Annotated in this window: 50 protein-coding genes, 1 tRNA gene and 2 pseudogenes; 18 read left to right on the top strand and 35 right to left on the bottom strand. The window is 64.4% G+C overall.

Going from position 1 to position 53,470, the window contains the following annotated elements; translation table 11 throughout:
- The 3 genes from guaA to VH499_RS16345 all read right to left on the bottom strand — a co-directional run.
- On the bottom strand, positions 1 to 1,286 hold a 1,286-nt coding region (gene guaA, locus VH499_RS16355), incomplete at its 3' end, for a glutamine-hydrolyzing GMP synthase (RefSeq protein ID WP_332053809.1).
- A 40-nt stretch (positions 1,287 to 1,326) separates the two neighbouring features.
- Positions 1,327 to 1,887 carry an N-acetyltransferase gene (locus VH499_RS16350; RefSeq protein ID WP_332053808.1) on the bottom strand — a complete coding sequence of 187 codons (561 nt, stop codon included), beginning with the start codon at positions 1,885 to 1,887 and terminating at the stop codon, positions 1,327 to 1,329.
- Positions 1,884 to 3,242: an RsmB/NOP family class I SAM-dependent RNA methyltransferase gene (locus VH499_RS16345; RefSeq protein ID WP_332053807.1), complete on the bottom strand. Its 1,359-nt coding sequence runs from the start codon at positions 3,240 to 3,242 to the stop codon at positions 1,884 to 1,886. Before VH499_RS16345 ends, VH499_RS16350 begins: the two co-directional genes overlap by 4 nt.
- A gap of 70 nt (positions 3,243 to 3,312) precedes the next feature.
- Between VH499_RS16345 and VH499_RS16340 the strand changes: the two genes are divergently transcribed.
- Both VH499_RS16340 and VH499_RS16335 read left to right on the top strand, forming a co-directional pair.
- Positions 3,313 to 4,401 carry an SGNH/GDSL hydrolase family protein gene (locus VH499_RS16340; RefSeq protein WP_332053806.1) on the top strand — a complete coding sequence of 363 codons (1,089 nt, stop codon included), beginning with the start codon at positions 3,313 to 3,315 and terminating at the stop codon, positions 4,399 to 4,401.
- Position 4,402: 1 nt separating this feature from the next.
- The gene (locus VH499_RS16335; RefSeq protein WP_332053805.1) at positions 4,403 to 5,452 is read left to right on the top strand and encodes a hypothetical protein; all 1,050 of its coding nucleotides are present in this window, start codon (positions 4,403 to 4,405) and stop codon (positions 5,450 to 5,452) included.
- Here the strand turns inward: VH499_RS16335 and guaB are convergent.
- The 4 genes from guaB to VH499_RS16315 form a co-directional block, all read right to left on the bottom strand.
- On the bottom strand, positions 5,434 to 6,897 hold the full coding sequence (gene guaB / locus VH499_RS16330) for an IMP dehydrogenase (protein WP_332053804.1): 1,464 nt from the start codon (positions 6,895 to 6,897) through the stop codon (positions 5,434 to 5,436). The two genes, VH499_RS16335 and guaB, sit on opposite strands and share 19 nt — an antisense overlap.
- Positions 6,898 to 7,021: 124 nt before the next feature.
- The gene (locus tag VH499_RS16325; RefSeq protein WP_332053803.1) at positions 7,022 to 7,531 is read right to left on the bottom strand and encodes a DUF1993 domain-containing protein; all 510 of its coding nucleotides are present in this window, start codon (positions 7,529 to 7,531) and stop codon (positions 7,022 to 7,024) included.
- Between the two features lie 37 nt (positions 7,532 to 7,568).
- Positions 7,569 to 8,300 carry an RlmE family RNA methyltransferase gene (locus VH499_RS16320; protein WP_332053802.1) on the bottom strand — a complete coding sequence of 244 codons (732 nt, stop codon included), beginning with the start codon at positions 8,298 to 8,300 and terminating at the stop codon, positions 7,569 to 7,571.
- A gap of 4 nt (positions 8,301 to 8,304) precedes the next feature.
- Positions 8,305 to 9,372 carry a Ppx/GppA phosphatase family protein gene (locus VH499_RS16315; RefSeq protein ID WP_332053801.1) on the bottom strand — a complete coding sequence of 356 codons (1,068 nt, stop codon included), beginning with the start codon at positions 9,370 to 9,372 and terminating at the stop codon, positions 8,305 to 8,307.
- A 133-nt stretch (positions 9,373 to 9,505) separates the two neighbouring features.
- Here VH499_RS16315 and VH499_RS16310 point away from each other — a divergent pair.
- Together VH499_RS16310 and VH499_RS26180 are read left to right on the top strand one after the other, a co-directional pair.
- Positions 9,506 to 9,579 (top strand) — tRNA-Gln (locus tag VH499_RS16310).
- Positions 9,580 to 9,697: 118 nt separating this feature from the next.
- Positions 9,698 to 10,231 (top strand): annotated as a pseudogene (locus VH499_RS26180) (hypothetical protein); the annotation flags it as partial.
- Between the two features lie 112 nt (positions 10,232 to 10,343).
- Here the strand turns inward: VH499_RS26180 and VH499_RS16305 are convergent.
- Entirely contained in the window at positions 10,344 to 10,538 is a 195-nt protein-coding gene (locus VH499_RS16305) for a hypothetical protein (RefSeq protein ID WP_332053800.1), read from the bottom strand.
- Positions 10,539 to 10,712: 174 nt separating this feature from the next.
- Positions 10,713 to 11,288 carry a transposase gene (locus VH499_RS26175; protein ID WP_414709802.1) on the bottom strand — a complete coding sequence of 192 codons (576 nt, stop codon included), beginning with the start codon at positions 11,286 to 11,288 and terminating at the stop codon, positions 10,713 to 10,715.
- A gap of 223 nt (positions 11,289 to 11,511) precedes the next feature.
- Here VH499_RS26175 and VH499_RS16295 point away from each other — a divergent pair, with 223 nt between their 5' ends.
- Positions 11,512 to 14,655 (top strand): efflux RND transporter permease subunit, encoded by a 3,144-nt coding sequence (locus VH499_RS16295; protein ID WP_332053798.1) that lies wholly within the window; start codon positions 11,512 to 11,514, stop codon positions 14,653 to 14,655.
- Positions 14,656 to 14,672: 17 nt separating this feature from the next.
- On the opposite strand, the gene VH499_RS16290 is transcribed toward VH499_RS16295, so the two are convergent.
- The gene (locus tag VH499_RS16290) at positions 14,673 to 15,641 is read right to left on the bottom strand and encodes a nitronate monooxygenase (protein ID WP_332053797.1); all 969 of its coding nucleotides are present in this window, start codon (positions 15,639 to 15,641) and stop codon (positions 14,673 to 14,675) included.
- Positions 15,642 to 16,287: 646 nt separating this feature from the next.
- Between VH499_RS16290 and VH499_RS16285 the strand changes: the two genes are divergently transcribed.
- Positions 16,288 to 16,587: a hypothetical protein gene (locus tag VH499_RS16285; RefSeq protein ID WP_332053796.1), complete on the top strand. Its 300-nt coding sequence runs from the start codon at positions 16,288 to 16,290 to the stop codon at positions 16,585 to 16,587.
- Between the two features lie 39 nt (positions 16,588 to 16,626).
- On the opposite strand, the gene VH499_RS16280 is transcribed toward VH499_RS16285, so the two are convergent.
- The gene (locus VH499_RS16280; protein ID WP_332053795.1) at positions 16,627 to 16,884 is read right to left on the bottom strand and encodes a hypothetical protein; all 258 of its coding nucleotides are present in this window, start codon (positions 16,882 to 16,884) and stop codon (positions 16,627 to 16,629) included.
- 71 nt (positions 16,885 to 16,955) lie between these two features.
- Between VH499_RS16280 and VH499_RS16275 the strand changes: the two genes are divergently transcribed.
- On the top strand, positions 16,956 to 17,333 hold the full coding sequence (locus tag VH499_RS16275; protein WP_332053794.1) for a hypothetical protein: 378 nt from the start codon (positions 16,956 to 16,958) through the stop codon (positions 17,331 to 17,333).
- Between the two features lie 117 nt (positions 17,334 to 17,450).
- Here the strand turns inward: VH499_RS16275 and VH499_RS16270 are convergent, their stop codons facing one another.
- The 5 genes from VH499_RS16270 to VH499_RS16250 all read right to left on the bottom strand — a co-directional run bounded on the left by VH499_RS16270 (position 17,451) and on the right by VH499_RS16250 (position 26,011).
- Positions 17,451 to 19,958 (bottom strand): hypothetical protein, encoded by a 2,508-nt coding sequence (locus tag VH499_RS16270; RefSeq protein WP_332053793.1) that lies wholly within the window; start codon positions 19,956 to 19,958, stop codon positions 17,451 to 17,453.
- Between the two features lie 537 nt (positions 19,959 to 20,495).
- A complete protein-coding gene (locus tag VH499_RS16265; protein WP_332053792.1) occupies positions 20,496 to 20,915 on the bottom strand; it encodes a hypothetical protein in 420 nt (139 codons plus the stop codon).
- A gap of 35 nt (positions 20,916 to 20,950) precedes the next feature.
- Positions 20,951 to 22,819, bottom strand: coding sequence for an alkaline phosphatase family protein (locus VH499_RS16260; RefSeq protein ID WP_332053791.1), 1,869 nt, complete (start codon positions 22,817 to 22,819; stop codon positions 20,951 to 20,953).
- Positions 22,820 to 23,090: 271 nt separating this feature from the next.
- A complete protein-coding gene (locus tag VH499_RS16255; RefSeq protein WP_332053790.1) occupies positions 23,091 to 23,456 on the bottom strand; it encodes a hypothetical protein in 366 nt (121 codons plus the stop codon).
- Between the two features lie 107 nt (positions 23,457 to 23,563).
- Complete coding sequence (locus VH499_RS16250; RefSeq protein WP_332053789.1) at positions 23,564 to 26,011, bottom strand: FAD-dependent oxidoreductase; 2,448 nt, start codon at positions 26,009 to 26,011, stop codon at positions 23,564 to 23,566.
- 64 nt (positions 26,012 to 26,075) lie between these two features.
- Here VH499_RS16250 and VH499_RS16245 point away from each other — a divergent pair, with 64 nt between their 5' ends.
- On the top strand, positions 26,076 to 27,101 hold the full coding sequence (locus tag VH499_RS16245; RefSeq protein ID WP_332053788.1) for an NADP-dependent oxidoreductase: 1,026 nt from the start codon (positions 26,076 to 26,078) through the stop codon (positions 27,099 to 27,101).
- A gap of 34 nt (positions 27,102 to 27,135) precedes the next feature.
- On the opposite strand, the gene VH499_RS16240 is transcribed toward VH499_RS16245, so the two are convergent.
- From VH499_RS16240 to VH499_RS16230, 3 genes are read right to left on the bottom strand one after another with little or no spacing between them, the layout of a single operon-like run.
- Positions 27,136 to 28,053, bottom strand: coding sequence for an LLM class flavin-dependent oxidoreductase (locus tag VH499_RS16240; RefSeq protein ID WP_332053787.1), 918 nt, complete (start codon positions 28,051 to 28,053; stop codon positions 27,136 to 27,138).
- A gap of 7 nt (positions 28,054 to 28,060) precedes the next feature.
- Positions 28,061 to 28,741: a GntR family transcriptional regulator gene (locus VH499_RS16235; protein WP_332053786.1), complete on the bottom strand. Its 681-nt coding sequence runs from the start codon at positions 28,739 to 28,741 to the stop codon at positions 28,061 to 28,063.
- Positions 28,742 to 28,778: 37 nt separating this feature from the next.
- The gene (locus VH499_RS16230; RefSeq protein ID WP_332053785.1) at positions 28,779 to 29,558 is read right to left on the bottom strand and encodes a glycerophosphodiester phosphodiesterase family protein; all 780 of its coding nucleotides are present in this window, start codon (positions 29,556 to 29,558) and stop codon (positions 28,779 to 28,781) included.
- A gap of 225 nt (positions 29,559 to 29,783) precedes the next feature.
- On the opposite strand from VH499_RS16230, the gene VH499_RS16225 reads away from it, so the two are divergent.
- From VH499_RS16225 to VH499_RS16205, 5 genes are read left to right on the top strand one after another with little or no spacing between them, the layout of a single operon-like run.
- Positions 29,784 to 31,418, top strand: a complete 1,635-nt coding sequence (locus tag VH499_RS16225; RefSeq protein ID WP_332053784.1) for an ABC transporter substrate-binding protein — start codon at positions 29,784 to 29,786, stop codon at positions 31,416 to 31,418.
- Entirely contained in the window at positions 31,415 to 32,440 is a 1,026-nt protein-coding gene (locus tag VH499_RS16220) for an ABC transporter ATP-binding protein (RefSeq protein WP_414709801.1), read from the top strand. Before VH499_RS16225 ends, VH499_RS16220 begins: the two co-directional genes overlap by 4 nt.
- A 24-nt stretch (positions 32,441 to 32,464) precedes the next feature.
- The gene (locus VH499_RS16215; protein ID WP_414709800.1) at positions 32,465 to 33,448 is read left to right on the top strand and encodes an ABC transporter ATP-binding protein; all 984 of its coding nucleotides are present in this window, start codon (positions 32,465 to 32,467) and stop codon (positions 33,446 to 33,448) included.
- Complete coding sequence (locus VH499_RS16210; protein WP_332053782.1) at positions 33,448 to 34,371, top strand: ABC transporter permease; 924 nt, start codon at positions 33,448 to 33,450, stop codon at positions 34,369 to 34,371. Before VH499_RS16215 ends, VH499_RS16210 begins: the two co-directional genes overlap by 1 nt.
- Positions 34,371 to 35,240 carry an ABC transporter permease gene (locus VH499_RS16205; RefSeq protein WP_332053781.1) on the top strand — a complete coding sequence of 290 codons (870 nt, stop codon included), beginning with the start codon at positions 34,371 to 34,373 and terminating at the stop codon, positions 35,238 to 35,240. Before VH499_RS16210 ends, VH499_RS16205 begins: the two co-directional genes overlap by 1 nt.
- Positions 35,241 to 35,304: 64 nt before the next feature.
- Here the strand turns inward: VH499_RS16205 and VH499_RS16200 are convergent, their stop codons facing one another.
- Genes VH499_RS16200 through VH499_RS16170 form a run of 7 tightly spaced genes read right to left on the bottom strand, consistent with a single transcriptional unit; the run spans position 35,305 to position 41,654 of the window.
- Complete coding sequence (locus VH499_RS16200) at positions 35,305 to 35,634, bottom strand: ferredoxin family protein (RefSeq protein WP_332053780.1); 330 nt, start codon at positions 35,632 to 35,634, stop codon at positions 35,305 to 35,307.
- Positions 35,631 to 36,407 carry an enoyl-CoA hydratase-related protein gene (locus VH499_RS16195; protein ID WP_332053779.1) on the bottom strand — a complete coding sequence of 259 codons (777 nt, stop codon included), beginning with the start codon at positions 36,405 to 36,407 and terminating at the stop codon, positions 35,631 to 35,633. Before VH499_RS16195 ends, VH499_RS16200 begins: the two co-directional genes overlap by 4 nt.
- Positions 36,404 to 37,606: a CaiB/BaiF CoA-transferase family protein gene (locus tag VH499_RS16190; RefSeq protein WP_332053778.1), complete on the bottom strand. Its 1,203-nt coding sequence runs from the start codon at positions 37,604 to 37,606 to the stop codon at positions 36,404 to 36,406. The genes VH499_RS16195 and VH499_RS16190 overlap by 4 nt, the downstream gene beginning before the upstream one ends.
- The gene (locus VH499_RS16185; protein ID WP_332053777.1) at positions 37,603 to 38,949 is read right to left on the bottom strand and encodes an FAD-dependent oxidoreductase; all 1,347 of its coding nucleotides are present in this window, start codon (positions 38,947 to 38,949) and stop codon (positions 37,603 to 37,605) included. The genes VH499_RS16190 and VH499_RS16185 overlap by 4 nt, the downstream gene beginning before the upstream one ends.
- Positions 38,950 to 38,958: 9 nt before the next feature.
- Positions 38,959 to 39,804, bottom strand: a complete 846-nt coding sequence (locus VH499_RS16180; protein ID WP_332053776.1) for an ABC transporter permease — start codon at positions 39,802 to 39,804, stop codon at positions 38,959 to 38,961.
- Entirely contained in the window at positions 39,804 to 40,610 is an 807-nt protein-coding gene (locus tag VH499_RS16175; RefSeq protein WP_332053775.1) for an ABC transporter ATP-binding protein, read from the bottom strand. Before VH499_RS16175 ends, VH499_RS16180 begins: the two co-directional genes overlap by 1 nt.
- A 9-nt stretch (positions 40,611 to 40,619) precedes the next feature.
- Complete coding sequence (locus tag VH499_RS16170) at positions 40,620 to 41,654, bottom strand: ABC transporter substrate-binding protein (RefSeq protein ID WP_332053774.1); 1,035 nt, start codon at positions 41,652 to 41,654, stop codon at positions 40,620 to 40,622.
- A 121-nt stretch (positions 41,655 to 41,775) separates the two neighbouring features.
- Between VH499_RS16170 and VH499_RS16165 the strand changes: the two genes are divergently transcribed.
- The 3 genes from VH499_RS16165 to VH499_RS16155 all read left to right on the top strand — a co-directional run bounded on the left by VH499_RS16165 (position 41,776) and on the right by VH499_RS16155 (position 44,989).
- Complete coding sequence (locus tag VH499_RS16165) at positions 41,776 to 42,729, top strand: LysR family transcriptional regulator (protein ID WP_332053773.1); 954 nt, start codon at positions 41,776 to 41,778, stop codon at positions 42,727 to 42,729.
- A 2-nt stretch (positions 42,730 to 42,731) separates the two neighbouring features.
- Positions 42,732 to 44,012 (top strand): amidohydrolase family protein, encoded by a 1,281-nt coding sequence (locus tag VH499_RS16160; protein ID WP_332053772.1) that lies wholly within the window; start codon positions 42,732 to 42,734, stop codon positions 44,010 to 44,012.
- A 113-nt stretch (positions 44,013 to 44,125) separates the two neighbouring features.
- Positions 44,126 to 44,989, top strand: a complete 864-nt coding sequence (locus VH499_RS16155) for a nitrilase-related carbon-nitrogen hydrolase (RefSeq protein ID WP_332053771.1) — start codon at positions 44,126 to 44,128, stop codon at positions 44,987 to 44,989.
- 141 nt (positions 44,990 to 45,130) lie between these two features.
- Here VH499_RS16155 and VH499_RS16150 read toward each other — a convergent pair whose 3' ends face one another.
- The 5 genes from VH499_RS16150 to VH499_RS16130 all read right to left on the bottom strand — a co-directional run bounded on the left by VH499_RS16150 (position 45,131) and on the right by VH499_RS16130 (position 49,768).
- Positions 45,131 to 45,628 carry a universal stress protein gene (locus tag VH499_RS16150; RefSeq protein ID WP_332053770.1) on the bottom strand — a complete coding sequence of 166 codons (498 nt, stop codon included), beginning with the start codon at positions 45,626 to 45,628 and terminating at the stop codon, positions 45,131 to 45,133.
- A 526-nt stretch (positions 45,629 to 46,154) separates the two neighbouring features.
- A complete protein-coding gene (locus VH499_RS16145; RefSeq protein WP_332053769.1) occupies positions 46,155 to 47,138 on the bottom strand; it encodes a zinc-dependent alcohol dehydrogenase family protein in 984 nt (327 codons plus the stop codon).
- A gap of 48 nt (positions 47,139 to 47,186) precedes the next feature.
- On the bottom strand, positions 47,187 to 47,882 hold the full coding sequence (locus tag VH499_RS16140; RefSeq protein ID WP_332053768.1) for a CBS domain-containing protein: 696 nt from the start codon (positions 47,880 to 47,882) through the stop codon (positions 47,187 to 47,189).
- Positions 47,883 to 47,910: 28 nt separating this feature from the next.
- Entirely contained in the window at positions 47,911 to 48,606 is a 696-nt protein-coding gene (locus VH499_RS16135; RefSeq protein ID WP_332053767.1) for a helix-turn-helix domain-containing protein, read from the bottom strand.
- 91 nt (positions 48,607 to 48,697) lie between these two features.
- Entirely contained in the window at positions 48,698 to 49,768 is a 1,071-nt protein-coding gene (locus VH499_RS16130; RefSeq protein ID WP_332053766.1) for an ABC transporter transmembrane domain-containing protein, read from the bottom strand.
- 139 nt (positions 49,769 to 49,907) lie between these two features.
- Between VH499_RS16130 and VH499_RS16125 the strand changes: the two genes are divergently transcribed.
- Positions 49,908 to 50,060, top strand: a complete 153-nt coding sequence (locus VH499_RS16125; protein ID WP_332053765.1) for a hypothetical protein — start codon at positions 49,908 to 49,910, stop codon at positions 50,058 to 50,060.
- 190 nt (positions 50,061 to 50,250) lie between these two features.
- The gene (locus VH499_RS16120) at positions 50,251 to 50,565 is read left to right on the top strand and encodes a c-type cytochrome (RefSeq protein ID WP_332053764.1); all 315 of its coding nucleotides are present in this window, start codon (positions 50,251 to 50,253) and stop codon (positions 50,563 to 50,565) included.
- A gap of 104 nt (positions 50,566 to 50,669) precedes the next feature.
- Here the strand turns inward: VH499_RS16120 and fixJ are convergent, their stop codons facing one another.
- From fixJ to VH499_RS16100, 4 genes and pseudogenes are all read right to left on the bottom strand, one after another.
- Positions 50,670 to 51,278 carry a response regulator FixJ gene (gene fixJ, locus VH499_RS16115; RefSeq protein ID WP_332053763.1) on the bottom strand — a complete coding sequence of 203 codons (609 nt, stop codon included), beginning with the start codon at positions 51,276 to 51,278 and terminating at the stop codon, positions 50,670 to 50,672.
- Complete coding sequence (locus VH499_RS16110; RefSeq protein WP_332053762.1) at positions 51,268 to 52,827, bottom strand: PAS domain S-box protein; 1,560 nt, start codon at positions 52,825 to 52,827, stop codon at positions 51,268 to 51,270. Before VH499_RS16110 ends, fixJ begins: the two co-directional genes overlap by 11 nt.
- A gap of 84 nt (positions 52,828 to 52,911) precedes the next feature.
- A complete protein-coding gene (locus VH499_RS16105) occupies positions 52,912 to 53,133 on the bottom strand; it encodes a hypothetical protein (RefSeq protein WP_332053761.1) in 222 nt (73 codons plus the stop codon).
- Positions 53,134 to 53,147: 14 nt separating this feature from the next.
- A pseudogene (locus VH499_RS16100) lies at positions 53,148 to 53,470 on the bottom strand (coproporphyrinogen III oxidase); the annotation flags it as partial.

Below are 53,470 nucleotides of genomic sequence, written 5' to 3'. Positions count from 1 at the left end.
GATTTGCGGATCTCGTCGAGATAGACCGCGTCGACCTTCCTGAGGAGGTCGAGCTTCTCCCTTGTGATCTCGCCGGGGATGCGGATGGCGAGCCCCGGGCCTGGGAACGGGTGGCGGTTCACCAGGTCGGCCGGCAGGCCGAGCTCGCGGCCGAGGTCGCGCACCTCGTCCTTGAAGAGCTCGCGCAGCGGCTCGACCAGCTTCATGTTCATCCTGGCCGGCAGGCCGCCGACATTGTGATGGCTCTTGATGGTGACCGAGGGGCCGCCGGTGAAGGAGACGCTCTCGATCACGTCAGGATAGAGCGTGCCCTGCGCCAGAAATTCGGCGCCGCCGATCTTCTTGGCCTCCTGCTCGAACACGTCGATGAACAGGGCGCCGATCGTCTTGCGCTTCGTTTCCGGATCGATGACGCCTCTCAGCGCCGCGAGGAACTGCCCGGAGGCGTCGGTATGGACCAGCGGGATGTTGTAGTGGTCGCGGAACAGCGACACGACCTCTTCCGCCTCGCCCAGCCGCAACAGGCCATGATCGACGAACACGCACTGCAGCCGATCGCCGATCGCCTCGTGCAGCAGCACCGCCACGACCGAGGAGTCGACGCCGCCACTGAGACCGCAGATCACCCGGCCCTTGCCGACCTGGGCGCGTACCTGGGCGATGGCGCGCTCGCGGAACGCCGCCATGGTCCAGTCGCCGGCGCAGCCCGCGATGTTCAGCGCGAAGTTGCGCAGGAGTCTGGCGCCGTCGGGCGTATGCATCACCTCGGGATGGAACTGCAGTCCGTAATAGTGCCGCTTCTCGTCGGAGATGGCGGCGAAGGGCGCGTTCTCGCTGGTGGCGATGACCGAGAAGCCGGCCGGCAGGCGGGTCACGCGATCGCCGTGGCTCATCCACACCTGCTTGCGGTCGCCCGGCTGCCAGACATCCTTGAACAGGGCCGAGTTCGCCTTCACCTCGACCTCGGCCCGGCCGAACTCGCGATGATGTCCGCTCTCGACCGTGCCGCCCAACTGATGCGCCATGGTCTGCTCGCCGTAGCAGATGCCCAGCACCGGCACCTTGGCGGCAAAGATCGCCCCATTGGCCGACGGCGCCTCGCCCTCGATCACCGAGGCAGGGCCGCCGGACAGGATGATCCCCCTGGGGCCGAAAGCCTCGATCCTGGCAGCGTCAACCGACTGGAAAGGATGGATTTCGCAATATACCCCGGCCTCTCGTACGCGCCGGGCAATCAGCTGGGTAACCTGGGAACCGAAATCGACGATCAGCAAGCGGTCGGTCATGGCGCGATATAGGCGAGCGCGCGCAGGCCTGCAATGTGGATCAGGGCGCCAGACGCCGCCGGATCAGCGGCATGTCGAGATCGCGCCAGGCGTAGGCCACTTCGTCGATGTCGGTTCCGGCGAAGGTGTCCGTGCGCTGGCCCACCAGCTCGCCGCCCAGTCCCTCGTAGAAGAACCGGGTCGGGTTCTCGGCGAGCATCCAAAGCACCGCCGTGTCGAAGCCGTCGGACTGGAGCTGGCGGAACATCGCATCGAGCAAGCGCCGGCCGAGGCCCTGGTTCTGGAAGTCGGGCTCGACATACAGCAGATAGACCTCGCCCACGCGCCGTTCGGTCCCGTCCAGGCCTTCCGGCGGGTCGCGCACCGGCCCGCAGCTGCCGAAGCCCACGACGCCCATCTCCTCGTCGTCGGCCACGAAGATGCCGCGGGCTTCCGCCGCGTCCGACAATGCCCGCGCCCACATCGCCGAGTGCCGCACGTCCGACATGTGGGCCAGCATCGCGTCGGGCAGCAGGCCGGCATAGGCCGACTGCCAGGTCTCGACGTGAACCCGGCCAATCGCCACGGCGTCGGCTCGGGTGGCGCGACGGATGCGGATCACGCCGCCTTCTCTTCAGCCTGCTTCTCCTCGGGCTGCATCGATCTCCGGACCAGCATCGCCGCGAAGAAGCCGTCAGTGCCGTGCTGCAGCGGCGAGAGCTTGAGATAAGGAGCCTGCGCCATCCCGGCCGGTGGCTCGCTGCGGACGGCTTGCGACCACAGATCGGCGACCGGCACGAGGGCAAAGTCGGCATGGCGCTGGAGAAAGGCCTCGACCTGCCGCTCGTTCTCGACCGGCAGCACCGAGCAGGTCGCGTAGATCAATCCGCCGCCCGGCTTCACGAGGCGCGAGGCGGCATCCAGGATCTCGGCCTGCTTGGGCAAGAGTTCCGCCAGGTCTTGCGGCGTCAATGTCCAGCGCCCGTCGGGATTGCGGCGCCACGTGCCGGTGCCACTGCAAGGCACGTCGACCAGCACACGATCGAATGCCCCCTTCTGGCGCTTCAGCCACCTGGCATTGTCGGTGCCGAGCGCGCGCCGTTCGACGTTGTGCGCGCCCGCCCGGCGCAGGCGTTGCGCCGAGCGGTCGAGGCGCGTCTCCAGCACATCCATCGCCACGACCCGTCCCTTGTTGTTCATGCCGGCCGCGAGGGCGAGCGTCTTGCCGCCGGCGCCGGCGCAATAGTCGGCCACCTGCATGCCGGGCCTGGCATCGACCAGCGCCGCCACGAGCTGCGAGCCCTCGTCCTGGATCTCAACCAGCCCGCCCTGGAAGGCCTCTCCCGCCACGACCGACAGCCGGCGCGTCAGTCGCAGGCCGTCAGGCGCATAGCGCATCGGCTCGGTCTCGATGCCCTCGCGGTGCAGCGCCCGGCGTGCCTCCGCGACCGTCGCCTTGAGTCGATTGACGCGCAGATCGACCGGCGGCGGCGCTTCGAGCGCGGCGATCTCGCGGCCCCATGCCTCGCCGTAGGCTTCACGCAAATACGGTGTCACCCACTCCTGCACGTTCAGCCGGACCCAGTCGGGCTGCCCGGGGTGACTGAGCGAGTGGCCTTCCATCTGACGCAGCGCGCGCATCTCCGCCTCGTCGAGCGGCAGCGGCCGATAGCGGCCGCCATCGAACATCGCCTGCACGTCGGGCAAGGTCAGTCCTTCGACGAGCAGCAGGTCCGCCCCCACGAGGGCGCGCGCCGACCGATCGGGATGGCGTGTCCGATCGAGCCACCAGCCGAGCTGGCCATAGCGTCGCAGGATTCGCCAGACGCGATCGGACACCGCCCGCCGATCGCCGCCGCCAATGAAACGGCGGGACCGAAAGAAGGCGTTGGCGACCAGGTCGGCCGGCCGGTCGGACCGGCTGACGACCTCGTCGAGAAGTTCTATGGTGGCGGCCACCCGCGCGCCCGGTGTCACGTCTCCATCCTTTCAAGTCCTGCCGCTACGATGAATAAGCCTGCCGCGCAACGCTTTCCGACGTGACGCCGTGCCGTCTCCCGCTGTGCCCGTCAAGCCGCGTCGGCATTCGGACCTGCCCTCCCGTATCGGGCTGGTGCTCGGCTCGATTGTGGTCTCGCTTGTGCTGCTGGAGCTTGGATTGCGGGCCTGGAGCGGAGCCTATCTCTACAAGTGGCCGAACTTCGTGCTCGGGGCGCGCACCGTCCTTGCAGAGCGGGAAGAGAGCCGCTTCGCCGACGACGCGCTGCTGGGCTACGTGCCGCGACCGAATTATGCCGCCGGGGGCGTGAGCTTCGATGGCCAGGGTTTTCGCGCCACCGGTGACCTGTCACCGGTAACCGGGGACAGACCAATCCTGGCCGTCGGCGACTCCTATACCTTTGGCGACGAAGTGACCGACAACGAGACCTGGCCTGCACATCTGGAGACCCTGACCGGCCGACGGGTTCTCAATGGCGGCGTGAGCGGCTATGGCTTCGATCAGATCGTGCTTCGCGCAGAGGCGGGCACGGCGCAGCATCCCTCCGCGATCGTGGTGAGCTTCATCGCCGACGATATCCGGCGTACGGAAATGCGGCGCCTGTGGGGAGCCGAGAAACCCTACTTCGATCTGCAAGGGACCGGATTGGTTTTGCGCAACGTGCCGGTGCCGCCGCGTCCCGACCCGCGCACTACCCTGACCTTTTGGCAACGCACGCTCGGCTACTCCTATCTCTTCGATTTCATCCTGCGCCGCCTTGATCTCCTCCACGACTGGTTCGGTGACCACATCCGCGTGCATCCCGCAGGCGAGGGCGAGCAGATCGCCTGCCGCCTGATGTCGCGGCTGCAGGAGCTGCAGCGCCTCACGGACGCGCGGGTGCTGGTGCTGGCGCAGTATGATCCGGTCGTCTGGCAGGATGCCGAGTTTGCCGCCGAGCAGAGGCGCATGACACGCGCGCTGCTCGCGTGCGCGCGCCAGCGTGGCCTCGACATCCTCGACAGCTACGACGCTCTGGCCGCATGGCCGGGCAAGGGCGGTCCGCGCGACCTCTACGGCCTCTGGCACATGAACGATCGCGGCAATGCGCTGATCGCAAGGCTCGTGGATACGGCATTGGCAAGGCGGAGCCATTGACATGATCGGTCGCGCGGCTCTGGTCCTCGGCTCGATCCTGCTGACATTGATCGTCCTCGAACTCGGATGCCGGCTGGCGCGGGGAGCCGATTGGCTCGTGCATTGGCCCAATCTCGTCCTGCAGGCGCGACGCGCAACCGTCGCCAATGGTGTCGGCCGGCTGGTGCACGACGACAGGCTGGGCTTCGTTGCGCGCCCCGGCTATGCAAGCGCCGGCGAGACCTATGATGAGCACAGCTTCCGCCGCTCGCCGGCGCCCGAGGGCTTCGCTCTCGCCGAACCCCCGATCCTGGTCGTGGGCGATTCCTACGCCCATGGCGACGAGGTGACGGACAGCGAGACCTGGCCGACCCACCTGCAGGCCCTCATGCGCCGACATGTGATCAACGCCGCCATGAGCGGCTACGGCATCGACCAGATGGTGCTGCGCGCCGAGATCGTCGTGCCACAGGTGAGGCCCGCCGCCATCGTCCTGAGCTACATCGCCGACGATGTGCGACGCGCCGAGATGAAGCGCGTCTGGGGCGCCGAGAAGCCCTATTTCGAGCTCCAGGGCGACAGGCTGGTCCTGCGCAACACGCCGGTGCCGCCCTCGCCCGCGCCGGCGGACACGCTGTCGCTCTCGCATCGTCTGTTCGGCTGGTCGGCGCTGGTCGACACGGTGCTGAAGCATCAGGGCTGGCAGTACGAGTGGGCGCTCGACTTCGAGCGTGTGCTGCCCGAAAGCGCCGGCAAGCCGCTCGCTTGCGCCCTCATGCGCCGGCTGGCAGGGCTCGGCCTGCCCACCCTCGTCGTCGCCGAATACGATCCCTATCTCTGGAAGGACGACGATTACGCTCCGATCGTAAGGCAGAGGTCAAAGGACGTGCTCGACTGCGCCGCCGACGCGGGCCTCGCCACCCTCGACATGTTCGAGACGATCGACAAGGCGGTCCGCGGCCGCGGCCTCGACGCGATCTACGGGGTCTCTCATCCTGGCCCCGAGGGCACGCGCCTCGCCGCGCAAAGGATCGCCGACGAGCTTCGGCGCCGTCACATCCCGCCGCGATAGTTGGGCGCCTCGCGCATGATCTCGACGTCGTGCACGTGGCTCTCGCGCAGCCCCGATCCGGTGATGCGCAGGAATTGCGGCCTCGCCTGCATGTCCTTGATGGTGGCGTTGCCGGTATAGCCCATCGCCGCACGCAGGCCACCCACGAGCTGGTGAAGGATGTTGCCGACGGGCCCCTTGTACGGCACCCGGCCCTCGATGCCCTCCGGCACCAGCTTCAGACTGCTTTCGACCTCGGCCTGGAAGTAGCGGTCGGCCGAGCCGCGCGCCATGGCGCCGATCGATCCCATGCCGCGATAGGATTTGTAGGAGCGGCCCTGGTAGAGCATCACTTCGCCGGGTGCCTCGTCGGTGCCGGCGAGCAGCGAGCCGATCATGGCGCAGTCGGCGCCGGCGGCGATCGCCTTGGCGAGATCGCCCGAATACTTGATGCCGCCGTCGCCGATCGCCGGCACGCCGGCTGCATGGCACACCTCGGCCGCTTCCAGGATCGCCGTCAATTGCGGCACGCCGACACCCGCCACCATGCGGGTGGTGCAGATCGAGCCGGGGCCGATGCCGATCTTGACCGCATCGGCGCCGGCATCGATCAGCGCCTTGGCGCCCTCGGCGGTCGCGATATTGCCCGCCATCACCTGGCAGTAGTTGCTGAGCTTCTTGACGCGCGTCACGGCCTCGAGCACGCCCCTGGAATGGCCGTGCGCGGTATCGACGACGATCACGTCGACGTCGGCATCGATCAGGAGCTGCGCGCGACGCATGCCGTCCTCGCCGACACCCGTGGCGGCGGCCGTCCGCAGGCGGCCCTTCTCGTCCTTGCTGGCGCCTGGGAACTTGTTCGCCTTCTCGATGTCCTTCACCGTGATCAGGCCGATGCAGCGATAGTCCGCATCGACAACAAGCAGCTTCTCGATGCGGCGTTGATGCAGCAGTTTCTTGGCTTCGTCCGAGCTGACGCCTTCGTGAACCGTAACCAGCTTCTCCTTGGTCATGAGCGCGCTCACGGGCGTCGTGTTGTCGGTGGCGAAGCGAACGTCGCGGTTGGTCAGAATGCCCGCCAGCTTGCCGGTCCCGCGCTCGACAACCGGGATGCCGGAGATCTGATGGGCGGCCATCAACGCCAATGCGTCGGCCAGGGTCTGCTCGGGATGGATGGTGACCGGGTTCACCACCATGCCGGATTCGAACTTCTTGACCTTGCGGACCTCGTTGGCTTGCGCTTCCGGATCCAGATTCTTGTGGATGACGCCGATGCCGCCGGCCTGGGCCATCGCGATCGCCATCGGCGCTTCGGTGACAGTGTCCATTGCGGCCGACAACAACGGAATGCCGAGCTCGATGGTGCGTGTGAGACGGGTTCGTATGTCGGTCCGACCCGGCAGCACCGCCGAAGCGGCGGGCCTCAGGAGCACATCGTCGAAAGTGAGCGCTTCCCGAATCTCCATGCCAACCTCCGCGCCGGAAATAAAAGCGGCGGCCCCTGGGGAGGGGCCGCCGGGTTGGCGAGCCTTTATACACATTGCCGCATACAAACCAAGTGCGACAGCGGGATTTGCTTTCCGCGGCCGGCTAGAGGCCGCCGATGAAATCGCGTTTCCCGATTTCGACGCCGCACTGACGCAAGATTGCGTACGCGGTGGTGCAATGGAAATAGAAGTTCGCCATGGCAAAATGTTCGAGATACTGCTCACCGCTGAGCTTCAGGGGACTGCCGGCGATGTTGAGCACGATCTCGCGCCCTTCACTGCCGTTGATCTGATCCGGCTTGAAGGTCTTGAGGTGATCGAGCACCGCGGCGACGCGGGTACGCAGCTCGCCCAGTGTCTTCTCGGCGTTTTCCGGCGCCTTCGGCGCCTCCAAGCCCGCCAGGCGCGACGTGCTCTCCTCGGCGAATCGGCAGGCGAGCTGGACCTGGCGAGTGAGTGGAAACATGTCCGGTATCAGGCGCGTCGCGCCCAGCACACCCTCGTCGACCTTCTTCGCCGCTGCCCAGGCTGATCCCTTGTCGAGGACCCGCGAGAGGGCGCCGAGCTGACGCTGATAGACCGGTACCGATGCCGAATACATGCCGATCGCCATGAACGTTTCCTTTGGATTGTGGCTGAAGGCGCGGAGTCTAGCCGCGAAAGCCCGTTCCGACGACGTACATTTCCGCCGAGTCGGATCGACTGGCGTCGGGCTTCGCGTGTCGGACCTTGGCGAAGTCGCGCTTCAATAGTTCGAGCAGCGTACGTTCCGTTCCCCCGCGCAGGACCTTGGCGACGAAAGTGCCACCCGGTTTGAGGACCCGCCGGGCGAAATCATGCGCGGCTTCGGCAAGCGCCATGATGCGCAAATGATCGACTTGCGGATCGCCTGTCGCCGATGCCGCCATGTCGCTCAGCACGACGTCAGCGGTGCCGCCCAACAGCGTCGTGAGCATGGAAGGCGCATCCTCGTCATAAAAATCCTTGGCCAGCACGGTGGCGCCGGCGATCGGCTCGACCGGCGTGGGATCGATGCCGATTACGATCCCTTCCCCGCTTTCCGCCTTCGCGCGCTCGACAGCCACCTGCGTCCAGCCGCCAGGCGCGGCGCCGAGATCGACGATGCGGCCGCCAGGCTTGAGGAAGCGGAACTGATCGTCGAGCTGCAAGAGCTTGAACGCCGCCCGCGAGCGGTAGCCGCGCTTCTTCGCCTCGGCGACGTAGGGATCATTCAGCTGGCGCTGCAGCCAGCGCTGCGAGGAAACGGTACGACCACGCGCGGTCTTGACGCGCACCGTGGCGCGCCGTCCCGTCGGCGTGCTGCCGCTCTCCGACGATCGGCTGCCGCGTCCGCGGCGACCGCCTTTGCCGGCCCGCGCCATGACGTCAATGCCCGCGCCGGCAGCGAAGATCGGCCTCGCGATCGGCTTGGCGCATCAGATCCATCAGCACGCCCTCGCGCAGACCGCGATCGGCCACCCGTACCATGGCCGTGGGCCATTGGCGGCAGACCGCCTCGAGGATGGCCCCGCCGGCCAGCGCCAGATCGGCCCGATCGTCGCCGATGCAGGGGAAAGCCGTCAGCTCGGCGACCGACAGGCCGGCGAGCTGGTCACAGATGGTGAGAATGGAATCGCGCGCCAGTCGCGAGCCATCGACGGTCGCGCGATGATAACGCTTCAGCCCGAGGTGGTGCGCGCTGAATGTCGTCACCGTCCCCGACGCGCCGATCATCTGGACATCGCCACGGGCCACGGCGCGACCGATTCCGTGGCGAGCACAAAAAGGCCGCAACGACTGGCGGATGCGCTCGACCATGTCGTGATAGCAGGCGCGGCCCATCGGCTGCTCGCGCGACTGGCCCCTGCCGCACGCTTCGGTCAGCGTGACGACGCCCCAGGGCACGGAGGTCATGTCGATCAACTCGGTGCCAACGCCGTCGCGCCCGTCGTCGCGCCTCACCACGCGCAGCCAGCAAACTTCCGTCGAGCCGCCGCCGATATCCACCAGCAAACCGTAGGGAATGGACGGATCGAGCAGGTTCTCGCAGCTTGCCAGTGCCAGCCGGGCTTCCTCCGACGGCGGAATGACCTCGAAGCAAAGGCCGGTCCGCGCCTTTACCAGAGCGAGGAAATCGTCGCCGTTGCAGGCACGGCGACAGGCCTCGGTGGCGATGTGGCGAGCCCGTGTCACGCGATGACGCTCGATCTTGGTCGCGCAAATGCCGAGCGCTTCGAGCGTGCGCTCGATGGCATCGCCGCACAGTGCGCCGTTCAGCGCCACCCCTTCCCCCAGCCGGACCGGCCGGGAATAGGCGTCGACGACCTCGAAGCCCGAGACCGACGCCCTCGCCACCAGAAGTCGGCAATTGTTGGTGCCGAGATCGATGGCGGCGAAAGTGTGCGCGAAACGACCGCTATGCCAGCCCCCCTGTGGCGTGGCGTCCCCGGCCATTCCGAACTCGTCTTTGTCGTTCCTTGGACCGATGGTAGCCGAGGAAGAGGCCGGGAGCGAGCCGCTTGCCAAGTGCAGCCGGCGTCGCTACATCGAGCCGCCACCGCGCCCGAACTGAAGACGCGCGCCGGATTGGGGGATAGTTTAACGGTAGAACAACCGGCTCTGACCCGGTTAGTCTAGGTTCGAATCCTGGTCCCCCAGCCACCACTCTATATAAAGTCCCGAGAAATCGACGCTTTGTGGTCCCGAGCAGCCTCGGGACGACTGCTCATGGTCAAAAGCCTCACGTAAACAGCACGCAGACGCTTCCCACCTCAGCCGCAAGGAAGGGGTCTACTACTACCGCCGCCTGCTCCCGCCGCACCTCGGAACCGATGTTGCCTTATCGCTCGGCACACGAAACTATAAAGAAGCCGAACACCTCGCCGCAGCCATAGACACCAACTTTCGTCACGCCGTGCAGTCCGCCAAGAGTACCGGAGACCTTCGAGCCGTTCTCCGCAAGTACATCGAAGACATCCTTGCCGAAGGCGTGCGCGCGCGCTTCGCGATCCCTGTCGGCTATGCAGTGTACGGCCTGGGCACCGAGCCGCCTCCCGGTCGCGATATCGTAGAGCTGGACCGAGCCACTATTGCTGTGGCACTCGATGACGCGCGAGGAGCACTTGCCGCGAGTGGCCTGCCTCCGGTTTGGTGGCGAGGCTCGCGGCTGAGATTGACGCGCGACTCCACCCAGACGGCAAACCGGCCGGTGTGCCGCTGGAGGAGTTTGATGACGCTACGGGCTGGCACAACGGCCCGCCCAAGGTTGAGTCAACACGGACAACGTTACGCCGTTGGGTGCCGGGCGAATTGAAGTAACCTGGCACGCGTCGCTGTCAACAACCTAGCTCACAACGCCCCTGCCGCCTTGTCGGTGGGGGCGGTCTGTTTTGGAGACACCTTAATGAACACTGCCAACGAGAGCGTCAGCCGCCGTCAATGCCCCTGTAGTGAGCATAAAAATCCGCCTGCGAGTGGTACGTCTTATGGGAATTGAAGCCGTGATCGGCGGGTACGTACCCGTTTGCAAATTTTTGACTGTTGTCCGAAGTGGTCGCCGCGCATCCGCCGAGCACTCCCGCCAGCAACGTCACCAACGCCAAGCAAATGATACTTTTCATTGTAAGCCTCCCTTTTGTGCTGCTTTGGCATCAATCACTCTGGGCCTGCGGTTGCATGGCTGCCATGCGACATTTTGAGCGCAAAATGATCTCGATCACCGCAGGGATCTTCGCCCCATCGCGCTAGCCTCCCTCACCGGGCGAAGTAAGCTGGCGTACCTCGCGGCCAGCAGGTCAGCCAAGGTGAGGCGCCGACGTAAGACCGCGAGCAGCCTTCCTGCCGCGCCAGCTCGTCCAGCGATGCTCCCTCCCGCTCCAGACGCTGCCGCAGGTCCCGCGGCCCGCACTGTCGCCTTCACGAAGGTCCGATCGACTCGGCCCGTGGCCGTGTGCGCGGTTCACGCATCCTACGATGAGGCACGAGGCAGCAGCGAAACAGACCGAGGCGAGGAAGGTTCGGGCAAGCCTGTCGCAGCGTGCGAAGATGCGGCGGAAGTCTTCGAAGCGGCGGAAGGCATTCTCGATGCGATGCCGTTGCTTGCAGGCTCTCTTGTTGAAGCGGAACGGCTGGAGACGATTGGCGCTGTTGGGTACGACGGGCTTGGTGCCGCGCTCGTCGAGCCATTGCCGCAGTGCGGCGCTGTCATAGGCGGCATCGCCGAGCAGCTTGGCGGCCGGTTTGGTCGGGCGTCGGCGACGGATATTGCAAGCGCGCTGGCTGGCGAGCTTGCCGCGCAATATCTGATGATCGCCGCATCCGCGATCACGATACCCCGCGGCAGTCCGTCGCGTCGGCTGCCCGCCATGCATGTCACTGTCAGAAATCCGACAATGTAGATTGCGTACGGCAGAATCGGGGGATCGCCGGGTGGAAGCGCCATTGACCACCGGGAAGAAGCGTCGAAGGTCAGGCGATGTTGTTGATCCATGCTTGCCCAGTCGGCTCCGACGCGGGAGGCCCGGCACGACTGGCGCCAGGCTGATCACCGTCAAGCCGGCGAGGCCGAGCGGCTGACGAAGCAGGGCAGTGCCGATGAACATTTCCGAACCCTTCATTCGCCGGCCGATCGCCACTTCCCTGCTGATGCTCGGCGTCTTCGTGTTCGGTATCGGGGCCTATCGCCTGTTGCCGGTCGCTTCACTGCCGACCGTCGATTTCCCGACGATCACCGTCACCGCCAATCTGCCGGGGGCGAGCCCGGAAACGATGGCCTCTGCGGTTGCGACCCCGCTCGAACAGCAGTTCAGCTCGGTTCCCGGGCTGGGCGAGATGACTTCGCTGTCCGGTGTCGGGACCACGACGATCACCCTGCAGTTCGATCTGTCGACCGACATCAATGGCGCCGCGCAGGACGTGCAGACCGCGATCAACGCGGCGAGCGGCCTGCTGCCCAAGGAACTGCCGAGCCCACCGACCTACCGCAAGGTCAACCCGGGCAATTTCCCGATCCTGATCTATGCCGTCCATTCGGACGCCCTGCCCGCCTACAAGGTCGACGATTACGCCTCGACGGTGCTGGCCCAACCACTCTCGATGGTGCCAGGGGTCGGCGGGGTCTTCCTCTTCGGGCAAGAGAAGTATGCGGTGCGGGTCGAGGCCAACCCGATGGCGCTCGCCGCCCGCCATCTCGGGCTGGAGGCGGTGCGCACCGCGCTCGCAAACGCCACCGTCGATCTGCCCAAAGGCGAGATCATCGGGCGGGGACGCGCCGTCAGCCTCGATAGCAACGACCAGCTTACCGACGCCGCTTCCTATCGCGATCTGATCGTCGCCTATCGCCAGGGCCGGCCGGTTTACCTCAAGGACGTCGCCGAGGTCCTCGATTCGGTCGAGAATTCGCAGGTCGGCGCCTGGTACGACAACAGGCCGGCCGAGGGGCTCGCGATCGACCGCGCGCCCGGAGCCAACACGCTCGAAGTCATCCGCCGGATCAAGGCCCTGATGCCGAGCCTGCAGCAATCGCTGCCGCCTTCGGTCAAGGTCGAACTGATGTCCGATCGGTCCGAATTGACGCGTGCGGCCATCACCGATGTCCAGTACACGATGCTCCTGACAATCGGCCTCGTCGTCGTCGTCATTTTCGTGTTTCTGCGCAGCTTGTGGGCGACGGTGATCCCGAGCCTCGTCGTGCCGCTGTCGCTGCTCGCGACCTTCGCGGTCATGTATGTAGCGGGCTACACGCTCGACAACATCTCGCTGATGGGGTTGACCATCGCGGTCGGTTTCCTGATCGACGACGCGATCGTCATGATCGAGAACATCGTGCGCCACATCGAGGCGGGGGAACGGCCGATGCAGGCGGCGCTGGAGGGCGCCGGCGAGATCGGCTTTACCATCCTTTCGATCACCTTTTCGCTGATCGCGGTGTTCATTCCGATCTTCTTCATGGGCGGCATCGTCGGCCGGCTGTTCCACGAGTTTGCCGCAACCGTGGCCCTCGCCGTGTTGGCCTCGGCCTTCTTCTCGCTGACCCTGACGCCGGTCTTGTGCTCGCTCTTCCTCAAGCCCGCCGCCGAACGGCGCAAGAACCGCCTCAACGAGGGCGCCGAGCGCGCGTTCGCCGCGATTCTGCGCGCCTACGACCGCGGCCTGGGCTTCGTCTTTCGCCATCGCTTCGCGACCCTCGTCGTGACACTCCTGCTCGCCGGCGCGACCGCGTACCTTTACGTCGCCATCCCCAAAGGCTTCGTGCCGCAACAGGATACCGGGCTTTTCTTCGGCATCGTGGAGACGCGCGAGGATTCGTCATTCCATCGCACCGTGCAGGTGGCCCGCCAGATTCTCGATATCATCGATCATGACCCGGGGGTGGCCGGCGTCTTCCTGCACGCCGGTTCCTATTCCTACAATCCGGGAGAAAACACCGGACATATATTCGGCCAGCTCAAGCTCTACGGTGAGCGGGACTCTGCCGACACCATCCTTCGGCGCATCAGAGAGAAGGCAGAATCCGTCGTCGGCGCCAAATTGTTCATGCAGATTCCGCAAAACATCCAGATCGGCGCGCGGCTGGCGCGCACCGAGTATCAGTATACGTTGACCGATACGAATATCGACGAGCTCGATCACTGGGCGCCGATCATGGAACGGGCGATGGAGAAACTGCCCGAGTTGCAGGACGTCGCCTCCGATCAGCAGATCGCGGCACCTCACATCGAAGTCGTGGTCGATCGCCGGCAAGCCGAGCGGCTCGGACTGTCGGCCGCGCTGATCGACCAGACCCTGTACGATGCCTTCGGCCAGCGCCAGATAGCGACGATCTACGGGCCGACCAATCAGAACAAGGTCGTCCTCGAAGTGGCGCCGCAGTTCGGTTCCGACCCGTCCGTGTTGCAAAACCTGTTCGTAGCCGCCCCCGGCGGCGCCGAGGTGCCGCTCGCGGCGGTCGCCCATTTCACGCCGCGAGTCAAACCTCTGACGATCAGCCACCAGGGCGTGTTTCCGGCGGTGACTCTCTCGTTCAATCTTGCTTCCGGAGTGGCCCTGGGCGAGGCCGTCAATGCCGTCGACCGGATGGCCGCCCGGCTTGGCGTGCCGCCCACCTTGCATGGTTCCTTCGAAGGCACGGCCAAGGCGTTCCAGACCTCGCTCGCCTCGATGCCGCTACTGCTCGCCGCGGCAATTCTCGTGGTCTACATCGTGCTGGGGATGCTCTACGAGAGCTACATCCACCCGATCACGATCCTGTCCGCATTGCCTGCGGCGGGGGTCGGCGCGCTGATCATGCTGTGGGTTTGCCACTACGATCTGTCGGTGATCGCGATTATCGGCATCGTACTGCTGATCGGCATCGTCAAGAAGAATGCGATCATGATGATCGACTTTGCGCTGTCGGCGCAGCGCGGCGGCAAGAGCCCCGAGGCGGCCATCCGCGAGGCCTGCCTGTTGCGTTTTCGGCCAATTATGATGACCACCTTCGCGGCACTGTTCGGCAGCCTGCCGATCGCGCTCGGTCAGGGGGCCGGCTCCGAATTGCGCCAACCGATGGGCATCGCCTTCATTGGCGGGCTGCTCGTCTCGCAATGGCTGACGCTGTACACGACGCCGGTCATCTATCTCTATCTCGATCGGCTCGCGGCAAGGGTCGGCCGAACCTACCGGGTGCCGCGACTCGCCGAGGCGCTGCGCCAGGCGCCGCGGCCGGTCGCGGTGGAACAGCGCCACGGCGCAGAATAGCGGTGTGCCTCGATCGATCAGCTGCGCACCAGCGCCGCGCCATCGCGCAGTACCGAAGCCGCCTGATCGACGATCCGCTTAATGACCTCGCCGGCGGACGGGATGTCGCGCACGAGGTCCACGCCTTCTCCCGCCCAGATCACACGCTGCCCGAAATCATCCGCCGCGGCGGCCAGGTAGCTGGCTTCGGCTTGTTGCCGTTGCCCCTCCAACGCCTCCTCTCTCCCATGCCATTGATTGAAGAAATCGTTGCGCAGGGCTCGCCCAGGATAGATTGCGGGCCATGCGGCGCCCCGGACGATGTCGAAGACGCGGGTTTGTGCGGTTTGATCGCCGCCCGACGCAACCGCCTTTTCCTTCATCGCCCGGTCCCACAGCGACTCGCGGGTCGCGGTGAAACGTGTACCCATCGACACCCCGGCGGCGCCCAAAGCCAACGCAGCGGCGAGCCCCCGCCCATCTGCAATCCCGCCGGCGGCGACCACAGGGATCGAACCAACGGCATCCACGATCGCCGGCACCAGCCCGATCGTTCCGCGGCTCATCCCTGAATGTCCACCTGCATCGCGTCCTTGCGCGACAATCACATCAGCCCCGGCAGAAGCCGCCTGCTTCGCCTGCTCCAGCGTCTGCACCTGGCAGATGATCTTGCATCCCGCCGCTTTGATCGGAGCCGTGTAGGGCGTGGGGTCACCAAACGACAGCATCACCGCGGTCGGCCTCGCCTCCAGCGCGACATGCAAGGCCGGCGGATTCTTGTCCAGCGCCCACAGAATGAAGCCGATGCCGACCCGGGCATTGCCCGCCGCGGTCAATTCTCGCCGGATCGCCGCCTCGTTGGCATAGCCCGAACCGAGCATTCCGAGACCGCCCGCATGAGTGACGGCGGAAGCCAGTTTTCCGCCGGCGGCCGAGCCCATTGGGGCAAGCAGGATCGGATGCTGAATACCCAGCAGGCGCGTTAGCGCGGTTTCGATGTACGCCATGCACTCCTCCCAGCTGATTGGTGCGCCGCCTCGCCCCGCATCTTTGGCTCGCGCCTGGTTCGCGCCTCCAGTGGCGCGAAGATATCCCTGCCGAAACTTCCCTGGAACGAAGCAGCAGAAGAGCTTGGACGGCGAACGCGCTTCTCGCCAGGTGAATTGGTATTTGTACGCCTATGTGGGATGCCGGACACCGTCGCCGGATAAGCAGAATTGGTCGTTCACCTCGGGTTTGACCGAGGGAAAGGGCGGGTGGAAGGCCGGCGTCATCTACATTCCGCCTCAGAATCCCCGCCCAGCCCCGTCGCCGCCACAGCCGCAGCCTGCACCAACGCCGCCAGCCGTGCGAGATGGCCCAGCCGGATTTCTACAGACTTCTAAATCAGCCCGAGAAGGCTCTCGCCACCAGTGTCTTCGGCAATACCCTGCCGCCTTGGTCGGAGATTGGCATCGGTAATGGACTCGGCTTGGGCGGAGATCCCTGGACATCGGACGGAATTTTCATCCGAGGAGTCGGCTATCCACCGACTCCGGACGTCCAATATGCAACCTCGGAAACGTTGCCAGCACGGACTTGACCTCGAATGGTCCGACACTCGGGTTGCTGTGCGCAAACTATGGAACCATCAGCGCTCTGTTCATTCACGAGATGACGCATGTGTGGCAGTACCGCAATGATTCCGGGGTCATGCGCAGCGCAATCTGGGCACGTTCTCCGTTTGGGGCCGGCTACGACTACAAACTGGGTAAACCCTGGGACGACTACAACAAAGAGCAGCAGGCACATATCGTCGAAGACTGGTACACGAACGGCAGACTGAAGAGCGACGATCGTTATCCATATGTCCGATTGGTCATCCGGTCCGGCCGCATCGACTTTCCACGGACACTAACGCTGGACGAGCTGAAGCGGGACTTGGCGGACCTCAGGCGGCGAAATCTGGACTAAGCGGCTTTCGTCCTGCGCCGCGCCGGTCCGATGCACTGCTCAGCAATCGGTTCCGGTTGCAAGGACTCCCGGGCTCGTCTGCGCCAGAAGCTCCCTCGATCGCCGGATCTGCTTCCTGGCTTTTTCCAAAAGCTTGCGACCGGCCTCGCGCTCGAGACGGCACTGGGCAACCATCCTGCCGGATTGCTCCAGCAATTCTTTATGGTCAGGCTTCGAGGTCGCGGCGGTCATCGTTGCTCCCTTGTTTCCGGACAAAACCACATCCGTCGGCGCGCGATGCGGGATGGATGTAGCCATGCGGCAGGTTTAGCTGCTACTCCCTGTCAGGTACGCATAGAAGCTCCCCAGATACGCCAGACGCCTTTCTCATGCCTTTGCAATGGCAGATTTCCCATCCTGCACGACTGGTCAGCGTTGTCGCGAATGGCTCCGTCCAACTGGCCGACTTAGAACCCTATTTCGCAGCTCTACGAACCGAAGGCGCGCTGCCCTACCGCAAGCTCATCGACGCACGAAGCGCCACGCCGGCGCTCAGCTCGGAGGATTTCTCGTTCCTGTTCAGAGGCCTGCTTCTGCGCTACTCGGCACATGCCCCGTTGGGCCCGGTGGCCTGGATTGCCGAAAATGACAGCCAACTGCCAAAGACGTTTTCCGAGCGCATGGCGCTTCCGTTGCGCCCATTCCGCACCTTCGTCGATATCGACGAGGCCAGGCTCTGGCTCACCCGGATGCCGATCGAGATATGAATGCGACCTCGTAACCAAGGCGATCCGGCAGCCGACGACGGTTTGCCGAAGTGGCTTTCGCGGCGAGGCCCGGAATTGAGATAGCGACGCGGATCAGGACTTCCGTTCCCGATCACCCTAGCCGGCCCGGTCGGGGCGCGAGACCTGCAAGGTTGCGTACTCGACGCTATCCGGCCGTGCAACATGACCGACGACGTTTTCAAACCACAGGCTGGTTCCAAAACGTATGCGCCCGGCTTCACTGCAACACTCCTTCAGCCGATTGACGCGACTCTCGCCCCAATCGCTGATGTCCCACTGATAGCCAAGCCAATTCTGGCGCGGCACATCCTGCGCCGGTGACTTCACCCTTATCTCGTCGAAAAGCCTCTCCGCCCCAACCAATGCATCCGATTGAGGGTCCCGCAGCAGGGCACCGAGTTTGATTCGCCAGACGTTTTCGCCGAGCAGCTCGGGCGGTTTGACGGGCCGCAGTTCGATCCTGAGAAAACGGCTGCCCTTATCCTGAAGAACCACCACGCGAGCTTCTTCGACCGCGGGCGGATCGAGAACCCGATGATAGCTGGTGACTTGCAAACGAACCGGCGAACCGGACGAGCCGCCTTCGGCGGGCACCAGCGCAAGTTCAAAGGGCATTCCGCCCTCCGTGCTCATGTCGCGGAACGGCAACAGGTCGTCGTCTCGTTTGTCCCAATGCACCAGAATCCAGCCGATCGGATCGCGGTATTGCAGCTTCAGGATGAAACGATCGTGGAACAGGCCGTGCGTATGGACCTGCGTCACGAGTTCCGTCTGCTGGAGCTCCGTCAGTACGCCGGCAAGCTGCTCGCCGGTTAGCTCTCCCGATGCCGCGTGCGTCACCACATCAAGCACCCGTGCCCACACGTCTGCACCGGCCCCGGAAAGCGCCGACACGTCCCCTTTCAAGATCGCGTTGATGAGCGCCCAATTGAGCGATGCTTTGGTTATGTGCAGCCGGCTTCCCTGTTCGATCCACGGTGAACCTTCGTCGCCAGCAGAGAGCGCATCGCTGTCGGGATAAAGGTCCGCGCAGTAGTACTGCCACCGCCAGTTAACACGCTCTTCGTAGCAGCCGAAATGACTGAAGTGGCCATGGACAAACTCAAAGACATCGGCTGGCAACCACTGCCATGGATGGTTGAAGCCTCTCTCCGGCTTCGCAATGTCGAGTTTGCGCTCGGGCCTCTCGTACGCATCCGCGGCCAGGAGGAGGCTGTGCTCTTCCGGTTTCACGCTCCCCGACGCCGGCAGGTAACGCTGGAACCAGTATCCGCCGCTCTCGCCGGCTTCGCGGACAAAGATCGTCATGTCCTCGCGCAGGTCGAAGACGCACCCAAGCGAGGTCTTTGGCGGGAACGGGCGCCAGCGCCATGTGCGATCGGAGGTTCCGAAGCTGAAATTGATCGTGAAGAGCTGCGCCTCATTGGATACCGGGTCGCGGCCGGACAGCACGATCACTTGTCGAGACACTGCCATCCTGCTCTGGCGTCCGACATGCCCGGCGCGCATCGGATCCCAGAATTTTGAGCGATCGAAGCGGAAATGCCTGAAATCCTTGTCCATGTACTGGACCATGGCCGAAGGAATGATGTCTCTGAATCCGCCGAACTCGCTGTCGTCGGGCGACACCAGCCGCCAGCGCTCGCTGAGCACGGCCTGCTCGTCCAGCCAGAGGATGGCGAATGCGTTTGCCGGCGCGGTAGTACTCGCCTCAATCTCGTCGTCCGAGAGGAACTGGGCGAGCACATAATAGTTCACGGTACCATCGATGAATCCGCCCTGATCCTCGACGGGTCCGTTGAACATGCGATAGACGTCGCGGCCCTTGAGGATGAAGTGCAGGCCGGGACCGTCGAGGCTGTCCATCTCGCCGCCATAGATCCGGCAGCGTTGTTCGTGCCAATGCTCGTGACCTACGCCGATGTCGAGCACGCGAAGCGGACGGTATCCGTGGCGGACGATGCGGGCCGGTACGAGCGGTGGCAGGCCGTCCTGTCGAAAGGTGACAATCTCCTGGATGGGCGGCACGCCGGACACCTGTGCGGGATCGGGCGGTTCACCCGCATCCTTCGGCGGCCGGGCATCGACGTGATGCCATATGCGCATGTTGGGGTCGATGACGACGACCATGGAGTCGTTCTGATCGATCCCCATGGCCTTCCGGAACAATGGAAAACGAACTGCCGCCGGGTGATCGCTGTCGTCCTGGACGGGTAGCTGGCGAACACGGTCGGCATTGTTGGCCGCCTCGAGCCCTTGTTCGGGATCGAGCTTGAAGTAGGCACTGGGCACCGGACGATTGCCCGCGCGGCGAAACATCGGGTCGAGCATGGTGAAGAAGAAGCGCGCGCGCCCCCGCTCCTTCGCAAACACCCGTCCGCTGTCGGCTGCGATCATGTCGAACCACGGCGCGGGTGCCAATTTCTCCCCGAGGCGCAGCCGCTTGTACGAGATCGCCGTTGCACCCTGGCCGGGCCGATGCTCGACCACCTGCCAGTCGGACTCCAGCGTGCTGACCTCGACCTGTCCCTCGCGAATGCGGAAGAAGAAGCGGGTTCCGCTGTCCGCGTAGGCCGTTTCAGAGGCCACCCTCGCGACGCTCATGGAAGTCGCTTCGAGCCGCGGTACAGAGTCGGCCGGTGGTTCGTCGTCTTCGGAAGGGACTATGTGTGCGCTGAACGCCCCGAGGACTGCGCAAGTCCTCCGGACCAGCCAGCCCCAGCCCGCGCATGCGCCGACCACGGTCGTCGCCCACGCGACGCATGCGGTTCGAACCACCCATTCCCACGCCTGGCACGTCCACTCGACGACGGTAAGGTAGGACTCGCAGACCGACGTCGTGACCGTGGACCAGGCGAGGCAGACCTTTTCGGCAACCCAGACCAGCACATCGCAGAACCATGAGCAGGGCGGCCAGTCACAGCATACTTGACGCCAGCGATTGCCCCAGTCACTGCACGTGCGCGTGGTCCTGGTGTGCCAATGCTGGCAGTCCTGGCGCGAGGATCTGACCCAGTCGGTGCATCGCCGTACCCGCTCCGACGATTGCCGTACGCAACTATTGCGGTGTGCGGCCGCCCAGGATGCGCAATCGCGCACGACGACGTTGACCCATTGTGCGCAACTCACGGCACGACTCCATCAAGGATCCGAGAGGGTGTGACTGGCGCCCTGCCATGAATAGGCCACCTTGACCCGGGCGACGGAGCGCGCGTCATTGCCGAGGTCGGCCGGCCCCGTGCCGGTGCCAGTACTGATGAATGCGTAGGTGCAGCTCAGTTTCTGGTAGCCCGGCTCGTTGACGACCTGCGGATTGAGAACTGCAGCCGGAATCTCGTCGCCATTGCCACGAAAGAACTGCACTCCGGTGAGTGGCGGTGTGCCTTCACGTCGCCATTCGTGACGCCCCCAGCTGAGGGGATTCCACCAGACAGCCTGTATCGTGTGCCTTCTTTCTCGCCAGGCCTCGCCGCCCCATTCGATGAACGAGCCGACGAGGTCCGTGTGGATCGTCGCAACCTTGATACGCAGGTTTCCCGATTGATGTTCGCTCGACGCCATGCGGATCCCCCTTTCGTCTGACCGTGTGACGGTCGTCATCGCGGCGCGGGTGTAGACGGGCTCTCGACCCTTCGGATCGTCTCGAGCGGCCGACCAGAGCGCCGCAAAGCACGCAAGATCGTTCGTGATTCGTGGATGAATTCACGCGCCTCCAGCTCCGTCCTGATCGCGGTGAAACGGCTGGTCAGCCGCTGGCGGGCGGCTTGGTCCGCAATCGGGATCGTCTCCAGGCGCTTGCGATAGGAGACGTGCAGGAAGCCCTTCAGCGGAGCAGGCACAGGGCTTTGGGCCATCGTCCGGCGGAGCATCGGATCAGCGGCCACCACGGAGGCAGCCTGGGCGTCCGAGGTGCAGACGAAACCCGAGTCGGCGGGCTCGGGCAAGGTGACCGGCGTATCGGTGCGCGGCCTCGCAAGCTGCAGCAGGTGCAGCACGTCACGGGCCGCCGCGTCGCGCGCGGTCAAGGCCGCAAGACCGAAAAGGCGCTCCACCGTCGCCGGGATCGAACTGTGATCGTACGTCGTGTGATCGATCGTTCCACGTTTTACATACGGTGAGATGACCACAGCGGGCACACGCACGCCGAGCTGGCGGAAATCAAAATGGTGATGGTCGTTGTCAGGATCCGAGATCGGGTCGCCTGGTGCGACCGCCCCCGGCGGCCGCACGTGGTCGTAGAAACCGCCATGCTCGTCATAGGTCACGACCAGGAGGCTCGACTCCCAATGCGGAGAGCCGCGCAGTGCCTCGTAGACATCCTTGATCAAGCGCTCACCGCGCGTGATGTCGTCGAGCGGATGCTGCGAGTTGCCGCAGGTGAAGTCTTCCTTCGTTGTTGGAAGAACATTGCCGTAGTTGGGCTCTATGAAGACGTACCTTGGCGCGTAGTCCGGGTCGGAGATCTTGGTTCTGAAATCCTCGAAGTCCGTGAAGTGGCCGTCGAGGGCATAGAGATCCATGCCGCTCAGCGCAAAGGTGACGGGAAACTCATCGCCTTCGAATATCTCCCAGTCGATGCATGCCGCTTCGAGACGATCGAAGATCGTGCCGTTCCAGAAGCGATAGCCATCGACCAACGTCGATGTCGCGACCTCAAATCCAGATGGACTGTCGTCCAGTCCTCCCGAGCTCGCGGCATGCGCAAAGAACCGGTTAGGCCAGGTCGGACCCGGCAATGCAGAGAACCAGCGATCGCAGACGGCGAATTCGCGCGCCAAGGCGGTAAGCACCGGCAGCTGCCGCGGCGCGAAGCAATTCATGATCTTCGCCGGATCGGGACTTCCGGCGCCGCGATATGCCGAGATGAAGCCGCTGTTGTCGATAGCCGCCGGATAGCCGTTCGTCACGGGATCCGGAAACCGCGCCCCCGGCCCGGCCAGTTGCTCGAGCGCATTCAGGAATTCGTGCGGCGGGTCCTTGTCCGCGGTCGAGATCGCAAAATCGGCGGGGCTCGCGGCGAGAACCTGATTGGTCGGATCAGCGGGATCGATATTGAAATGCGTTCCCGCCCGCAGATCGTCGGCGTCCGTCGGAGCGCCGGTCGCCGGATCTGTCCCCGACAGACGGGCGAAACCAAGCATATGATCGAACGACCGGTTCTCGAGCATGAGCACGAACACATGCTTGATGCCGGGCGAGCCTGCCGTTGCATGGCGGCGACGCCGGACCGATCGCACGATGACCAGCAACCAGCACACGGCATTGGTCCAGGCCACGCACACCCATTTCGCGATCCAGGCCCAGATCGTGCAGGCGGTCCTGGCGACCCACGCCCAGGCGATGCAAACGGCAATGACGATCCAATGCCAGGCGATGCATACCCATTCGACCACGGTATGCCAGGCCTTGCAGACCCAATTCGAGATCCAGTACCAACCCTTGCACACCCATTCGGCGACCCACACGAGGGCATCGCAGAACCAGGAGCACGGCGGCCAGTCGCAGCATTCGTTGTGCCCTTCGTCGGCCCATTGCGAGCACGCCTGATGGCCTTCATCGGCCCATCTGTCGCATTCATCTCGGCTTGTTTGGGCGCGCTCCGAACATACCCGAACGCGTTGCCGTTCTCGATCGACGCATTCACGTTCCCAGCGATTGGCCCAAGCACGGCATTCGATGTTGCCGCGGTCGACCCACTGGGAACAGTAGGACATCGGAATGCGTCTCGTGGCGGCTCTACGTGGCGCGCATTCGAGCCTCTTGCCAAATACGATTGCAAAGGCGGCGCAGTCTGGCGCGCACGACGGCAAGGCCCACGTACTTGCCGGCAAACCCGCCGATCAAGAACGCCGCCACGACCTGGGGGAGGAGCAGGGGAAGATCCAACAGCGACCATTCGCCCGGAGCACAGAGGAAGCGAACCAGAACGAGCGCGGAGAGTGCCAGCGCACCAACCGCGCCTTCTGCGCACCCGCACGCATTGCCGAGTTTCTGAACGGCTCGTATGTCCTCGGGTCGCGCTGTTGGCGGAAGGGCCTTCAACACCTCGGCCACAGCTCGCACGTCACTGCCCTTGCCCATGGGTGCCGAAATGATCGCCATGGTCCGCCCCCCGGCCGACACGTTCAGGGCGAATGTTAGTACAAGTGCACCACTTCTTCCAGTTGATGAGTAGAAATCGGACCAGTTCAGCGTTCAGAAGCCGATTGTTAGACCATTACCTTTCTGCTGGCGGGGCCGAGAAACGGACGCAGCGATGCCACCGCCGGCACACGCGCTCCCGCCACCTCGATTTCATATCGGCCCTCGAGAACGAAATCATCGTCGGCAAGGCCGCTCGCGTTCTCGATGTATCCCATGCCCAGAGACTTGCCCATCGTATGCCCGAACATGCCCGAGGTGATGCGCCCTGCAAGCCTGCCGTCTCGCCATATGGGCTCATTGTGGTAGAGCAGCTTCGACCCATCCTCCAGTGCGACTTGGACCAGGCGACGGCGCAGGCCGGACTCCCTCTGCCTGAGCAGGGCATCGCGACCAATGAATCCGCCCTCCTTCGACCAGGCGACGGCAAACCCCAATCCTGCTTCCAAGGGTGTATCCTCCTCCGTGATGTCGGCACCCCAGTGCCGATAGCCCTTTTCCATGCGCAGCGAATTCAGGGCATGGTATCCAGCCAGGCGGGGCGTCCTGGATAGGCCTTCCGACATGATCGCCTCGAAAACGCCCAGTGCGAACTCGCTTTCGGCGTAAAGCTCCCAGCCCAGCTCGCCAACGTAAGTGATCCGGCTCGCGCGCACACGGGCATAGCCGAGATCGATGCATTGGGACGTCGCGAACGGGAATGCGGCATCGGATAAATCGGCGGGAGTCAGACTCTGGAGCAGCTCCCTCGATCTCGGCCCCATGATGCCGAGCACGGCGAACGCCGACGTTAGGTCGAAGGCAATGGCGCGCGCGCCTGCCGCAATGTTTCGGCGCAGCCAGGCGAAGTCGCGCGTTTGCGAGGCGGCTCCCGTCACGATGAAGAAGCGTGTCTCGCTGTCGCGAGTCACCGTCACGTCTGCTTCGATCCCGCCCCGATCATTGAGCCACTGCGTATAGACGATCCGGCCAATCGGGACCGACACGTCGTTGGCACAAATCCGATTGAGTACAGCCTCCGCATCGGGCCCTTCCACGACGAACTTGCCGAAGGATGATTGGTCGAACAGTCCGACATCCTGCCGGACCGCCTCATGCTCCTCTGCCGAGTACTTGAACCAGTTCTGGCGGCCATAGCTGTACTCGTAGGCGGCAGGCACACCCTCCGGCGCATACCAGTTTGGCCTCTCCCAGCCGGCCAGCTCGCCGAAACATGCACCCCTGGCGTGAAGGCGGTCGTGCAGAGGCGATCGACGAACGCCACGCGCGCTTTGTGGCTGCCGGTAAGGCCAGTGCATGGCGTAGAGCAGCCCGAGAGACTCGACCGTTCTGTCCTTCAGGTAACGTCGATTGCGCTGGAAAGGCATCATGCGCCGAATATCGACATCCCACAGATCCATCGGCGGATGGCCATCTACGATCCAGTCCGCCAGGACTTTCCCGGCGCCACCCGCCGACTGGATGCCAATGGAGTTGAAGCCTGCGGCCACGAACAGGTTGCGGATCTCGGGCGCCTCGCCCAGAAGATAGCGGTTATCGGGCGTGAAGCTTTCCGGACCGTTGAAGAACAGTTTGATGCCGACCTTGCCAAGCACCGGCACGCGATTGATCGCCGCCTGAAGAAGCGGCTCGATGTGCTCGAGGTCGTCGGGCAGCGAGTCGAAGCAAAAGTCCTTCGATATTCCCTGCATGCCCCATGGCTTGGCCGCGGGCTCGAACCAGCCGACCAGCAGTTTGCCCGCGTCCTCCTTGAAATAGGTGCAGGCGTCGGCGTCGCGAAGAACGGGCAGCGTTCCGGGAAGCCCCTCAATCGGCTCTGTTACAACGTAGAAATGCTCTGCCGCGTGAAGCGGGATTGTGGCTCCCACAGAGGCGCCAAGCTCGTGGGCCCACATTCCTGCACAGTTGACCACGTGCTCTGCCTCGATCCCGCCCTCCCGTGTGACGACACCGACGGCACGGCCGCCTTTGACGACTATGGTCCTGACCGGCGTGTGCTCGAAGACCCGTGCTCCTCGACTTTTGGCTGCCTGCGCCAGCGCCAGGGCGGTGTCTACCGGACTTGTCTGCCCGTCGTTGGGCAAGTGCACGGCACCGACCAAGCCGTTGGTTGCCATCCTCGGCCAAAGATCGCGCGCTTCCTTCGGGCCCAGGACATTCACCTGCAAGCCGAAGCATCGCGCCATCGAGGCGCCCCGCTTCAGCTCTTCAAACCTTGCTTGAGTCGTCGCGAGTGCCAGCGATCCCGTCTGCCTGAAGCCTGTTGCCTGTCCCGAGATCGACTCCAATGCTGCATACAGTTCGGTGGTGTACTGGGCGAGCCGCGTCAGATTGTGCGTGGCCCTGAGCTGCCCCACGAGACCCGCGGCATGCCAGGTGGTGCCTGAGGTGAGCTGCTTTCGCTCAAGGAGCACAACATCTTTGTAGCCACGGAGCATAAGATGATAGGCGACGCTGCACCCGACGATGCCGCCGCCAACGATCACGACCTGGGCCCTCGCGGGAAGCTCGCCCACTCTGCCCTCCTGACAAAGCGCAGTTCAACACTGTGCACAAAGATTCCCGTTGTCGAACCGTTTCTTGCGCGGCGTCGCCGCCCCGTTGGGGTGTGGATGGGATCGCACTGTCGGCTATGATGCCGATGGCGTCCTCCATCCGGAGTTCCTTGCAAAGGGTCAACACACTATGAAGGCTGCTTACATTCAACAATTTGGCGGACCTGAGGTCTTGAAGTACGGCGATCTCCCCGATCCCTCGGCCGGACCGGGCCAGATCGTCGTTGACACCTTTGCCGCGAGCGTCAACGGCGCGGACTGGAAGGTATGTGCCGGCCAATATCCTCAGCCGAAGTTTCCAGTGATCCTTGGACGTGATTTTTCCGGTGTGGTCAGCGCGCTGGGCGCCGATGTCGAGGATTTTCGTACTGGCGATGAAGTGTTCGGCGTCCTCGAAGCGGGCCGCGACGGCACTTATGCAGAAAAGATCGCGATCAGCGCCGCTATCGTCGCCAGGAAGCCGTCCGCCATGTCGCATGTCGACGCGGCTGCCCTGGCCCTCACCGGCCTTACGGCCCTGTGCTCGATCGAGGACTCGCTGAAGTTGAAGGCCGGCGAGACGATCTTGATCCAGGGTGGCGCGGGCGGTGTTGCAGGCTTCGCCATCCAGCTTGCCAAGCATCTGGGAGCCCGCGTCATCACCACTGCCAGCGCGGAAAATCTGGGCTACGTGCGCGACCTCGGCGCCGATCAGGTCGTCGACTACAATGCCACTGACTTCAGAAGCGTCGTAGGCAAGTGCGACGCGGTGTTTGATACTGTCGGTGGCGACGTCGCAATGAAGTCATTTGCCGTCCTCAAGCCGGGCGGACGGGCGGCCTTCATCGCCTCCGGCGCGCAGGCACCGAGGCCCGATCGCGGCGACGTGACGGCTTTGCGGCCGGCCGTCGGCCGTGACCGGGCCCATCTCGAGCGAATCGCGGAGCTCTATCGGGCGGGCGCAGTACGCCCGCCCCCTGTCAGGCTCTTCGGTCTGGCCAGCGCCGCGGAAGCCATCCGGATCAGCAAGGCACGCCATCTGAGAGGGAAGCTGGTTCTCACGATGGGATGAACGACGCATCGCGCGACCATGGCGCGGGTGCCGCTCAGCCGAACGCGGCAAAGACTTCCTCTATCGCCGTCATCTGGTTGCCGGCTGCCGAGGACGGTACCAGGATCGGCGTGCGCACGCCGGCCGCGCGCCAGGCGGCGACGCCGTCACGTACTTTCGCCGCCGGCCCGAACAGCGTGTTGTCCGCGAGCCATCTGTCAGTGAGATATTGCGGCACGTCCTGGAGGCGGCCTTCCGCGATTGCCTTCTCGATGGCGTCCATTTCCTCGACGTACCCGGCCTCTTTCCAGTAGTTCCGGTAATTCGGCAGAGATACGTAATTGGTCAGCGTGCGGCGGTTGACCGCCTTGGCGGCGGCCACGTCGTCGCTGATGCAGGTGGGGATCATGTTGCCGATGAAGAATTCCGGAGCACTCCGCTTCGCCTGCGGCAGCGCCGCCAGCGACTCGCCCATGTGCGAGAGGGATGCATTGGCGAACACCACTCCCTCGGCCAGCTCGCCCGCCAGTGCCACCATCCGTTTGCGCAGCGCCGCGACGATGACCGGAGGCAGAGGACCGAATGCATCCTGAGCGCGGAACTTTTCGATGAAGGAGCGCGTGTCCGCCAGCGGCTTGCCCGGCACAACTCCCATCCGCACGTGCGACGGTCCATGTGCGATTCCGATGCCCAGCCGGAACCGTCCGCCGGATACCTCGTGCATCATCGCCGCGCTCTGCGCGAAATCGACGATGGTACGCTGATAGATCGGTGCGATGGCGGTGCCGAACGTGATCGAGGCCGTTTTCCACGACAGCGCCTCGCACATCGACATGTTGCCGAACGGGCTCGGCGTATAGATTCCGGCAAAGCCGCGCCGCTCGGCCTCCTGGCACAATTCGATGGTGCGCCGGCGGCGACCGGGCACGGCGATCAGGCACAGGGCAGGCAACGATGCTTCCGGCAATTCCATGATCCTTCTACTTCAACACCCGCGAGAGCACGGCGTAAGCCCCGTCGATATCGGCGTAGATCGCGTTTCGCGCCGACTTCGGATCATTCCGCCTCAGTGCTTCCAATAACGCACGATGATGCTCGTTGGAGACCGCATAGTTCCCCGAGCCGTGTAGAAGGTTGAAATAGGGACTGATGCGCAGCCACAGCGTCTCTATCAGGGCGACAAGCGTCGGCGATCCAGCGGCTTGATAGGCGGCGAAATGAAAGACGCGATTGGCACGCAGATATGCCTTGGTGTCGCCGGCCGACACTGCGTCGGCCAGGCGATCGTGGGCGCTCTCGAGTTGTGTCAGTTTTTGTGCATCGACGTTCAGGGCCGCCCATTCCGCAGCGAGTCCCTCGACCTCCATGCGCACGTTCCGAAGATCTTCGAGTTGTGCCGCGTTGAGGCGGGGAATGCCCATCGAGCGGCCGGTCACCAGGGTCAACGCGCCGGCTGCCGTCAGTCGGATCAACGCTTCGCGCACCGGCATGGTGCTGATGGCGAATGCGTCGGCAAGCGTCTGTATGGTGACCAGCTCGCCGGGGGCGATTTCGCCGTCGAGTATCAGGTCGGCAACTTGCCGGTAGACCCGCTGCTGAAGCGTGTCGCGTGCAAGAGGCTCGATCTGAAGGTCAGTCTTGCTGTGCCCGAAGTCCGGCATTTTTCACCAGTTCGATCGTCTGCCGCGCAAGGTCCACTCAGTTCGGCCGGTTGCTCAATGCCCGGCCATTCCGTCCTTTGCCCAGTCGGTCCTGTCGCATCCGAAGCGCGAGATCCGGCCGATCGGAGGTGAAGACATCCACCTCGAGGTTGAACATCGCTTCCATGGCTGCCTCATCGTTGGCAGCCCAGCCCCCGATGCCGAGAGCCGCTGCGCGCACTTTGCCGACCTTGGTCGAATCGAGCGTGTTCCAGCGCAGGCCCAGCATGGGAACACCACGCGCCGTTGCATCCGCGATGATCGCATCGAGGCCGACTTCATCCTCGAGCGAGGGCGTCACGAGAAACACATGACGGGCAAGGTCAGCGCATCTTCCCGCCTGACACACCGTGTCCATCTGAAAAGACGTGACGATGCTCCGCGCGAGCATGTTTCGTCGCCTTAGCGTCTCGATGACCCTCTGCGGCATTCCCGGATAGGGGTGATGGTCGGCACCTTGCTTCAGCTCGACGCGAAGCTTGATGGAGGTCGCGACAAAGATGTCGATCACCTCGTCGAGGAGCAGTATCCGGTCGGATACCGTCCCCTTGAGAGAGAGCTTCGACAATTCGGCAAACGACCGATGGCTCACCGGTCCGGAACCATTGGTCGTCCGGTCGAGGGTGGCATCATGGATGATCACGAGCATTCCGTCGCTCGATGGATGCACGTCGAACTCGACCTGATCGACCGGTAACCGAGCGGTATTCTCGAAAGCAGTCGCACTGTTTTCAGGCCAAAGCAGCGCTCCGCCGCGATGCGATGCAATTTCCGTCATTCAATTCCTGCTTCGATCCAGCGGTCCAGGCAGCCTTTCGGCGTTCATGGGTAGTTTGACTTCAAGCCATATATATCATTTCATATCTGATATCACGATCAAAGGCGCACCGTCCGTGGTTCGCGGCCGAAGTCCTGATCGCCGAGGTGCCGCCACGGCCTGGAAACATAGAAACATACATAAAGGTGTAATCGGGATAGCTACTGGCCTTAGGGAGGACGGATTATGGTCAATGTAGAACGGCGCGCTTTCCTGCTGCTGGCGAGTGGCGCGGTGGCGCTGCCCCGCTTCGCGATCGCCCAGTCCGATACCAGGCCCGAAATCGTCGTCGCCGTTCAGAAACTCGTCACCAGCAATACGCTCGATCCGGTAGCCGAGCAGTCCAACGTGGGCGAGCGAATCCTGAACTCGTACGTCGAGCTTCTCATCGGACGCAATCTGCAGGGCCAGCTCGAAAGCATGCCGCAGCTGGCGACGAGCTGGAAGCGGATCAGCCACGAGGTCGTCGAGGTTTCGCTTCGCCAAGGAGTGAAGTTCCACAACGGCGACGAGATGACCGCCGAGGATATCGCCTTCACCTTCAGTGCCGCCCGCATGTTCGGCAGCACGACGCCGAGCGGGTGGGACAAGACGATCACCATGGATACGTCGCGCCCGACACAGAAGAGCAAGGAGCTGCCGACTCAGGTACCCGCGGTCGCACGCCGGCTGTGGCCGTCACTGATCAAGGTCGAGGTCGTCGACAAATATACCTGTCGCTTCGTCAACGCGACTCCGGACGTCACGATCGAGGGCCGGCTGTCGGCGATGGGCAGCCAGATCGTGAACCGTCGCGCCTTCGAGGAAGCGGCAAGCTGGCTGGACTACGCGCGCCGGCCGGTCGGGACCGGCCCTTACAAGGTCCGCTCGTTCACGCCCGACGTCGAACTGATCTTCGACGCCCATGACGACTACTGGGGCGGTCGACCGCCGATCAAGACGCTGCGCTTCGTTCAGGTGCCCGAGGTCGCCCAGCGCGTCAACGGCATCCGTGCCGGCCAATACCACTTTGCCTGCGACCTGACCCCGGACCAGATCGTCACCGTCGAAGGCGACACCCGACTCGAGGTCGTCGGCGGAATCATCCCTAATATCCGTTTGAGCGTCTTCGACAAGTACGACACCGCGTTGAAGGATCCGCGCATTCGCCAGGCCCTGACCCACGCGATCGACCGCAAGATGATCGTCGACAAGCTGTGGCTCGGTCGCACCGTGGTGCCACCGGGATTGCAGTTCGCCTTTTATGGCGACATGTTCGTCAGCGGCTGGACGGCGCCCGAATTCGACCTTGCCAAGGCGAAGGCATTGGTCAAGGAAGCCGGCTACAAGGGCGACCCTATCCCCTATCGCCTGCTCAACGACTACTACACGCTGCAGACCGCCAACGCGCAGGTCCTGACCGAGATGTGGCAGCAGGCCGGGCTCAACGTCCAGATCGAGATGAAGGAGAACTGGGCGCAGATCTGGGAGCCCAAGGGCAAGCGTGCGATACACGACTGGTCGAACTCGGCCCAGTTCAACGATCCGGTGTCCTCGTTGCCCACGCAGCACGGGCCGCAGGGTCAGCAGCAGCAGGTTCATGAGTGGGCGAACGACGAAATGAACACGCTGTGCGGCGTCTTGCAGACCTCGACCGACATGGCCGAGCGCAAGAAGGCCTTTGCGCGCATGCTGGTCATATGCGAACGCGAGGATCCCGCGTACACGGTGCTCAACCAGAACGCGACATTCACGGCCAAGCAGAAGGCGACGCAGTGGAAGGTCGCTCCCGACTTTGCGATGGATTTTCGTGCGTCGAACTGGGGCGGTATGACTAGATGAATGCATCGCGAGGTGATCGCGCCGCGTCAGCTGTTCGCGACTTGCCCGGGACGACACCGCTGCTCGAACTTCGCAATCTGACGGTCTCGTTCGAGCGCCTGCCTGTCGTTGCAGGGCTCAATCTCAAGATCGGACGCGGCGAGGCCGTCGGGATCGTGGGCGAATCGGGCTCGGGCAAGTCCGTCACCTGGCTTGCCGTCCTCGGCCTCCTGTCGGGAGCACCGCTTGTCCAGGGCGAGGTGCTCCTGGAGGGTCGGGACATCATCCGTGCCAGCGAGCGACGCCTTTCGGAAGTGCGCGGCGGTCGCGTCGCTCTGATCTTTCAGGATCCAATAAGCTCGTTGAATCCCGTGCAGCGGGTCGGCTCGCAGGTGATCGAAGCGCTCCGCCTGCATCGTGGCCTGGCGGGCGCGGCAGCGCGCGCCGAAGCGCGTCGGCTGTTCGAGCTGGTGGGCATTCCCGACGCCGGGCGGCGTCTCGATCGCTATCCGCACGAACTCTCCGGTGGCCAGAACCAACGCGTCATGATCGCCATGGCGCTGGCGGGTGAGCCGGAGCTGCTTGTCGCTGACGAGCCGACGACGGCGTTGGATGTCACGATTCAGGCCCAAATTCTCGCGCTGGTCGAGCGACTGCGCCGCGAGATGAACATGAGCCTCGTGCTCATCAGCCACGACCTCAGCGTGGTGGCCGAAGTCTGCGACCGCATCGTCGTGATGTATGCGGGAAGGATCATGGAAACGGGATCGACGCGTTCGCTCTTTTCATCGCCTTCCCACCCCTACACGCGGGGTCTTCTCGGCGCGGCGCCCGTTCTCTACGGCAAACCCCAGCGTCTCGCGCCCATTCGCGGCCATGTGCCGGAGCCCTGGAACATGCCGCCGGGTTGCGCCTTCGAGCCGCGATGCACCTATGCAAGACCGGCTTGCTCGACGGCACCGCCGCCGCTGCGCAATCTCGCGCCCGACCATCAATCCGCATGTATCCGTGCCGAGGAATTGCCAGTATTCAACGGGACATAGGCCGGGCATGAAGGATATTCCGCGGTGACAGTTCTGCGGTTGCATGAGGTCAGGCGGACTTACAGCACCCGCCGGAGTTTTTTTGGCGGAACCGAGCAGGTAAGCGCCGTCGACGGTGTGTCCTTGTGCCTCGAACGCGGGCGCACCGTGGCACTGGTCGGGGAGTCCGGTTGCGGCAAGTCGACGACCGGGCGACTGGCGCTCGGCATCGAGTTGCCCGATGGCGGCGAAGTCACGTTCGACGGCATGCCGATGCCGCGACCTGGTACGAAGGCCTGGCGCGCGCTCAGACGGCGTATGCAGCTGGTGTTCCAGGATCCCCTGGGGGCGCTCGATCGCCGCTTGACGATTGGCGTGCAGATCAAGGAGCCATTGGCGATCCACAAGATCGGCAAGCCGGCCGAACATGAGCCGCGGATGCACAAGTTGCTGGCCGCGGTCGGCATGCGTCCGGATCAAGCGGATTCCTATCCGCATGAACTGTCGGGAGGGCAAAGGCAGCGAGCCATTCTGGCGCGAGCACTGGCCACGGAGCCGGACGTTCTCGTCTGCGACGAGCCGGTTTCGGCGCTCGACGTCTCGATCCAGGCGCAGGTCGTCAATCTTCTGTCGGACCTGCAGAAGGAGTTCGGCCTCGCCATGCTCTTCATCAGCCACGACCTCAAGCTGGTCGGTTGTCTCGCCCACGAGGTCGCGGTCATGTATCTCGGCCTGATCGTCGAGCAGGGCGAACCGGCGGCCATCTACAGCAGGCCCGCACATCCTTATACCAAGGCGCTGCTCGCGGCAGTGCCCGACCCAGGGCGTCGCGGCCCGCGGCCCTTGCTTGCCGGCGAGCCGCCGAATCCGGCGGCGCGGCCCACGGGATGCGCCTTCCATCCACGCTGCCCCATCGCCGTGTCGAAATGCAGCCGGGTCACACCGGCCCTGCTTCCCGGTGCGGATGGACGCCTGGTCGCCTGCCACCTGGCGCATGTCGACAATCCGCTGCAGGAGAGGGTCTCCTGATGCTGTTGTTCGCGGCAAAGCGCGTCGCGCGGGCGTTGCTCACCGTCCTGATCGTGGTCGGTTTTGCCTTCGCGGCACTGCGGCTTTCCAGCGATCCGGCGCTGGTCGTCCTCGGTCCGGACGCACCGCCCAGCGCGATTGCCGCTTTCCGGACGGCGTGGGGCCTCGACCAGCCGCTCTGGCAGCAGTTCTTCTACTACATCGCGGGTCTGCTGCGCGGCGAGTTCGGCCGTTCCCTGCTGAACGGTGCCCAGGTACTGCCCCTGGTGGGCGCACGCGTGCTCGTCACCCTGGAGATCATGCTGCCCGCGCTCGCCATCGGCATCGTGGTCGGCGTCTCGGCCGGCGCCTATGCCGCCTTGAGGCACAACACGCCGAAGGACCGGCTGGTCATGCTCGGAGCGGTCGCCGGTTTCACAATCCCCCACTTCGTCCTCGGCCTCGTCCTGGTGCTGATTTTCGCCGTGCATCTCGGCTGGCTTCCATCCGGCGGCAACGACTCCTGGCGAAGTGCGATGCTCCCCGTGATCACGTTGAGCACCGGCTGGGCTGCCGTGCTGGCCCGGTTCACCCGCAGTTCGCTGGTCGAGGTGCTGGGCCAGCCCTACATCCGGACCGCCAGCGCCAAGGGGCTGCTATGGCGCGCCGTCGTCACGCGTCACGCCCTGCCCAACGCCGCCATTCCCGTGGTGACCACAATCGGGTTCATGGTCGGCGGGTTGCTGGCGGGCGCCGTGGTCACCGAAAGCGTGTTCAGCTGGCCGGGCCTAGGCCAATTGATCGTGACATCCGTCGCGGCGCGCGACGTCGCGGTCGTTCAGTGCGTCCTCCTGCTGGTGGCGACGACGATGGTGCTTTCCAACATGACGGTTGATTTCCTGTACACCCTGCTCGACCCCCGGCTGCGCGGCGGCCGACACTGATGGCGACTCTGGCCTCTGCTGCGGCAACTCGCCCGACATCCCGTCGGCGCCCGGTTCCTCTCGGCGTCGCCCTTGCGCTTGCTTGGATCTTCCTGATGATCCTCGTTGGCCTATTCGCCGACCTGCTTCGGCCCTACAGCATAACCGCGCTCGATCTTTCGGCGCGCTTGACGCCGCCTATCGGCTTCGGCGGCCCTGTCAGCCATCCGCTCGGAACCGATGAGCTTGGTCGGGATGTCCTGTCCCGGCTCATCGTCTCCGTCCGTGTCAGCCTGCTGATTGCGTTCGGCGCTACACTGCTCGGCGTCCTGATCGGTGGTACGCTCGGTCTGGTGGCGGCCCATTTTCGCGGATTGATCGAGCAGATCGTGCTCATGCTGATCGATGCGCAGGCAGCATTGCCGTTCATCATCCTCGCACTATCGGTGCTGGCCTTCTTCGGCAACTCGCTGGCGTTGCTGATTGCGCTGCTGGCGCTCTACGGCTGGGAGCGTCATGCGCGTGTGGCGCGCGGCCTCGCGCTGGCGGCAAACACACAAGGCTACATGCTGGCCGTCCGTCAGCTCGGTGCTGGTCCGTGGCGACTTTATGTCGGTCACATGCTGCCCAACATTTCGGCGACTATGATCGTGTCGGCGACCTTGGCCTTTCCAGAGATCATCCTGGCCGAAAGCGGTCTGTCGTTCCTCGGCCTGGGCGTGCAACCGCCGATGACCAGCCTCGGAAACATGGTCGGCTACGGTCGCGGTTACATCAGCAGCGCACCCTGGATTCTGCTTTTCCCCAGCATCGTCATCGTGGTGACCACCCTGTCGATCAGCATCGCCGGCGACTGGCTTCGCGACAGGCTGGATCCGACCGTGAACTGAGCAGACGATTTCGCTCTCGAATTGCCGTTTGCTCTCGATACTGCGAACCGCCGTCGAGCTGCTTCTACTTCGCCATGGCGAAATCACGGATCAGCAGTGCATCGAGTCGGCTGATGTGATCGGGATCAGCGCCTCCCGGCGCACCCCACCCGGTCACGGTCGGCCCAAAGAACTCCGCATTGGCGGCAATAAAGGCCTGCTCCGCCGCCGGGACGTCCGCGTCCTCGTAAATGGCCTGCACGGGACAGACCGAAACGCAGATGCCGCAATTGATGCACTCGTCGGGCTGGATGTACATCATCCGCCCGCCTTCGTAGATGCATTCGACAGGACACACCTTCTGACAGATGCCGTCCTTCACATCGATGCAGGTCGAGGTGACGACGTAGGTCATCGCCCCTGCCACTGCGGAGCACGCTTCTCCACGAAGGCGCGAACGCCTTCTTCCTGGTCGGTGGACTGAAGTGCGGCAACGAGCGCCGGCAGGCGCAGCATCTGCGCTTCCTGCGGCGTCAGGCCCGCCCCCCGCCGGACCATCTGCTTCACCGCTTTCACCGAGAGCGGAGCGCAGGCGAGAATGTCGGTCACCCATTTCCCGACAGCGGCATCCAGACCCGCCTGCGGCACGACCTCGTTCACCAGGCCGAAGCGGAATGCCTCGGCCGCAGGAACGCGCCGTCCCGTCAGCAGCATGCCCATCGCCAGCACATGGGGGATGCGCCGCGACAACTGGGCGATGCCGCCATCCAGCGCCAAGCGGCCGACGCGCGGCTCGGGCAAGCCGAAGGTCGCATTCTCGGCCGCAACGACGATGTCGCAACCCAGCACCATCTCCAAGCCGCCGCCCAGTGCGTGCCCGTTCACGCGCGCGATCACCGGTACATCAAGCGTCTCGCGCAGCGACAGGCCGCCGAAGCCGCCCGGCCGCGGCGTCGCCCAGTACTCCAGCCCGGTCTTGTTGCCGCTCTGTTTCATATCGGCCCCGGTGCAGAAGGCTTTCTCGCCAGCCCCTGTCAGCACCACGCAGCGCACCCGATCGTCCCGCTCGATGGCTGCCCAGACGCGCATCAGCTCGGCTTCTGTCGCCTCGTCGACGGCATTCATGCGATCGGGGCGATCGATCACGACTCGCGCCACATGGTCGTCGACGCCGAAGCGGATGCTCATGAAAACACCTTCGCGGAGCGCAGTTCGGCGATGCGATCGGCCGAATAGCCCAGCTCGCCCAGGATCTCGGCGCCGTTCTCGCCCAGCGTCGGCGGCGCATGCCGCAGACGGAAGGCGCTCGCGTCCATCGCGATCGGCGAGGCCACCAGCTTGAGCGGCTCGTTGCGCCCGCTGCCGTTCGGTTCGACCGTGACCACCATGTTGTTGACGACGGTCTGCTCCGAGGCGAGCGCCTCGCCCAGCGTCTGGACCGGCGCGCAGAGAAGATCCTGCTCCTCGAGCCTTGCCAGCCAGTGGGCGGTGGTGTTCGTCGAGAGCTTGCTGCGGAACAGGCGATGCAGCTCGGCTTTATTCTCCATCTGCTTGGCGAAGGTCGCGTAGTCGGGATCGGCCGACAGATCGGCCAAGCCGAGCGCGCGGCAGATATCCTGCAATGGATTGGCCTTGAAGGCGCCGACGATCACCAGCGCGCCATCGGTCGTGTCGAACACGCCCGTAAGCGGAAATGCCCCCCAGTTCAGCTCGCGTCGGCGCTGCAGCCACATCGCCGCTTCCTGCATCTGCATGGCAAGCATGGAATCGTAGAGTGACACCGAGATCGCCTGCCCGACGCCGGTTTTTTCCCGCTGCATGAGGGCGAGCAGGATGCCCTGCACCATATGCATGCCCGCCGAATAGTCCGCCAGGGCGGTGGAATAGAGCGTGGTGGGCAGATCCTTGTCGGGCTTGCGTGCCATCACTCCCGACATCGCCTGCGCCAGGATGTCCTGCCCACCCTTGTGCGACAGCGGTCCGCTCTGGCCAAAACCCGAACCGAAAGCGCATATGATGCGCGGATTGATCTTGCGCAGGGTCTCGTAGCCGAAGCCCATGCGGTCCATCACGCCGGCGCGGAAGTTGTTCACCACGACGTCGGCGCTCCTGGCGAGATCGTAGACAACCGCCTTTCCCGCCTCGCCCCGCAGGTCGAGGGCGATCGACCGCTTGTTGCGGTTGAGGCTGCGGAACACCGGGTTATTGAGCCCGTCCGGGTCATCCGCCAGCGATGTGCGCGACAAATCCCCCGCGCCGGGGCGCTCGACTTTGATCACGTCAGCGCCGTAGTCGGCCAGCATCTGGGTGCAGCAGGGCCCCATCATCACCTGCGTGAAGTCGAGCACCCTCACACCCGACAATGGCTGCATGTCGTCGGCACTCATTCCGCGGCCCTCAGAAAGGTGGCATTGGCGGCCGGCCGATCGCCGGGATCGGCGCCACGGGCGCGCAGGCGCGCCTGGAGCTTGCCGACGTCAACATGGTCGAGCGTCACGTCCCCTTCCAGGGCGAGCGCCGCCGCCTCGCCCGCGGCCTCGCCCATCGCCATGCAGGGCGGGATCTCCCGCGACATGCGCTGCGCCGAGGATGTCGCCGAATAGTGACGGCCGGCCACGATCAGGCCTTGCACGTTCCGGGGCAGCAGCGCGCGATAGGGTGTGTAGTAGTCGCGGCCGCGTGCCACCGAGTCGGCAAAGTGGCGACGCTCGGCAACATCTTCCTTTGTGACGACATAGAGCCCTTCCAGAAGACGGGTCTGGCGGATACCGAGTTGCGGGGCGACGTCGATCACATGGCAATCGCGGAAGCCCGGCATCCTGGCATGCAGATACTCGACCAGATTGGCGATCCGCCTGCGTCCCTCGAAATCGGCACGCGTCAGGTCGTCGACCTTCAGCCCATCGTAGTTGGCCATGTGCGGGCAATTGCACCACACGATGCCGGGCAGCGGCGTCTTCAGCCACCACTTGTCCCAGGAGCCGCCGATGATGCGCTTGGCTTCTCGATCGATCACCTTGAAGGCTTCGGGTTCCTCGTACTCGAAGCGCTCGGCTTCCTCGACATCGACGCCGCCGAGGCGAAACACGGTGGTGACGATATAGGCGCCGTTGATGAAGGGCACGCCAGCCGACGCCGCAACGTCGAGGTCCCCCGTGGCATCGACCACGATCCTGCCCATGATCGCCTGGCGCCCTTCCTTGCTCTCGCAGATCACACCCTTGATCACGCCACCCTCGACGATGGCGCGGCTGAACCAGCTATGGAGGCGAAGGCCTATCCCGGCTTCGGCAATCATGTCGTTGGCAGCGCGCTTGAAGCCGTCCGGATCGAAGGCGGCGGCGTAGACGATGGGCTGCGGCTTGAGGTGGGACGTGAAATCGAAGACGCCCCATCGCGACCACTTGCGCCACATGGCCGGGTCGGAGCGACGGTCCACTTCCGGCGGCGTGACCGCGAGACCCATCTTCTCCATGCGCCCGATCAGGTCGGCGCAGAGCCCGCGCACCGCAATCTCCGTACCATTGCACATGTCATCGAGCACGAGGACCATACCGCCCGACGCCAGCCCGCCGAGATAGGGATAGCGCTCGAGCAAGGTTACGGACAAACCGTTGCGTGCACCCGCGACCGCGGCAGCGATGCCAGCCGGGCCGCCGCCCACCACCACGAGATCCGAAGATGCCGCTATGGGCACTCGCCCGCCGGCTTCGGTGACGTATTCGCTCATCTGGCGCTCCTAGTTCTGTTGGGTCACGTTCCAGCGCAGGACGTATCGCTCGGTGATGGAAATCACGCCGAAGAAGAGGGCCGAGAAGGTCGAGCCGACGACGATCGTCGCGTAGAGCAGCGGCGAATCAAAATTGTAGGTCGACTGGATGATCAGCGCGCCGATCCCCTTGGTGGAACCGATCCACTCGCCGACGATGGCACCGATCACCGCAGTCGAGGCCGCGATTTTGAGCGCCGAAAAGAGATAGGGCAGTGCGTTCGGCACGCGAATGCGCATGAAGACTTCGGTCGGCGTCGCCGAGAGGACGCGCATCAGCTCGAGCTGTTCGGAGCGCACGTCGCGCAGGCCACGCGTCATGTTCACGAGGGTCGGGAAGAAGCAGATGATGGCGGCGATGGCGATTTTGGGCTCCATGCCATTGCCCAGCAGCAACACCAGGATCGGCGCCTTCGCGACCACCGGAATGGTGTTCACCATCACCGCAATGGGGAACAGCGCCTCCTCCATCGTCTTGCGCCAGACGAAGGCGGTGGCGAGGCTGACGGCGGCAAAGTTGCCGAGGAGGAAGCCCAGCACGGCCTCGATGGCTGTCGGCAGCAAATTGCTCATCAGGATGCCGAAGCGATCGGAGAGCACCTGCGCTACCGCCACCGGCGAGGGCGCGATGAAGGGCTTGATGTCGAACTGCTCGACCGCCTGCCACCACAGAAGCAGGAAGAGGATCACGGCGGCGACGGGAAGCAGACGGCGACGCCAGGCGAGGTAGCGCCGGCGCGCGAGGAACCGCGCCTGCGCTTCAGCATCCTCGACGAAGGCGCCGGCCATGGTGAGCGGTTCGGCCGGGTTCGCCATCAGCAGGTCTCCAGAACGCGGCGCAGCTGGCCTGCCAGCGCCACGAACTCCGGTGTCTCGCGCATGGCGAGCCGGCGCGGCGTCGGCAAGGCCACGGGTACAAGGTCGCGCACCCGACCCGGCCGCGCGGCCAGCAGCAGCACCTTCTGGCCGAGGAATGCGGCCTCATAGATCGAGTGGGTGACGAACACGATCGTGGTGCCGGTCGATTGCCAGACCTGCAGAAGCTCCTCGTTCAGCCGGTCACGCGTGATCTCGTCGAGCGCGCCGAACGGCTCGTCCATCAGCAGAAGCCGCGGTCCCGATACCAGCGCGCGGGCAATCGCTACACGCTGACGCATGCCGCCGGAGAGCTCGTGCGGATAGGCCATTTCCCAGCCGGCAAGGCCCACCAGGTTCAACAGCTCCTGTGGTGAACGAGCGCCGGGCAGCGCCTTGCCGCCGCCCACCTGGAGCGGCAGGGTCACGTTGTCCAGCACGTTGCGCCACGGCAAAAGCGCCGCGTCCTGGAAGACGAACCCGATCTCGCGGTTCAGTCGCGCTTTGCTCGGTACGTCGCCCATCACCGAGACTTTGCCGCCCGCAGGCTCGATCAAATCCGCCATGACGCGCAGCAAGGTCGACTTCCCGCAACCGGATGGTCCCAACAACGTGAGGAAGCTGCCGCGCGGCAGACTGAGATCGATGTTCTCCAGGGCAGTGACGGTCCCGCGCTCGGTCGTGAAGCGGACGGTGACGCGCTCGCAGCGAATCGCATCGGCGCCGTCGGAAGAAGCCGATTGCTTATCCGAGGATGCGGCAGTCATGCCGGCTTCTCAGCCGACCTTGGCGCGCTGCGCCTTGGTGGCGTCGAGGATTCTGGTGGTGATGACGTCGTCGAGCTTGGGTGCACCGGCGGAGAACTGCTTCAGATCGTCGTAGAGATTGATTTGCTCCTGCCACACCGCCGGATCGAAAGCCCCCCAGCCGTTGGCGTGGGTGTTGGCGTTGAAGGCGAACTTCAGCAGCTCCTTGGTGCCCTCGACCTCGTCGTCGTGCTTCAGGTTGGGATACTCCTTGATCAGGAAATCCACGGCCTTCTCGGGATTGTTGAGGGCGTACTCCCAGCCACGCGAAGCGGCACGGGTATAGGCCGCGAGCATGTCCGCTTTTTTCTCGATCGTGTCCTTGGTCGCGTAGTACGGCAGTGCGTAGAGACGAACGCCTGCGTCCCACAGGCGAAGATCGATACGGTCGGGACCGAGCGGCTTCAGCGTCGTGGTGTTGGTGATCCAGCCGCTCACGACATCGGTCTGGCCGGTCAGGATCGGCGTCATCTCCGAGCCGATGATCACGATCTCCAGGTCCTTCTCCGCGATGTTGTGCTTCTTCATCAGCGCGTTCAGAAGCACCTTGGCAGTCGCCTGAATGCCGACCTTCTTGCCGATCAGGTCACGGGGCGCGCGCACCGGCTTCTTGGGCAGCGAGAAATAGGCATAGGGGTGTTGCTGCAGGCCGGTTGCGAAGCACATGACCGGAATCTTCTGCGACGCCGCCAGCATCAGCGAGGGGCTGGACGAGACCTGGCCGATCTCGTGGCGGCCCGACGCGACAATCGCCACGCCGTCGATGCTCGGGCCGCCCGGCTGGATGGCGAGATTGAGCTTTTCCTCCTCGAAGTAGCCGAGGTGCTTGGCGGCGACTTCACCAACCTGGTTGTTGCCGGCCAGCCAGCCGAGCTGGAGATTGACGGTCTGGGTCTTGGCCTGGGCGAAGCCTCCGGCCGGGAGGAGCCCGGCGGCGGCGAAGCCGGTGGCGGCGGCTCCCGACTTGAGCAGCGCGCGGCGGCGGATTCTGGTGAGCTGGCGCATGACGGCCTCCCTTCAATTTCCGGTTTTTCCCCGAACGGTATTGACGCAGGGTGCTCTAGAAAAGAACATTAATTCGCGCAGTGCGCTGCCGTTTCGGCATCACCGCGCGGAGGACCAGACCGTGCATGCTGCAGTGCTGCGCTATTTCGATCATGTCGCGCGTCACGGCTCGATCCGCAGGGCAGCGGATGCGCTTTCCGTCGCCTCCTCCGCCGTGAACCGCCAGATCCTGCGTCTCGAGGAGGAGATGGGCGTGCCACTGTTCGAGCGCGGCCGCAGCGGCGTGCGCCCGACGGCGGCCGGCGAACTGCTGCTGCGTCACGTCCGCGAGACCCAGAACGAATATCAACGCACCCGGGCGGAGATTGCGAGCCTCGGCGGCGCGGTGAGCGGCGACGTGCGCATCATCTCGCTGGAATCGCTTCTCGTCCGGTTTCTGCCGCAGGTCGTGCAGGAGATGTCGGCCAGGCATCCCAAAATCACCTATACCGTGCTCGCCGTGCATCCCGGCGAGATCGGTGAGGCCCTGCGTTCCGGCGACAACGATTTCGGCGTCCTGTTCGTCGACAACCGTCATCGCGGCGTCGACGTAGTGGCCGAGTTTCCGACGGCGGTCGGTGCCCTCATGCGGCCCGACCATCCGTTCGCCAGGCGCAAGACGCTGACCCTCACCGAATGCGTTGGCTATCCTGTGGTCATGCTGCAGGACCGCTGGTTGCTCGACGCCATCATGGCCACGGAGTTCGCCGACTCGGGCGCCTCCCTCACTCCGCGCATCGTCTCCAACTCGATCGAGTTCATGCGCCAGACGATCAAGTCCGGGCTCGGCATCGGCTTTTTCACGCCCGTCGGATTCATCGAGGAGATCCGGCGGGGCGAGCTGGTGCATGTGCCCCTGGCCGAGCCCGGCCTGGCGCAAAGCCGCATCGGCATTCTCGTACCACGCTATCGCCGCCTTGCACCGCCGGCGCGCCTCACGATCGACCATATCAGCGAACGGCTTCGTGCCTTCGGCGATTTCCTGGCGGCCCCGCCGCGGCCCCCGCGTCGCGTACGGACAGGTCGGAGACGCTGAGAATGGCTATCGTGCTCGCAGGCGGGGCGGTGTTGACGGTCAACACCGCCGACGATTTCCTGCCGGCCGCCGACGTTCGCATCGACGGGGCGCAGATCGTCGGCATCGGCGCCGCCAACAGCCTCGCTCGTCCGGGCGATCAGGTCATCGACTGCAGCGAGGCTTTGGTGGCGCCGGGTCTGGTCAACGTCCATACGCATGCCGCCACGGCCTTCTTTCGTGGCCTCGCCGACGATCGACCGCGTGCCTTCTGGGCAGGCTATTCCGTTCCCGGGCAGGAGACCTTTACGCTCGAGCACTACAAGACATCGGTGCGCGCAGCCTGTGCGGAGTTCCTGTTGAACGGTGTCACCTGCATCGCCGACCGGCTGGGCGAGATGCAGCATATCGCGCCGGTCATCGCCGAAACCGGCATCCGTGCCATCGTTGGCCATACCATCACCGACCATCGTGCACCGGCGGATTGGTCCACGGTCGAAGGGCTGCTCGAGCGCTTTGGCACCGATCCTGCCGCGCGCATTTCCGCCGGCATCGCGCCGCATGCCCTTGATACCTGCTCCGATGCGCTCCTGAAGGAGTGTGCCCGGCGCGCCGAGCGGACGGGCGCGCGGGTCTTCATCCACGTGGCGCAAAGCGAGTCCGAGGTCGCCGCGATCCACGCACGCGGGCACGCCGGCGCCCTTGCGTGTCTCGCCGCCACCGGTCTCGCGGCCTCGAATACGGTAGCTGCGCACGCACTCTATCTCTCGGCAGCGGAACTCGACGCGTGGCCCGACTATGGCATTCCCATCGCACACTGCCCTGCCAGCAACCTCAAGATCGAGGGGCGGACACTGCCCCTGGCTCGTCTGGTCGATCGCGTGCCGATTGGCCTCGGCACCGACTGGACCGTCACCAACAACAGCATGGACCTGTTGGCCGAGGCGCGCCTGGCGGCGCTTGTCGGCAAGATGCAGGCCGATGATCCGACGGTGCTCGGTGTCCGCCGGATGGTGCGCATGCTGACGATCGACGGCGCCCGGGTTCTTGGGATCGATGCGCTTGCCGGCAGCCTCGAGGCCGGCAAGCGCGCCGACCTTGCCATCTTTGACCTGACGCGATTGGAGACCACACCTGCGCACGATCTCGCCTCCAACCTGATCTACTCAATCAGTCCCAGAGCGGTGCGCGACGTCATGGTCGACGGTCAGCTTCTGGTGCGCAGCGGCAAGCTCGTGCGCGACGACGAAGCGGCGCTTGCCTGGAAGCATCGCGCGCTCGGTCGGGGTTCCAGCATGACGTAGTCGGGTCACTGGTCGTGCCCCGCGGCCGGAAGCGCTCGCGGCCGTCACAGTTTGCTCTGCCGCGCGACGGCCTGCTGCGCTACCCTGCGCGGGCTGACATGCGGAGTTGATCCATGGGGATTGTAAAGGGCGGCCTGATCCAGATGGCACTCAAGGGCGACACGACGATGGCGCCGGAAGAGATCCGCGAGCGCATGGTCGCAGCACACGTGCCGCTGATCGAGGATGCCGGTCGCAGGGGCGTCCAGGTCCTGTGCTTGCAGGAGGTTTTCACCCAGCCCTATTTCTGTCCGAGCCAGGATGCCAAGTGGTATGGCGCCGTCGAGCGCATTCCGGAGGGCCCGACCACCAGGCTGATGCAGGAGCTGGCCAGGAAGCACTCCATGGTGATCGTGGTGCCGGTCTACGAGGAAGACATGACCGGCGTCTATTACAACACCGCCGCGGTGATCGACGCCGACGGCAAGTATCTCGGCAAGTACCGCAAGAACCACATCCCGCAGGTCGCGGGCTTCTACGAGAAGTTCTTTTTCAAACCGGGCAACCTGGGCTATCCGGTGTTCCAGACGGCCTACTGCAAGCTCGGTGTCTATATCTGCTACGACCGCCATTTCCCCGAAGGATGGCGGGCATTGGCCTTGAACGGCGCCGAATATATCGTCAATCCCTCCGCCACCGTGGCAGGCCTCAGCCAGTATCTCTGGGAGCTCGAGCAACCGGCGGCGGCCGTCGCCAACGGCTGCTACATCGGCGCCGTCAACCGCGTCGGGACGGAACAGCCATGGAGCATCGGACGCTTCTATGGCTCCGCCTATTTCGTCAATCCGCGGGGCAAGATCATCGCCAAGGCGAGCGAAGACAAGGACGAGCTGCTGGTTGCCGACATGGACTGGGACATGGTGCGCGAAGTGCGCAACCTCTGGCAATTCTATCGCGACCGCCGACCGGAGACCTATGCCAACCTGGCCCAGATCTAGCCCTTCGGTCCGTCCTCGCGATATCGTCGATCGGACCTCGAGCTCCAGCGCGAGCCTGTCAACGTCCCGGATTTTGCCTGTGACCACGATTGCGGTCTTCAACGGGCGCCGAGCGACCGGATTGTGCGCAGGACAATCGCCCTAGTGGGACAGGAAGAGTGTGGTGGGAGGTTGCGTCAGCATGCTCTTCGTCGCTCCGCCCAGGATGAACTCCCTCAATCTCGAGCGGCCGTAAGCGCCCATGACAAGCAGGTCGGCCTGGCTTGCCGTGACCTCGTCGGCGAGCACCTTGCCGATCGATCGATGCGCGGCATCCGGCTCCTTCACCGTCACGTTGACGCCGTGCAGCGCCAGATGTTCGGCAAGCTCCGAGCCGGATCTCATTGACCCGATGGGCTTCTCGCCGAGCACTGTCAGGACATGAACACGCTTTGCCGCCTGCAGGATCGGCATGGCGTCCGCGATGGCTCTCGATGCTGCACGGCCCTTGTCCCAAGCGACCATCACAGTGTCGAAAGCAACCGGACCGGCACCTTTGCGATCCTGCGGCAGGACAAGGACAGGATGGCCCGAATCAAATATCATGGTTTCCGCGTACCACTGCGCGTCCAGCTGCGACACGTAGGCGCCTTCCGGCATTGGCAGGATCGCCAGATCGCGAAGCCTGGCATGGTCGACCAGGCAGCGAGGTACATCGGATGGTCGGCACGTTTCGAGTATCCGCTTGCAGGTGACACCGTGCCTGCTCATCGCTTCCTCGAACTCCGCGAGCAGCCTTTGCGCGTCGTCCGCGCTCTTCCTGCCCTCTTCGGCGACAAGCGCCGAAGCATCGAAGACGGCATTGCCCAAGATGTTGCCCGGGACGTGGGGTTTGATTCCACAAGCTATGACCGAGACGCGCGATTTGAACGCGAGCGCCGTGAGGGCCGCATGTTCCACTGCCGAGGCCGGCGTCCTTGCCGGATAGGCCCTGAGCACGACGAGAACGTCTCGAAACGACATTTGCTTCTCCCACCGGCCGGATGGCTCACGGACCGGTCGTCACATGACTATGCGGGCACAAAGCTCCGATCGTGCGCTCAGAGCCTTGATGCACGTCAACGTCCGACCAAATCGAGGCGCTCCTCTATGGGCCAGCTGCCGTTCTGAACGTGGATTTGAGCCGCTAAGGAACCAGGACAGCCGCGCCCTGCAGGCGACCGGCCCGCAAGTCGTCGAGCGCTTCGTTGGCACGCTCCAGCGGATAGACCGTCGTGGTCGTTTCCACGCCCGCCCGAGGCGCCAGCTCGAGGAATTCGACGGCATCATGGCGCGTGAGATTGGCGACCGAGACAAGCTGCCTCTCCTCCCACAGGAGCCGGTAGGGCATGGACGGGATGTCACTCATGTGAATGCCGCCGCAGACCACCCGGCCGCCCTTGCGGACGGCCGCGAGCGCCGCCGGCGCGAGCGCCCCGACCGGCGCGAAGATGATCGCGCAATCGAGCAGGTCGGGCGGCTTCTGGTCGGAACCGCCAGCCCAAAGGGCACCGAGGCCGCGCGCATGGTCCTGGGCGGCCTTGTCGCCTGGCCTCGTGAAGGCATAGACCTCGCGGCCTTGCCAGCGACAGACCTGAGCCACGATATGGGCGGCGGCGCCGAAGCCGTAGAGACCGATCCGGCGGCCCTCGCCGGCGATGCGCAGCGACCGCCAGCCGATCAGACCGGCGCACATCAAGGGCGCGGCCGCCACGGGATCGCTGAAACCGTCGAGCGCGAAGGCGTAGGCGGCATCGGCCACGACATGGCTGGCAAAACCGCCGTCCCGCGTGTAGCCGGTGAAGACCGGCCGGTCGCAAAGGTTCTCCTGCCCCGCACGACAATAGCCGCAGCAGCCGCAGGTGTGACCGAGCCAGGGGATGCCGACCCGCGTGCCGGGCCGATGGCGCGCCTCGCCCTCACCCACGCTTTCGACGATGCCGACAATCTCGTGGCCCGGCACGATCGGCACCCTGGGGTCGGCCAGTTCGCCGTCGACGACGTGGAGATCGGTGCGGCAAACGGCGCAGGCCTCTACACGTACTCTGATCTCGCCCGCTGCGGGCACCGGATCTGCGCGCTGCCGGAGCTCGAGCGGCTTGCCGATCGCCGTGAGAACCATCGCCTTCATGCGCGAACCCCGACCCGTTGCCGTCGAGACCGGCCCTTCGGCCGCATATCACACTCCCATGCTTACCGATGCTGGCACGATCCGCATGTGATTCCTGACTAATTTTACACCAGGCACGTTCTCGGCAGCTACACGATAGGCCTGGCGAACAGCGTCGCTTGACACGAAGCCCCACAGATGAACGACACCCGCGCTCACCACGACGTTGGTCGGCCAAGTCGAGGCCCAAGGCTTCTTTTCGACGGCATGCAGGACGTCGCTGCGCAGCCGCGCGTCGGTCGATCGAAGCTCGTCGCTTTCGGGCTCGCGGGACATCAGCGCCTGCAGCAGATTGGCACGGCTCACAATACCGACCATGAAGCCATCCCGTACCACCGGTACCCGCTTTATGCCGTGCTTCGACATGAGCTCGGCAACCTCCGCCAAGTTGGCCTCCTCTTCGACGGTTACAACAGCCTTGGTCATCACGTCGCTTACATGACGCGAGTGCGAGCGCACATAGCGGGCGGCTCTCGTGGCGTCGTCGGCAAGCAGGCGCTGCAGCCACGACTTGTGCGGCGTGGTCCCGATCTCGGCACGCCGAATGAGGTCTGCCTCGCTCACGATGCCGATGACGCGGCCGCTGTCGTCGACCACGGGGACAGCGCTTATATGCTGACCCGTAAGGATTTCCGCGGCATCGAAGACCGTCGCGTCTGCCAGCACCGACATGACGCCGCCGGACATCACATCCTTCGCGCGCATGGCCCCCTCCTCCAGCAGTCTGCGCCGCTCACCCGTTGAGAGCCTGCAGCGCGGCCTTGTCGCTGATGACGATGGTGCGCCCCGTGGCCGCGAGCTTGATGAGACCGTCGCGTACCATCTGGCTCAGGGTGCGGGACACCGTCTCGATGGTCAGCCCCAGATGGTCGGCGATGTCGGTACGCTGCATCGGAAGTTCCACCGAGCCGCCCTGGGCGAGCCGGCCCGACATGTCGAGCAGAAATGTCGCCATCTTCTCCAGTGCGGTCTTGCGGCCGAGCAGCACCATGTGCTCCTGCGCCCGCTCAAGACTCTCGATCATCGAGCTCATAACATGATCGCCGAACGCCGGATTATCGTGCATCAGGCTTGCAAGCCGGCTGCGCCGGAACGCCAGTACCACCGTGTCCTCCACTGCCTCGGCGGTGAAGCGATGCTCGGACCCGCTCTCCAGCCCGAAGATATCACCCGCCAACTGGAAGGCCTCGATCTGCCGGCGGCCGTCGCTCAGCAGCTTGCACACCCGCACCGTGCCCGACACCACCTTGTAAAAGAAGTCCGCGGCCTCACCCTCCGCGAACAACTCCTCACCTTTGGTGAAGTTTCGTCTTGCCCCGCTTCGCGACACCTCGTCCAACGGCCGGTCAGCCAGGGCGCGCTGGGCCAGCAGACCCACCGGCGGGCGATGGGCGGAAAAGCGAACGGCGGGGATTGCGCTGGCAGTCATCGGTCTCTCTCCCTGAGATGGAAGCATGTCGATGACTTTTCACTATCGCCGCTTACCTGCCCCCGCCATTCAGGTATTGACCTAAGGGATTCTACGTAGGCGCTTCGTTTGCTGCGAGCGCCCGTCTGGTCGACGTTACGTCAGGCATGAGGTTTGCCGGCCGAGCGCCGCTCAACCAATTCGCTGCCTCGGCAAACAGCCGGTACTTGACGCGCACGACCGAAAGTTCGCGCGCCCAGTCGACGAGGTCGCCCCACGGATCGTTGAGCTTGCCGAGACCGCCCACGACCGCCACTACCGTGCCGACCTCGATTCGGCCCTGCAGCACGAGCCAGCCGCCGATGCAAAGCGCGACCGCCACCGACATGTGATGCATCAGGTTCATCAACAGGTTCATGACGTACTTCAGCCGGTAGATGCCCATGTTGAGGGCGAAGATGCTCTGGATCCCGAAGGCTTCGACTTCCGCGCCGGTCTCGGCATTACCCTCCGCAATCGTCCCGCTGATCTCGCGTTTGGTCAAAATGCGCCTTCGCGCGCGCCGATTGATGTTCCTCTGGAACAACGGCACAAACACCACCTGGGGAACGAAGAAGGCAAGCCCTACCAGGGCGAGCGACGGCTGCAGGGCCAGCATGTAGCCCACGACGCTGAGGAGGACGCCGCCCTGGAGCAGCGGCTGCGAGACACTGAGCGCAGTGAAGCCGCCGATCGGTTCGGCCTCTTCGAGGATCATCGCGATCTCGACACCGGCGTCGATCGGCGACGGCGGAGCCACCGCGTCGTCGATGTCGGTTTCGGCGATCGTGCGCCGCAAGGACCGTACCGTACTCTCGGCTACCCATCCTCGGTAGATATTAAGCAGCATCTTGAGGACCTGGTCTGTGACAGCTACGCCGGCGTAGCCGACCGCCAGCCATAAGACGTTGTCGAAACGGCCTCTTTCGGTGAGATCGTTGACGATGCGTCGCTGCAGCTCCAACGGCACTGCACTGAGAAGAAAGACGCCAATCGACAACAGCGCCAGGGCCGCCTGATGCCTGCCGGTGGCTTGCAACACGAATCCCATGATCGACCACGGCAGCCTTCTCTTCCCGGGCGGCGCCTGCAGTCTGTCGTAAAGGTGCACTTCCAGCCCTTCAATCTCGAGGTCGAACCTCAAGGCTTCCAATAGCCGCGTGCGAGAAGATGCGACTTGATCTGGCGCAAGACTCGAGGCCCGTGCACCTCACCGCCTTGAGGCAGATCAAAGACCCGCCGGCTGACGGGAAACATCCTTCCAGGACTTGAAGGAGGTCCCGGTGACAACCAACGAATTCTACTACCTCATTCTGGTGTGCGGCGCGTTCATGGCGCTCGGTATCGGTCTTGCGATCGCCACGATCCGCTATTGGCGGTCGTACCCCGACGTGACGCGAGCCGAGCAGCCCGCCACCAAAGAACACCTGCGTTAAGCCGATGCCGCACCATCACCTTGCTGACGAGGATGTGGGAAAGGGACGACATCGGCCGTTGCGGAAAGTGCAGCATCGGCCGGGCGCCGCGCATGACCCTTTGGCGCCGTGCCGGCCAATCCGGCTGCGAGTTGCGGCCCAGGTTCCTTCACGCGGACCGCCAACTCCCTGTCGGCAGCGCCCGATCCCGATGGCGCGCATGTTGAGACGGCTTGCCTTCGTCGCTGCCCTGATGCCAGGCGTCGCGTTGGCGCAGGACGTGGACCATGGCAAGCTGTTGGCGGCACGGTGGTGCGCGAACTGCCATATCGTGACCCGCGGGGCCACCACCGGCCGGGCGGACGGGCTGCCTACCCTTCCCGCCATCGCCGACGATCCAGCCACCACGAAGGCTTCGCTGCGTCGTGCCATGACGGCCTCTCATGGGCGGATGCCGAATTTTTCCCTGACCACCCGCGAGCAGGACGATCTCATCGCATATATCCTGAGCCTGCGCCGGACATGACGGTCGCTGATGGCCGTGCCGCAGTGAAAGGCCTGGCGGTCTTTCCGCACCTTCCGACGGAGTATCTATGTTTGATCCAGCGCAAGCGGTCGGCCCGCAGCCATCTATCGTGCGTCGATGAGTACCATGCGGACCAGGGCGGAGAGGCTGGCCGCCTGCATCTTTGTCATGACATTGGCACGATAGATCTCGACTGTCCGGGCGCTGATGCCGAGATCGAAGGCCATGACCTTGTTGGACTTGCCGGCGACCAGGCCATCCAGGACCTGTCTTTCCCTTTCGGAAAGGAGCTTGAGGCGGTTCCGGACTTCCGCCGACTTCGAGCCGCTTTCCCGCTCGTCACGGCGGCGCGCAAGCGCCAGCCTGATCGCGGCGAGCAACACTTCATCGTCAAAGGGCTTTTCGATGAAATCGACGGCGCCTGCCTTCATTGCCTCGACAGCCAGTGCAACGTCGCCGTGGCCGGTCATCACGATGACGGGGATCGTGTTTCCCGCAGCGCGCAGCCGCCGCTGGAGTTCGAGGCCATCGATCCCGGGCATGCGCACGTCGGTGACGATGCATCCGTCTTCCGCGTCGGCTGCGGCTTTCAGGAATGCGACAGCCGAGTCGTGGACGCGCACGGGGAGTCCCGCCGTACTGAGCAGGAAGGCCAGTGACTGGCGGACATCCGGGTCATCGTCGACGACGTGAACGACCTCGTTATTCGACAACGTTCTGCTCCTCCTCGTGACCGTCGCGCAGGGTGAACAGGAAGACGGTTCCGCCTCCTGGCCCTTGCTCGACCCAGATCTTGCCACCATGCGCCTCGACGATGGTCCGGCAAATCGACAGGCCCAGCCCCATTCCCTTCTGCTTGGTCGTCACGAACGGCTGAAAGAGACGCTCGGCAACGTCCGGCGCAAGACCGATGCCGGTATCAGCCACACTGATCTGGACGGTCGAATCGACCCTGGCCGTGGTCTCGATCCTGAGTTCCCGCCGGCCCTCCCACTCGACCAGAACATCGATCGCGTTGCGGATCAAATTGACGAGCACTTGCTGGATCTGGATCCGGTCAGCCACCACCAGATCCGCCTTCGGGTCGAGGTGGAAAGAGACCGCAATGCCGTTCTCCTTCGCCCCGATCAGAGCGAGGGTGCTCGCATCCTCGATCAACTTGGGCAGGCTTTCGATTCGCCGCTCGGTGTCGCCCCGGGCCACGAACTCGCGCAGACGGCGGATGATCTGGCCCGCGCGAAGAGCCTGGTCCGCCGCCCTTCCCAGCGCATCGCGCAGCATCTGCTTCGACTCGCCGTCGCTTCTTTCCAGCAATCTCTGACTTCCGCGCAGATAATTGTTGATCGCCGTCAGGGGCTGGTTGATCTCGTGCGCCAGGGTCGACGCCATCTCGCCGAGCGCGGTGAACCGAGACATGTGAGCCACCTCGGACTGCAGGCCCTTGAGACGGTTCTCCGTGACTTGCTGATCGGTGAGATCGCGGATGAAGCCGGTAAAGAAGTGCTTCTTGGCGGTGCGCAGTTCGCCGACGGTGAGATGCATGGGGAAGGTCGTGCCGTCCCGGCGCTGGCCGACGACAATGCGTCCGATGCCGATGATGTGCCGCTCGCCCGTCTTGAGGTAGCGCTCGAGATAGCCGTCATGTTGCTCCCGTTGGGGCGAAGGCATGAACATCGAGACGTTCTTGCCGACGACGTCATCGATCGTATAGCCGAACAAACGTTCGGCCGTGGTGCTGATCGACTCGACGAGGCCCCGCTCGTCGATCACGATCATCGCGTCGGGCACCGTTTGCAAGATCGACTGCAGGAGAGCCTCGGCCTCTTCGAGCAAGGATGGCATGTCGGAAAGCGGGCGCACGGTGCGCTCCGAATGGGACGGCTCCACGATGCTGTGGAGGATCCATCGCACCTCGCCGCCGATCACAACGGGTGAATTGATCATCTCAAACTGACATTCCTCCCGCCGCCCGTCGGCGGCCGAGACGAGGACTTTCTCCATGCCCGTCCGATGGGGCTGACGCATCAGTGCGGCCGTGTTGATGGACGCGGCAAGACGCTCCAGTCCCGGGCTGTCGGCAAGCACCTGGCGCATGTTTTTGCCCACCAGCTCCCCACGCGCGCGGTTGAGAACCTTGAGGTAAGAGTCGCTCACGGCGAGAATGTCCAGCGCCGGCGAGAGCAACGACTCGGCATGGCTCGAGGCGGCAACGAGCGCCGACAGCACCGGCGGGACGAGAGTGGACGAAGCCGTCGAATTCATCCATCTATGCCTTTCCCGCTCACCATATCACGGAGACAGGGAGCGTGGAGACGAACGGTGGGCGGGCAGGCGATCGCGTAGATCCTAGGGGCGAATGAAGGTCAGAGGCGCTTCATCGTCGAGATTGTCGGCGGCGGCCATCAACTCGTTGGCAATATCCTCGTTGGACCGTTCGCGCTTGAACAACCTGATGGCCTCGGAGAGCAAGCAGCGCGCCACGACGTCGCTGGCGATCGAATGAGCGGCCGCCTCATCGAGCGCCGCCTCTACATGCCGTGCGACCAGGGCGTGACTGCCTTTCGCCATGATATTTCTCTTGTTCAGACGCCTCGGGAATGGCGACCTTCGCCGCCCGCATAGTGACGGTCAAAGGCCGCGCAGACGAAACGGACCAGCGGCAGGCCGAGCTCGGTGACGGTCAACCGACCGCCGTCCCAGATCACCAGCCCGTCCCTTTCCAGCGCCGGCAGCCCGTCGATCGAGGCGACAAAAGCCTTGCCGTCGGTCCGAGCGCGATCGCATACGGCGGAAATATCCGCGCCGTGGTTGCACATCAACTGGCCGATGATTTCCGCCCGCAGGCGGTCGTCATCGGTCAGGGCGATGCCGCGCGCCGTGGCAAATCCATGGGAAATCCGCCCCA

The sequence above is a fragment of the Reyranella sp. genome, from assembly GCF_036558665.1.
In the GTDB taxonomy this organism is placed as follows: domain Bacteria; phylum Pseudomonadota; class Alphaproteobacteria; order Reyranellales; family Reyranellaceae; genus Reyranella.
This window is presented reverse-complemented; position numbering and strand designations above follow the sequence as displayed.

Bases quoted from the DNA above. Each gene is read 5' to 3' on its own strand.
- VH499_RS16335 (WP_332053805.1), top strand. From the start codon at position 4,403: ATGATCGGTCGCGCGGCTCTGGTCCTCGGCTCGATCCTGCTGACATTG.
- guaB (WP_332053804.1), bottom strand. From the start codon at position 6,897: ATGGAGATTCGGGAAGCGCTCACTTTCGACGATGTGCTCCTGAGGCCC.
- VH499_RS16325 (WP_332053803.1), bottom strand. From the start codon at position 7,531: ATGGCGATCGGCATGTATTCGGCATCGGTACCGGTCTATCAGCGTCAG.
- VH499_RS16320 (WP_332053802.1), bottom strand. From the start codon at position 8,300: ATGGCGCGGGCCGGCAAAGGCGGTCGCCGCGGACGCGGCAGCCGATCG.
- VH499_RS16315 (WP_332053801.1), bottom strand. From the start codon at position 9,372: ATGGCCGGGGACGCCACGCCACAGGGGGGCTGGCATAGCGGTCGTTTC.
- VH499_RS16305 (WP_332053800.1), bottom strand. From the start codon at position 10,538: ATGAAAAGTATCATTTGCTTGGCGTTGGTGACGTTGCTGGCGGGAGTG.
- VH499_RS26175 (WP_414709802.1), bottom strand. From the start codon at position 11,288: ATGCATGGCGGGCAGCCGACGCGACGGACTGCCGCGGGGTATCGTGAT.
- VH499_RS16295 (WP_332053798.1), top strand. From the start codon at position 11,512: ATGAACATTTCCGAACCCTTCATTCGCCGGCCGATCGCCACTTCCCTG.
- VH499_RS16290 (WP_332053797.1), bottom strand. From the start codon at position 15,641: ATGGCGTACATCGAAACCGCGCTAACGCGCCTGCTGGGTATTCAGCAT.
- VH499_RS16285 (WP_332053796.1), top strand. From the start codon at position 16,288: ATGACGCATGTGTGGCAGTACCGCAATGATTCCGGGGTCATGCGCAGC.
- VH499_RS16280 (WP_332053795.1), bottom strand. From the start codon at position 16,884: ATGGCTACATCCATCCCGCATCGCGCGCCGACGGATGTGGTTTTGTCC.
- VH499_RS16275 (WP_332053794.1), top strand. From the start codon at position 16,956: ATGCCTTTGCAATGGCAGATTTCCCATCCTGCACGACTGGTCAGCGTT.
- VH499_RS16270 (WP_332053793.1), bottom strand. From the start codon at position 19,958: ATGAGCGTCGCGAGGGTGGCCTCTGAAACGGCCTACGCGGACAGCGGA.
- VH499_RS16265 (WP_332053792.1), bottom strand. From the start codon at position 20,915: ATGGCGTCGAGCGAACATCAATCGGGAAACCTGCGTATCAAGGTTGCG.
- VH499_RS16255 (WP_332053790.1), bottom strand. From the start codon at position 23,456: ATGGCGATCATTTCGGCACCCATGGGCAAGGGCAGTGACGTGCGAGCT.
- VH499_RS16240 (WP_332053787.1), bottom strand. From the start codon at position 28,053: ATGGAATTGCCGGAAGCATCGTTGCCTGCCCTGTGCCTGATCGCCGTG.
- VH499_RS16235 (WP_332053786.1), bottom strand. From the start codon at position 28,741: ATGCCGGACTTCGGGCACAGCAAGACTGACCTTCAGATCGAGCCTCTT.
- VH499_RS16230 (WP_332053785.1), bottom strand. From the start codon at position 29,558: ATGACGGAAATTGCATCGCATCGCGGCGGAGCGCTGCTTTGGCCTGAA.
- VH499_RS16225 (WP_332053784.1), top strand. From the start codon at position 29,784: ATGGTCAATGTAGAACGGCGCGCTTTCCTGCTGCTGGCGAGTGGCGCG.
- VH499_RS16220 (WP_414709801.1), top strand. From the start codon at position 31,415: ATGAATGCATCGCGAGGTGATCGCGCCGCGTCAGCTGTTCGCGACTTG.
- VH499_RS16210 (WP_332053782.1), top strand. From the start codon at position 33,448: ATGCTGTTGTTCGCGGCAAAGCGCGTCGCGCGGGCGTTGCTCACCGTC.
- VH499_RS16205 (WP_332053781.1), top strand. From the start codon at position 34,371: ATGGCGACTCTGGCCTCTGCTGCGGCAACTCGCCCGACATCCCGTCGG.
- VH499_RS16200 (WP_332053780.1), bottom strand. From the start codon at position 35,634: ATGACCTACGTCGTCACCTCGACCTGCATCGATGTGAAGGACGGCATC.
- VH499_RS16195 (WP_332053779.1), bottom strand. From the start codon at position 36,407: ATGAGCATCCGCTTCGGCGTCGACGACCATGTGGCGCGAGTCGTGATC.
- VH499_RS16190 (WP_332053778.1), bottom strand. From the start codon at position 37,606: ATGAGTGCCGACGACATGCAGCCATTGTCGGGTGTGAGGGTGCTCGAC.
- VH499_RS16185 (WP_332053777.1), bottom strand. From the start codon at position 38,949: ATGAGCGAATACGTCACCGAAGCCGGCGGGCGAGTGCCCATAGCGGCA.
- VH499_RS16180 (WP_332053776.1), bottom strand. From the start codon at position 39,804: ATGGCGAACCCGGCCGAACCGCTCACCATGGCCGGCGCCTTCGTCGAG.
- VH499_RS16175 (WP_332053775.1), bottom strand. From the start codon at position 40,610: ATGACTGCCGCATCCTCGGATAAGCAATCGGCTTCTTCCGACGGCGCC.
- VH499_RS16170 (WP_332053774.1), bottom strand. From the start codon at position 41,654: ATGCGCCAGCTCACCAGAATCCGCCGCCGCGCGCTGCTCAAGTCGGGA.
- VH499_RS16160 (WP_332053772.1), top strand. From the start codon at position 42,732: ATGGCTATCGTGCTCGCAGGCGGGGCGGTGTTGACGGTCAACACCGCC.
- VH499_RS16155 (WP_332053771.1), top strand. From the start codon at position 44,126: ATGGGGATTGTAAAGGGCGGCCTGATCCAGATGGCACTCAAGGGCGAC.
- VH499_RS16150 (WP_332053770.1), bottom strand. From the start codon at position 45,628: ATGCCGGAAGGCGCCTACGTGTCGCAGCTGGACGCGCAGTGGTACGCG.
- VH499_RS16145 (WP_332053769.1), bottom strand. From the start codon at position 47,138: ATGAAGGCGATGGTTCTCACGGCGATCGGCAAGCCGCTCGAGCTCCGG.
- VH499_RS16140 (WP_332053768.1), bottom strand. From the start codon at position 47,882: ATGCGCGCGAAGGATGTGATGTCCGGCGGCGTCATGTCGGTGCTGGCA.
- VH499_RS16135 (WP_332053767.1), bottom strand. From the start codon at position 48,606: ATGACTGCCAGCGCAATCCCCGCCGTTCGCTTTTCCGCCCATCGCCCG.
- VH499_RS16120 (WP_332053764.1), top strand. From the start codon at position 50,251: ATGGCGCGCATGTTGAGACGGCTTGCCTTCGTCGCTGCCCTGATGCCA.
- VH499_RS16110 (WP_332053762.1), bottom strand. From the start codon at position 52,827: ATGAATTCGACGGCTTCGTCCACTCTCGTCCCGCCGGTGCTGTCGGCG.
- VH499_RS16105 (WP_332053761.1), bottom strand. From the start codon at position 53,133: ATGGCGAAAGGCAGTCACGCCCTGGTCGCACGGCATGTAGAGGCGGCG.